Origin of the sequence: Sphaerotilus sp. FB-3, from assembly GCF_023706025.1 — a bacterium.
GTDB lineage: Bacteria > Pseudomonadota > Gammaproteobacteria > Burkholderiales > Burkholderiaceae_C > Sphaerotilus > Sphaerotilus sulfidivorans.
The window spans coordinates 1-56,717 of the sequence record NZ_BQWE01000060.1 but is presented as its reverse complement, the minus strand read 5'-3'; the positions used below and the strand labels follow the sequence as shown (position 1 = coordinate 56,717).

General features: G+C 70.3%; 47 protein-coding genes and 1 pseudogene (1 of these 48 running past the window's edge). 23 read left to right on the top strand and 25 right to left on the bottom strand.

The window, feature by feature from the left end:
- The 5 genes from sdhA to NFT33_RS18835 form a co-directional block, all read left to right on the top strand.
- Nucleotides 1-1,464, top strand: partial view of a succinate dehydrogenase flavoprotein subunit gene (gene sdhA / locus NFT33_RS18855; RefSeq protein WP_251677691.1) — the 3' portion only. 363 nt of this gene lie to the left of the window's left edge; only the last 1,464 of its 1,827 coding nucleotides appear in the window; its start codon lies off the left edge, out of view; its stop codon occupies nt 1,462-1,464.
- A gap of 22 nt (nt 1,465-1,486) precedes the next feature.
- Nucleotides 1,487-2,194 carry a succinate dehydrogenase iron-sulfur subunit gene (locus tag NFT33_RS18850; protein ID WP_149504016.1) on the top strand — a complete coding sequence of 236 codons (708 nt, stop codon included), beginning with the start codon at nt 1,487-1,489 and terminating at the stop codon, nt 2,192-2,194.
- Nucleotides 2,195-2,281: 87 nt separating this feature from the next.
- Complete coding sequence (locus NFT33_RS18845) at nt 2,282-2,548, top strand: FAD assembly factor SdhE (protein WP_037482631.1); 267 nt, start codon at nt 2,282-2,284, stop codon at nt 2,546-2,548.
- Nucleotides 2,549-2,614: 66 nt separating this feature from the next.
- Nucleotides 2,615-3,925: a citrate synthase gene (locus NFT33_RS18840; RefSeq protein ID WP_251677690.1), complete on the top strand. Its 1,311-nt coding sequence runs from the start codon at nt 2,615-2,617 to the stop codon at nt 3,923-3,925.
- Between the two features lie 249 nt (nt 3,926-4,174).
- Nucleotides 4,175-4,393 carry a hypothetical protein gene (locus NFT33_RS18835; protein ID WP_220786146.1) on the top strand — a complete coding sequence of 73 codons (219 nt, stop codon included), beginning with the start codon at nt 4,175-4,177 and terminating at the stop codon, nt 4,391-4,393.
- Here NFT33_RS18835 and NFT33_RS18830 read toward each other — a convergent pair.
- From NFT33_RS18830 to flhB, 6 genes are read right to left on the bottom strand one after another with little or no spacing between them, the layout of a single operon-like run.
- Complete coding sequence (locus tag NFT33_RS18830) at nt 4,381-5,745, bottom strand: methyl-accepting chemotaxis protein (protein ID WP_251677683.1); 1,365 nt, start codon at nt 5,743-5,745, stop codon at nt 4,381-4,383. The two genes, NFT33_RS18835 and NFT33_RS18830, sit on opposite strands and share 13 nt — an antisense overlap.
- A gap of 46 nt (nt 5,746-5,791) precedes the next feature.
- Nucleotides 5,792-6,505 carry an RNA polymerase sigma factor FliA gene (locus NFT33_RS18825; protein ID WP_037482665.1) on the bottom strand — a complete coding sequence of 238 codons (714 nt, stop codon included), beginning with the start codon at nt 6,503-6,505 and terminating at the stop codon, nt 5,792-5,794.
- Between the two features lie 20 nt (nt 6,506-6,525).
- Nucleotides 6,526-7,350 (bottom strand): flagellar biosynthesis protein, encoded by an 825-nt coding sequence (locus NFT33_RS18820; protein WP_251677680.1) that lies wholly within the window; start codon nt 7,348-7,350, stop codon nt 6,526-6,528.
- Between the two features lie 32 nt (nt 7,351-7,382).
- Nucleotides 7,383-9,233 carry a flagellar biosynthesis GTPase FlhF gene (flhF, locus tag NFT33_RS18815; RefSeq protein WP_251677678.1) on the bottom strand — a complete coding sequence of 617 codons (1,851 nt, stop codon included), beginning with the start codon at nt 9,231-9,233 and terminating at the stop codon, nt 7,383-7,385.
- The gene (flhA, locus tag NFT33_RS18810) at nt 9,230-11,332 is read right to left on the bottom strand and encodes a flagellar biosynthesis protein FlhA (protein ID WP_251677676.1); all 2,103 of its coding nucleotides are present in this window, start codon (nt 11,330-11,332) and stop codon (nt 9,230-9,232) included. Before flhA ends, flhF begins: the two co-directional genes overlap by 4 nt.
- Nucleotides 11,329-12,507: a flagellar biosynthesis protein FlhB gene (gene flhB, locus NFT33_RS18805; protein ID WP_251677674.1), complete on the bottom strand. Its 1,179-nt coding sequence runs from the start codon at nt 12,505-12,507 to the stop codon at nt 11,329-11,331. Before flhB ends, flhA begins: the two co-directional genes overlap by 4 nt.
- 242 nt (nt 12,508-12,749) lie before the next feature.
- Here flhB and NFT33_RS18800 point away from each other — a divergent pair, with 242 nt between their 5' ends.
- Nucleotides 12,750-14,978 (top strand): heavy metal translocating P-type ATPase, encoded by a 2,229-nt coding sequence (locus NFT33_RS18800; protein ID WP_376744184.1) that lies wholly within the window; start codon nt 12,750-12,752, stop codon nt 14,976-14,978.
- A 40-nt stretch (nt 14,979-15,018) separates the two neighbouring features.
- Here NFT33_RS18800 and NFT33_RS18795 read toward each other — a convergent pair whose 3' ends face one another.
- A complete protein-coding gene (locus tag NFT33_RS18795) occupies nt 15,019-15,678 on the bottom strand; it encodes a c-type cytochrome (RefSeq protein WP_149504030.1) in 660 nt (219 codons plus the stop codon).
- Between the two features lie 181 nt (nt 15,679-15,859).
- Between NFT33_RS18795 and NFT33_RS18790 the strand changes: the two genes are divergently transcribed.
- The 3 genes from NFT33_RS18790 (at nt 15,860) to ubiA (ending at nt 20,364) form a co-directional block, all read left to right on the top strand.
- Nucleotides 15,860-16,795 (top strand): LysR substrate-binding domain-containing protein, encoded by a 936-nt coding sequence (locus NFT33_RS18790; protein WP_149504031.1) that lies wholly within the window; start codon nt 15,860-15,862, stop codon nt 16,793-16,795.
- A gap of 129 nt (nt 16,796-16,924) precedes the next feature.
- Nucleotides 16,925-19,450 (top strand): putative bifunctional diguanylate cyclase/phosphodiesterase, encoded by a 2,526-nt coding sequence (locus tag NFT33_RS18785; protein ID WP_251677670.1) that lies wholly within the window; start codon nt 16,925-16,927, stop codon nt 19,448-19,450.
- A 47-nt stretch (nt 19,451-19,497) separates the two neighbouring features.
- Nucleotides 19,498-20,364 carry a 4-hydroxybenzoate octaprenyltransferase gene (gene ubiA, locus NFT33_RS18780; protein ID WP_220786137.1) on the top strand — a complete coding sequence of 289 codons (867 nt, stop codon included), beginning with the start codon at nt 19,498-19,500 and terminating at the stop codon, nt 20,362-20,364.
- Here ubiA and pdxA read toward each other — a convergent pair whose 3' ends face one another.
- Nucleotides 20,365-21,444 carry a 4-hydroxythreonine-4-phosphate dehydrogenase PdxA gene (gene pdxA / locus NFT33_RS18775; protein ID WP_251677668.1) on the bottom strand — a complete coding sequence of 360 codons (1,080 nt, stop codon included), beginning with the start codon at nt 21,442-21,444 and terminating at the stop codon, nt 20,365-20,367.
- Nucleotides 21,445-21,504: 60 nt separating this feature from the next.
- Between pdxA and hisI the strand changes: the two genes are divergently transcribed.
- The 6 genes from hisI to tatC are packed head-to-tail and all read left to right on the top strand — an operon-like array spanning nt 21,505 to nt 24,364.
- A complete protein-coding gene (gene hisI / locus NFT33_RS18770; RefSeq protein WP_149504035.1) occupies nt 21,505-21,912 on the top strand; it encodes a phosphoribosyl-AMP cyclohydrolase in 408 nt (135 codons plus the stop codon).
- Between the two features lie 20 nt (nt 21,913-21,932).
- On the top strand, nt 21,933-22,286 hold the full coding sequence (locus NFT33_RS18765; RefSeq protein WP_251677666.1) for a phosphoribosyl-ATP diphosphatase: 354 nt from the start codon (nt 21,933-21,935) through the stop codon (nt 22,284-22,286).
- 51 nt (nt 22,287-22,337) lie between these two features.
- Nucleotides 22,338-22,685, top strand: coding sequence for a histidine triad nucleotide-binding protein (locus tag NFT33_RS18760; RefSeq protein ID WP_037481929.1), 348 nt, complete (start codon nt 22,338-22,340; stop codon nt 22,683-22,685).
- Nucleotides 22,686-22,744: 59 nt separating this feature from the next.
- Nucleotides 22,745-22,996, top strand: coding sequence for a Sec-independent protein translocase subunit TatA (gene tatA / locus NFT33_RS18755; RefSeq protein ID WP_251677664.1), 252 nt, complete (start codon nt 22,745-22,747; stop codon nt 22,994-22,996).
- A gap of 33 nt (nt 22,997-23,029) precedes the next feature.
- Nucleotides 23,030-23,533: a Sec-independent protein translocase protein TatB gene (gene tatB / locus NFT33_RS18750; RefSeq protein ID WP_149504038.1), complete on the top strand. Its 504-nt coding sequence runs from the start codon at nt 23,030-23,032 to the stop codon at nt 23,531-23,533.
- Between the two features lie 48 nt (nt 23,534-23,581).
- A complete protein-coding gene (gene tatC, locus NFT33_RS18745; RefSeq protein ID WP_149504039.1) occupies nt 23,582-24,364 on the top strand; it encodes a twin-arginine translocase subunit TatC in 783 nt (260 codons plus the stop codon).
- Here tatC and NFT33_RS18740 read toward each other — a convergent pair.
- Nucleotides 24,353-25,516: a S1C family serine protease gene (locus NFT33_RS18740; RefSeq protein WP_220786134.1), complete on the bottom strand. Its 1,164-nt coding sequence runs from the start codon at nt 25,514-25,516 to the stop codon at nt 24,353-24,355. The genes tatC and NFT33_RS18740 overlap by 12 nt on opposite strands.
- Nucleotides 25,517-25,532: 16 nt before the next feature.
- Here NFT33_RS18740 and NFT33_RS18735 point away from each other — a divergent pair, with 16 nt between their 5' ends.
- Nucleotides 25,533-26,327, top strand: coding sequence for a Nif3-like dinuclear metal center hexameric protein (locus tag NFT33_RS18735; RefSeq protein ID WP_376744183.1), 795 nt, complete (start codon nt 25,533-25,535; stop codon nt 26,325-26,327).
- 14 nt (nt 26,328-26,341) lie between these two features.
- Here the strand turns inward: NFT33_RS18735 and NFT33_RS18730 are convergent, their stop codons facing one another.
- Both NFT33_RS18730 and NFT33_RS18725 read right to left on the bottom strand, forming a co-directional pair.
- On the bottom strand, nt 26,342-27,157 hold the full coding sequence (locus NFT33_RS18730) for a 4'-phosphopantetheinyl transferase family protein (RefSeq protein ID WP_251677662.1): 816 nt from the start codon (nt 27,155-27,157) through the stop codon (nt 26,342-26,344).
- A gap of 7 nt (nt 27,158-27,164) precedes the next feature.
- Entirely contained in the window at nt 27,165-27,998 is an 834-nt protein-coding gene (locus NFT33_RS18725; RefSeq protein WP_251677660.1) for a DODA-type extradiol aromatic ring-opening family dioxygenase, read from the bottom strand.
- 98 nt (nt 27,999-28,096) lie between these two features.
- Here NFT33_RS18725 and NFT33_RS18720 point away from each other — a divergent pair, with 98 nt between their 5' ends.
- Nucleotides 28,097-30,682 carry an ABC transporter permease gene (locus NFT33_RS18720; RefSeq protein WP_251677658.1) on the top strand — a complete coding sequence of 862 codons (2,586 nt, stop codon included), beginning with the start codon at nt 28,097-28,099 and terminating at the stop codon, nt 30,680-30,682.
- A 7-nt stretch (nt 30,683-30,689) separates the two neighbouring features.
- Here NFT33_RS18720 and NFT33_RS18715 read toward each other — a convergent pair whose 3' ends face one another.
- Complete coding sequence (locus NFT33_RS18715; protein WP_220786129.1) at nt 30,690-31,673, bottom strand: GGDEF domain-containing protein; 984 nt, start codon at nt 31,671-31,673, stop codon at nt 30,690-30,692.
- 86 nt (nt 31,674-31,759) lie between these two features.
- Nucleotides 31,760-33,034 carry a type IV pili methyl-accepting chemotaxis transducer N-terminal domain-containing protein gene (locus NFT33_RS18710; RefSeq protein WP_251677656.1) on the bottom strand — a complete coding sequence of 425 codons (1,275 nt, stop codon included), beginning with the start codon at nt 33,032-33,034 and terminating at the stop codon, nt 31,760-31,762.
- Between the two features lie 293 nt (nt 33,035-33,327).
- Between NFT33_RS18710 and NFT33_RS18705 the strand changes: the two genes are divergently transcribed.
- Nucleotides 33,328-34,578: an MFS transporter gene (locus tag NFT33_RS18705; protein ID WP_251677654.1), complete on the top strand. Its 1,251-nt coding sequence runs from the start codon at nt 33,328-33,330 to the stop codon at nt 34,576-34,578.
- 45 nt (nt 34,579-34,623) lie between these two features.
- On the opposite strand, the gene NFT33_RS18700 is transcribed toward NFT33_RS18705, so the two are convergent.
- Nucleotides 34,624-36,348, bottom strand: a complete 1,725-nt coding sequence (locus NFT33_RS18700) for a bifunctional protein-serine/threonine kinase/phosphatase (RefSeq protein ID WP_251677652.1) — start codon at nt 36,346-36,348, stop codon at nt 34,624-34,626.
- A gap of 59 nt (nt 36,349-36,407) precedes the next feature.
- Here NFT33_RS18700 and NFT33_RS18695 point away from each other — a divergent pair.
- The 3 genes and pseudogenes from NFT33_RS18695 to ybiB all read left to right on the top strand — a co-directional run.
- A pseudogene (locus NFT33_RS18695) lies at nt 36,408-37,649 on the top strand (NAD(P)/FAD-dependent oxidoreductase); the annotation flags it as partial.
- Between the two features lie 70 nt (nt 37,650-37,719).
- A complete protein-coding gene (locus NFT33_RS18690) occupies nt 37,720-40,521 on the top strand; it encodes a nitrate reductase (RefSeq protein ID WP_251677650.1) in 2,802 nt (933 codons plus the stop codon).
- A gap of 20 nt (nt 40,522-40,541) precedes the next feature.
- Nucleotides 40,542-41,492: a DNA-binding protein YbiB gene (ybiB, locus tag NFT33_RS18685; RefSeq protein ID WP_251677648.1), complete on the top strand. Its 951-nt coding sequence runs from the start codon at nt 40,542-40,544 to the stop codon at nt 41,490-41,492.
- Here the strand turns inward: ybiB and NFT33_RS18680 are convergent.
- The 11 genes from NFT33_RS18680 to scpA form a co-directional block, all read right to left on the bottom strand.
- Nucleotides 41,481-41,726: a hypothetical protein gene (locus NFT33_RS18680; protein ID WP_251677646.1), complete on the bottom strand. Its 246-nt coding sequence runs from the start codon at nt 41,724-41,726 to the stop codon at nt 41,481-41,483. The two genes, ybiB and NFT33_RS18680, sit on opposite strands and share 12 nt — an antisense overlap.
- Nucleotides 41,723-42,235, bottom strand: a complete 513-nt coding sequence (locus tag NFT33_RS18675; protein ID WP_149504053.1) for an ATPase — start codon at nt 42,233-42,235, stop codon at nt 41,723-41,725. Before NFT33_RS18675 ends, NFT33_RS18680 begins: the two co-directional genes overlap by 4 nt.
- A gap of 148 nt (nt 42,236-42,383) precedes the next feature.
- On the bottom strand, nt 42,384-44,276 hold the full coding sequence (locus NFT33_RS18670; protein ID WP_251677644.1) for a propionate--CoA ligase: 1,893 nt from the start codon (nt 44,274-44,276) through the stop codon (nt 42,384-42,386).
- Between the two features lie 129 nt (nt 44,277-44,405).
- Nucleotides 44,406-45,659, bottom strand: coding sequence for a cytochrome P450 (locus tag NFT33_RS18665; protein WP_251677641.1), 1,254 nt, complete (start codon nt 45,657-45,659; stop codon nt 44,406-44,408).
- Nucleotides 45,656-46,915 (bottom strand): 8-amino-7-oxononanoate synthase, encoded by a 1,260-nt coding sequence (gene bioF, locus NFT33_RS18660; RefSeq protein WP_251677633.1) that lies wholly within the window; start codon nt 46,913-46,915, stop codon nt 45,656-45,658. Before bioF ends, NFT33_RS18665 begins: the two co-directional genes overlap by 4 nt.
- A gap of 77 nt (nt 46,916-46,992) precedes the next feature.
- Nucleotides 46,993-47,457 (bottom strand): VOC family protein, encoded by a 465-nt coding sequence (locus tag NFT33_RS18655; protein WP_251677631.1) that lies wholly within the window; start codon nt 47,455-47,457, stop codon nt 46,993-46,995.
- A 14-nt stretch (nt 47,458-47,471) separates the two neighbouring features.
- Nucleotides 47,472-49,547 (bottom strand): acetyl-CoA carboxylase biotin carboxylase subunit, encoded by a 2,076-nt coding sequence (locus tag NFT33_RS18650; RefSeq protein ID WP_251677629.1) that lies wholly within the window; start codon nt 49,545-49,547, stop codon nt 47,472-47,474.
- Between the two features lie 25 nt (nt 49,548-49,572).
- Entirely contained in the window at nt 49,573-51,105 is a 1,533-nt protein-coding gene (locus tag NFT33_RS18645; RefSeq protein WP_251677627.1) for an acyl-CoA carboxylase subunit beta, read from the bottom strand.
- Between the two features lie 76 nt (nt 51,106-51,181).
- Nucleotides 51,182-52,222, bottom strand: a complete 1,041-nt coding sequence (meaB, locus tag NFT33_RS18640; RefSeq protein WP_309296167.1) for a methylmalonyl Co-A mutase-associated GTPase MeaB — start codon at nt 52,220-52,222, stop codon at nt 51,182-51,184.
- A 32-nt stretch (nt 52,223-52,254) separates the two neighbouring features.
- A complete protein-coding gene (locus NFT33_RS18635) occupies nt 52,255-52,638 on the bottom strand; it encodes a GNAT family N-acetyltransferase (protein WP_241461986.1) in 384 nt (127 codons plus the stop codon).
- A gap of 141 nt (nt 52,639-52,779) precedes the next feature.
- A complete protein-coding gene (scpA, locus tag NFT33_RS18630) occupies nt 52,780-54,939 on the bottom strand; it encodes a methylmalonyl-CoA mutase (RefSeq protein WP_251677625.1) in 2,160 nt (719 codons plus the stop codon).
- Between the two features lie 103 nt (nt 54,940-55,042).
- Between scpA and NFT33_RS18625 the strand changes: the two genes are divergently transcribed.
- Both NFT33_RS18625 and sucC read left to right on the top strand, forming a co-directional pair.
- A complete protein-coding gene (locus tag NFT33_RS18625) occupies nt 55,043-55,708 on the top strand; it encodes a GntR family transcriptional regulator (RefSeq protein WP_051631993.1) in 666 nt (221 codons plus the stop codon).
- Between the two features lie 128 nt (nt 55,709-55,836).
- Nucleotides 55,837-56,717 (top strand): ADP-forming succinate--CoA ligase subunit beta (gene sucC / locus NFT33_RS18620; RefSeq protein ID WP_251676021.1); only part of this gene is annotated, 881 nt, incomplete at its 3' end.

Sequence of the window (56,717 nt, the reverse complement as noted above, 5' to 3'; positions counted from 1 at the left end):
GACGGCACCATCTACCAGCGTCCGTTCGGCGGCCACACCGCCAACTACGGCGAGAAGCCCGTCCAGCGCGCCTGCGCCGCCGCCGACCGCACCGGCCACGCGATGCTGCACACGCTGTACCAGCAGAACGTCAAGTCGCGCACGCAGTTCTTCGTCGAGTGGATGGCGCTGGACCTGATCCGCGACGCCGAAGGCGACGTGGTCGGCGTGACCGCGCTCGAGATGGAGACCGGCGAGCTGTTCATCTTCGAGGCCAAGAGCGTGCTGCTGGCCACCGGGGGCGCGGGCCGCATCTTCGCTGCATCGACCAACGCCTTCATCAACACCGGCGACGGCCTGGGCATGGCCGCGCGCGCCGGCATCCCGCTGCAGGACATGGAGTTCTGGCAGTTCCACCCGACCGGCGTGGCCGGCGCGGGCGTGCTGCTGACCGAAGGCTGCCGCGGCGAAGGCGCGATCCTGCGCAACGTCAACGGCGAGCGCTTCATGGAGCGCTATGCCCCGACGCTGAAGGATCTGGCCCCGCGCGACTTCGTCTCGCGCTGCATGGACCAGGAGATCAAGGAAGGTCGCGGCTGCGGTCCCAACAAGGACTACGTCGTGCTCGACATGACCCACCTGGGCGGCGACACCATCCTGAAGCGCCTGCCCTCGGTGTTCGAGATCGGCCACAACTTCGCCAACGTCGACATCACCAAGGAGCCGATCCCCGTGGTGCCGACCATCCACTACCAGATGGGCGGCATCCCGACCGGCATCACCGGCCAGGTCGTGACGACGCAGAACGATGTCAACACCATCGTGAACGGCCTGTACGCGGTGGGCGAATGCTCCTGCGTGTCGGTGCACGGCGCCAACCGCCTGGGCACCAACTCGCTGCTGGACCTGCTGGTGTTCGGCAAGTCGGCCGGCAACCACATCATCGAGTCGCTGGCCAAGTCGCCGAAGTCGCACAAGGACCTGCCGAAGGACGCCGCCGACCGCTCGCTGGCCCGCCTGGCCCGTCTGGACGCCAGCACCTCGGGCGAGTACGCCCAGGACGTCGCCGGCGACATCCGTTCCGCGATGCAGCAGCACGCCGGCGTGTTCCGCACCCAGAAGACGATGGACGAGGGCGTGGTCAAGATCAACGCGATCCGCGAGCGCGTGCGCAACATCACGCTCAAGGACAAGTCGAAGGTCTTCAACACCGCCCGCATCGAGGCGCTGGAAGTCGACAACCTGATCGAGGCCGCCCAGGCCACGATGACCTCGGCCGCTGCCCGCAAGGAATGCCGTGGCGCACACACCGTCAAGGACTACGAGCGCGGTGCCGACGACAAGGAATTCCCGCTGGGCCGCAACGACAAGGAATGGATGAAGCACACCCTCTGGGACAGTGCCACCAACTCGCTGTCGTACAAGTCCGTCAACCTGAAGCCGCTGACCGTCGAGTCGGTGCCGCCGAAGGTCCGTACCTTCTAAGAAGCGCCCGAGGAGAAACAACATGGCCCAGAAGCGCACTTTCCAGATCTACCGCTACGATCCCGACAAGGACGCCAAGCCGTACATGCAGACCATCGAGGTCGAGCTGGACGGCAACGAGCGCATGCTGCTCGACGCCCTGGTCAAGCTGAAGAAGGTCGACCCGACGCTGTCGTTCCGCCGTTCGTGCCGTGAAGGCGTGTGCGGCTCGGACGCGATGAACATCAACGGCAAGAACGGCCTGGCCTGCCTGACCAACATGCGCGACCTGCCGGGCGTGGTGGTGCTCAAGCCCCTGCCGGGCCTGCCGGTCATCCGCGATCTGATCGTGGACATGACGCAGTTCTTCAAGCAGTACCACTCGATCAAGCCCTATCTCGTCAACGACACGCCGCCGCCCGAGAAGGAGCGCCTGCAGTCGCCCGAGGAGCGCGACGAGCTCAACGGCCTGTACGAGTGCATCCTCTGCGCGAGCTGCTCGACCAGCTGCCCGAGCTTCTGGTGGAACCCGGACAAGTTCGTCGGCCCGGCCGGCCTGCTGCAGGCCTACCGCTTCATCGCCGACAGCCGTGACCAGGAAACCGCCGGGCGTCTGGACAACCTGGAAGACCCGTACCGCCTGTTCCGCTGCCACACGATCATGAACTGCGTGGACGTGTGCCCGAAGGGTCTGAACCCGACGAAGGCGATCGGCAAGATCAAGGAGCTGATGGTCCGCCGGGCCGTCTGATCCTGCGCGATCCGTCGACCGCAGCGCGGGCCGTGCCTTCCACCCCGGCACGGCACCGGCCGCGGTCAGACCTCTGAAAGAACTGCAATGGACACTCTGCTCGACGAGCGTGCACTCAGCAAGCTGCGCTGGCGCTGCCGGCGTGGCCTGCTGGAAAACGATCTGTTCATCGAGCGGTTCTTCCAGCGCTTCGAGTCCAGCCTGACCGTGCGTCAGGCCGGCGGCCTCGAGGTGCTGATGGATCTGGCCGATAACGATCTGCTCGACCTGCTGCTGTGCAGGAAAGAGCCCGAGGGTGACATCGATCGTCCGGACGTCCGGGACGTGCTCGCCATGCTGCGTCAGCGGCCCTGAGCATCCCCAGGCGACCGGAACCCAGGACTCCACCCCCATACCAACCGACCTACCGAGGAAACAGCCATGATCCCCTCCGACGTGAAGGCCACACTCTCGTTCTCCGACGGCAGTGCGTCGATGGACCTGCCCATCTACAAGGGCACCATCGGCCCGGATGTCCTGGACATCCGCAAGCTGTACGCGCAGACCGGCAAGTTCACCTACGACCCGGGCTTCCTGTCGACGTCGTCGTGCAACTCGACCATCACCTACATCGATGGCGACAAGGGCGAACTGCTGTACCGTGGCTACCCGATCGAGCAGCTGGCGGTGAGCTGCGACTACCTGGACACCTGCTACCTGCTGCTGTACGGGGATCTGCCCAACGAGGCCCAGCGCAAGGACTTCCACGCCCGCGTGACCAACCACACGATGGTCAACGAGCAGATGCAGTTCTTCCTGCGTGGCTTCCGTCGTGACGCGCACCCGATGGCGGTCCTGACCGGTCTGGTCGGCGGTCTGTCGGCCTTCTATCACGACAGCACCGACATCAACAACCCGCAGCACCGCGAGATCGCGGCGATCCGCCTGATCGCCAAGATGCCCACGCTGGTGGCGATGGCGTACAAGTACTCGGTCGGTCAGCCGTACATGTACCCGAAGAACGACCTGTCCTACGCCGGCAACTTCATGCGCATGATGTTCGCCACGCCGTGCGAGGACTACAAGGTCAACCCGGTGATCGAGCGCGCGCTCGACCGCATCTTCATCCTGCACGCCGACCACGAGCAGAACGCCTCGACCTCGACGGTGCGCCTGTGCGGCTCGTCGGGCACCAACCCGTTCGCGGCGATCGCCGCCGGTGTCGCCTGCCTGTGGGGCCCCGCCCACGGCGGCGCCAACGAGGCCTGCCTGAACATGCTGGAGGAGATCCAGGCCAACGGCGGCGTCGCCAAGGTCGGCGAGTTCATGGAGAAGGTGAAGGACAAGAACAGCGGCGTCAAGCTGATGGGCTTCGGTCACCGCGTCTACAAGAACTACGACCCGCGCGCCAAGCTGATGCGCGAGACCTGCCATGAAGTGCTGAACGAGCTGGGCCTGCAGAACGACCCGCTGTTCAAGCTGGCGATGGAACTCGAGAAGATCGCGCTGGAAGACGACTACTTCGTCGCCCGCAAGCTCTACCCGAACGTCGACTTCTACTCGGGCATCGTGCAGCGCGCCATCGGCATCCCGGTGCAGCTGTTCACCGCGATCTTCGCGCTGGCCCGCACGGTCGGCTGGATCGCCCAGCTCAACGAGATGATCGCCGACCCCGAGTACAAGATCGGCCGTCCGCGCCAGCTCTTCGTCGGCGCCGAGCGTCGCGACGTCAAGCCGCTGGACCAGCGCTGATCAGACCTGAGCGCCTCCACCCGGCGTGATCAAGGGCCCTGCGGGGCCCTTGTCTTTTTCCAACGCCTCTTTTGCAGGCGTATTTCTCATGGGCAATCTCGCGGGTTTACCCTAAAATTGCTGCGCAGCAGCAAAGCTGCAAGACCCGCCCCCTCTGCCACCCACCGCCCGTACCCAGGTCAGCCCATGACACTGCAGCAGCTGCAAGATCTCAAGCAATGGCACCGCCATCATTCCGGCGGTCGCGCCATGGAAGCAGCCCTGTGCGATCTGGTGCTCTGCGTGTGGGCGGCAGGCTGGACGCTGCTGCTGGCCCTGGCCGTCATCGATGCGCCGGAAATGATGCCGGTGTCGCTGCTGATGACGCTGACGCCCTCGTTCTACGCCGCAGCACGGCGCCAGTTGCACCAGCGCGGCCTGTTGCGCTGCGACTGGCTGACCGCGCTGCAGTCGCCTCAGAACCGGTAACCGATGCGCAGGCCGCCCCAGTGGCGGCCCTGCACGATGATCGGTGCCGAGGCCTCCTTGAGCATCACATGCTTGCCGCCGCCCATGTCGCGGCGGTAGGTCTGCACCAGGAAAGGCCGCTCGTTGCGCGCCGAGGCCAGACCGGTGCGGTCGTTGAAGATGCGCCGGTAGCGGCTGTTGGCGGTGTTCCAGGCCACATCGCCGGGACGCTGAGGCTGGCAGTAGATGGTGTTGTGCACCGGCACATAGCCGTTGCGATCGACCGCGATGCAGAAGGCGATCTTGTCGCTGCTGCCCAGCACCTTTTCCTGGATCGCCGGAAAGAGCCTTTCCGCCAGCGGCGAGAAGGTGGCCAGAAACTGCTCCGGCTGCGTGCCCTCGAGCGGCTGATAGCGCACATCGAAGAGCGCCTGCGCCGAGATGTGCCCCTGCTGGACCGCCTGCTCGAGCAGCCGGGACATGTCGGCGGCCGCACGCTGGGCCTGCGCGATCATCGGCGTGTCGGTGGTTTCGACACCGCAGCCGGCCAGTTCGTCGATCAGGGTCTCGGACACCGACAGGAAACGGTCGCTGCAGTCCAGCGCCACATCCAGGCCGTCGAAGGCATGACGGATGCCGCTGGAGAGCTGCTGCGAGCGCTCGCAGACCTGCTGGACGGTGGTGGCGCTGCGCCCGGCGGTCTCGTCGATCCGTCCGACCGAGACCTCGACCTCGGCGAACGCGCGGTGGATCGCGCCCTGGGCCGAACCCTCTTCACCCGAGCGGATCTCGCGCGAGAAGGACTCGATGCGCCGGTCCAGATCGGTCAGCGTGCCCATGATGGTGCGCGAGGAGCTCTCCACCCGGCCGGCCAGATCCTTGACCGCATCGGCCACCACACCGAAGCCGCGCCCGGCCTCGCCGGCGCGCTTGGCCTCGACCGAGGCATTGAAGGCGACCAGCCGGGTCTGCAGCGCGATCTGGCCGATGTCGCTGGCGGCCGAGGCCACCTGGCGCAGCACCTCGACGATGCTGGCCACCTCGCCGGCGACCTGCGCGACCTCGGTGCGCGCCCGCACCACGGCCTCTCGGGTGGCGCCAGAAGCATCGCCGATCGCACGCTGGGACTGCTCGACCTCGCGCAGCCACTGCTCGAGCTGCTGCAGCGAGGCCAGATGCACGGCCGCATCACGCTTGGCATCCTCGATCACGCCGCGGGTCTCGGCCGCATCGCGGCCGATGTTCGACACCTGGGCGGCGATGCGCTGGACAACGCCCTTCTCGGACGACACAGGCGGCATCGCCGGCCCGTCGGACGTCGGGTTCAGGGCCTTGTCGGCATCCGCACGCCGACCATGCAACAGCTTCCACATCTCGGATTTCCGGCTGGAGGGCACCTCGCCGGAGGTGCCCTGAATCTCACCAGGCCCGCAGCTTGGCGCGCAGCCGGGCGATCGACTGGCTGTGCAGCTGGCACACCCGCGACTCGGTCACGCCCAGGACTGCGGCGATTTCCTTCAGGTTCATGTCGTGCTCGTAGTACATGCTCATCACGTACTGTTCGCGCTCGGGCAGGCCCTTGATCGCCTCGACCAGCGCCTCGCGCATGCGTCGGTCGTTGAGCCGGGCCAGCGGATCGGCGTCGGTGTCGGCGACATGGCGATCCAGATAGTCGCTGTCGCCCTCGTCGCCGCTCATGTCCTCGAGATAGACCAGCTGCGTTCCACGGACCCGGTTGAGCAGATCCTGGTAGTCGGGCAGCGACAGGCCCATCTCGGCGGCGATCTCGCTCTCGTGCGGCGCCCGGCCGAGACGCTGCTCGAGCTTGTGGACCGCGCCCTCGATGTCACGCTGGTGCTTGCGCCCGCTGCGGCTCATCCAGTCGCCGCCGCGCAGCTCGTCGAGCATGGCGCCGCGGATGCGCTGGGTGGCGAAGGTCTCGAACTGCACGCCCTGCTTGATGTCGAAGCGGCTCATCGCGTCGGTCAGCCCGATCATGCCGACCTGGATCAGGTCGTCGAGCTCGACGTTCGCCGGCAGCCGGGCGATCATCTGGTGCGCCAGACGCCGCACCAGCGAGCTGTACTGCTCGAGCATGGTCTTGGCGTCGAGCTGGCCGTTGGAGTTGTAGATCGGTTGGCTCCGTGACATGGTCAGACCATCGGCTGCAGACTGGGGGATGAAATCGGGCGCGGAGCTGCACCCGGACGCGGACGCCTCTGGCTGGCGGGCACGAAGGCCGCCCCGGCCTGCAGGGCACTGTCCATGAAGGCGGCCAGCGCCTCGGCTGCTCGCCAGGTCGCCGGGCGGGTCGGAACGATCTCGATGCAGTCGTTCTGCACGCCCCCGAAGAACAGGTCGGCGCACTGCGCCAGCCGCCCCGGCACATGCCAGGAGGCCGGCGCATCGATCTCGGCGCTCATCAGCATGTCGTGTTCGCGCCAGCCGACCTCGGTGGCCAGCCGCTTCAGCGAGGCGTAGGCATGGGTGACCGCATCGGCGCGCTCGTCGCACAGCACCAGCGGGCGTGGCCGGCTCAGGCCCTGCTCGCCGCTGCCGAACAGGCGGGCCAGCTCGGCGGCGCTGGCATGCAGCAGCACCGCCTGCGACAGCGGTGCCGCATCGATGATCGCCCGCAGGAAACCGCGCGGGCCGGCCACGCTCTCGGACCAGCGCTCGGGCAGTCCCCGCGCGGCCAGATAGGCGCGGCGGTCGGAGCGCGGCTCGATGAACTTCGCCAGACCGTCGAAGCCGCCGTCACGTGCCCGCGGGGCCCGCTCGGAGGCGTCCACCATCAGCGTGTAGAGCCCCAGCGACTCCAGCGCGACCATCATCCGGTGCAGCAGCTGGTCCTGGTGCTGGACAAACGGGTTGGACACCACCGGAATGAAGCGGACGGAGCGCACGGAGAAGAGACGGCGCAGCCCGTCGGCCTGATCGGCCGGCTGCGCCTGGCGGAAATCGCTGGGAAAGGCCATCGCGTGCTCCGTTGCGGTCTGGGGCGGGCCGCTCAGGCGCCCAGGTCACGGACAGCCGCGGACGGCTGGCGACGTGCAGGAGGGGCCGATGCATTCGCAGCGGCCGAAGCCGCCGGCTTGACGGCCGGTGCAGGCTCGGTCGCGGCCGAGGCGGGCCGGGAGAAGATCAGGTTGACGTCGCCGGTGTTCAGGCGCCAGGCCTGAGGTCCGCCGCTGCGCAGCGCCCGGTTCACCAGCGCCTGGGCGCTGAGGCGGTGCCAGTCCTCGGGAACACGCTGGCCGTTCGAGATCGCCACCACCTTCAGATGCTGGCGGATCAGCGCATCGAGCGCCGGGCCGAGCTTCACCGCCTCGTCGAGCTTGGACAGGATGATGCCGCGCGCCTGGTTGGCGGAGTAGGCATTGAGCACATCCTCGATGGTCTCGCCCTGCTGCGCGGCGTTCACCACCAGCAGCCGCTTGATGCTGCGGTGCGAGAGCATGTCGAGCAGGTCGCGGGTGCGCGCGTCGCGCTGTGCCAGGCCCGCGGTGTCGATCAGCACCATTTTCTTGCCCGACAGCAGGTCGAGCAGATCCTCCAGCGCCGCGCGGTCATGCGCGGTGTGCACCGGCACGCCGAGAATGCGGCCATAGGCACGCAGCTGCTCGTGCGCGCCGACCCGGTAGGCGTCGAGCGTGATCAGGCCGAGATTGGCCGCGCCATGGCGGGTCGCGAACGAGGTCGCCAGCTTGGCGGTCGAGGTGGTCTTGCCGACGCCGGTCGAGCCGATCATCGCGTAGACGCCGCCCTGGTCCTCGATGTCGGGCTCGTTCTCGCCGGTCAGCACATTGCGCTGCAGCACGTCGGCGGCCCAGACCATCTCGTCGGTCACGTCCTCGCTCAGGCTGTCGCAGAGCTTGCGGATCAGGCCGGGAGAGAAGCCGGCATCGAGCAGCCGGGTGGTGAGCTGGGCATGGCGCGGGCTGTTGTTGAGCCGGTCCATGAAGGCCATCGTGTTGAAGCGCTCCTCGATCATGCCCTTCATGGCACGGATCTCGTTGAGCATCTCCATCGACGAGGGCAGGATCGAATCGGCCGGATCGATGCCCCGCGGGCCCGCGGCGGAGCGCACCGGCGCCGGGTTCATCGCCGCCGAATGCGCCGGCACGTCCAGGCGCGGCATCAGGGTGCTGTCGTACAGATCGGCATCCGAGGTGGACAGCTGCTCGTCGTCATGCAGGCTCATGACCGGCGGATAGGAGCGCTCTTCGGTCGTCGCGGCAGCAGCCGCCTCGTCGCGCTCCTGCTGGCGCATCCAGTCGGCATAGGTGGCCGGGGGCGGCTGCATGCCCGGCATGGCGCTCTCGCCAGCCCGCGCGCTGCCGGCGCCGGACTCGCGGCGGCTCTCGCCGGCCCGCGTCGGTGCGGGCATCGGCCGTGACTGGCCGCCCGATGCCGCCTGCGCCTGCGCCTGCATGACAGAGCCCGAAGCGGATGTGCCGGGTGCGGCCGGATCATCGTCGCCATCGCTGCGGGACTTCATCTCGGCCTGGCGCTTCTTCAGCATGCGCTCGCGCACATAGTCCTGGAAGGACAGCGTGCTCATCGCCAGCGTGCCGACATCTTCCTGGACCTGCGCGCTGGCATCGGTCGGCGCCGCATCGAAGCTGTCGGGCATCGGCTCGGCCTCGTGCAGATCATCCTCGAAGCGCTCGTCGGCCTGGGCGGCCGGGCCGGACTCGAAGCGCTCGATCGCATCGATGCTCTCGGCCGGCATCGCCACGATCTCGATGCCGGAGCTGCTGGGCTTGGTCGACAGCACGACCGCGTTGTCGCCGAAGGCCTGACGAACCTTCTGCATCGCCTCGCGCGAGTTGCGCCCGAAAAAGCGCTTCACATTCATGAGTGGGCTCCAATGATCGAACCGATGCGGATCGAGTGGGTATCAGGGATCTCGCTGTGCGCCAGCACCTTCAGCCGGGGCGCCGCACGGCGCAGCAGCCGCGCCAGCGACGGCCGCAGCGGGTCAGGCACCAGCAGGCAGGCGGGCTGGCCCAGATCCTCCTGACGACGGGCGGCGTCGATCGCGCCGCGAGTCAGCTGCTCGGCAACGCCAGGATCCAGCGCCGGGCCGTTGGCCGAGATCAGCGCCTGCGTCAGCAGCCGCTCGAGTTCGGGCTCCAGCGCGATCACGTCGAGCTCGCGCACCGTGCCGTAGATCTGCTGCACCACCGCCGGCGCCAGCGCCACGCGCAGCCGGCGCGTCAGCTCGTGCGGGTCGGTCACGCCGGCGGAGGCGTGCTCGGCCAGCGTCTCGATGATCGAGCGCATGTCCCGGATGTGGACGCCCTCCTCCAGCAGCATCTGGAGGATCTTCTGCAGTGGAGCGATGCCGATCATCTTGGGAACCACGTCTTCGATGAGTTTCGGGGCCAGCTTGGTCACATGATCGACCAGAGCCTGGGTCTCGGCGCGGCCCAGCAAGCGGGCTGCGTGTTGTTGCATCAAGTGTGAAAGATGGGTCGCCACCACGGTCGAGCAATCAACAACCGTGTATCCAGCCATTTGGGCTGTTTCGCGCTGACGCTCGTCGATCCAGATCGCCGGCAGCCCGAAGGCCGGATCGGTGCCGCTCTGGCCGTTCAGCGGGATCTGCACATGGCCCGGATTGATCGCCAGGAACATGCCCGGATAGGCTTCGCCCTCGCCGATGACCGCGCCGCGCAGCGTCAGGCGGTACATGCTGGGCTTGAGCTCGAGGTTGTCGCGCACATGCACCACCGGCGGCAGGAAGCCGACCTCCTGCGCGAACTTGCGCCGCACGCCGCGGATGCGCGCGAGCAGGTCACCGCCGCGCTCCTTGTCGACCAGCGCGATCAGCCGGTAGCCGACCTCCATGCCCAGCGCGTCGACCGGCTGCAGGTCGTCCCAGCTGGCCTCCTCGCCCGGCTGCGGACGGGCCTGGGCGGCGGCCTCGGCCTCGCTCGGCTCGGCCGCCTTGCGCTCGGCCTTGCGCGCCAGGTGATGCGCCAGCCAGCCCAGGCCGGCGGCGCTGCCCAGGAAGACCAGATGCGGCATGCCCGGCACCAGCCCCAGCAGGCCGATGACCGCCGCCACCATGCCCACCGACTGCGGCGAGCGGAACATCTGCCCGGCGATCTGCGAGCCGACGTCCTGCTCCTTGCCGACCCGCGAGACCACCATCGCCGCGGCCACCGAGATCAGCAGGCCGGGAATCTGCGCCACCAGCGCGTCGCCCACCGCCAGGATGATGTAGGAGTTGGCCGCCTGCGAGGCGCTGAGGCCGTGCTGGGCCACGCCGATGACGAAGCCGCCGATGATGTTGATGAACAGGATCAGGATGCCGGCGATCGCGTCGCCGCGCACGAACTTGGAGGCACCGTCCATCGAGCCGAAGAACTCCGCCTCGTTGCCGACCTCCAGCCGGCGGCGCTTGGCCTCCTTCTCGTCGATCAGGCCGGCGCCCAGATCGGCATCGATCGCCATCTGCTTGCCGGGCATGGCATCCAGCGTGAAGCGCGCACCGACCTCGGCGATGCGCTCGGCGCCCTTGGTGACGACGATGAAGTTGATCACCACCAGGATCGCGAACACGATCAGGCCGACCGCGAAGTTGCCGCCGATCAGGAAATGCCCGAAGGCCTCGATGACCGCGCCGGCCGCGCCGGGGCCGTTGTGGCCCTCCATCAGCACGACGCGGCTCGAGGCCACGTTCAGCGACAGCCGCAGCAGCGTCGTCAGCAGCAGCACCGCGGGAAAGGCCGCGAAGTCCAGCGGCCGCACCATGTAGGACGCCACCACCATCACCATCAGCGCGGTGGCGATGTTGAAGGTGAACAGCAGGTCCAGCAGCAGCGGCGGCAGCGGCAGGACCATCATCATCAGCACCATGATGATGAGCAGCGGCGCGGCCAGCCCGCTGAGCAGGGCGGCGTCCGGCGCCCCGAACAGGCGCTTGAGCTGGAGGATCTGGGCGTTCATGGGGTGGCGACGCCTCGGCGGGCGGCCCTCGGAGAATGCCGGGGATCGGCGGGATCGAGCTCGGGAGGCACCGCGATGTCCTCGAGCGAGCCGGGATAGGGAGCGCGGCCGGCCATCGCCTCGCGCAGCCGGTAGACATGGGCGAGCACCTGGGCCACCGCGCTGTACAGCGGCATCGGGATCTCGTGGTCAAGCTCGGTGGTGGCGTAGAGCGCGCGCGCCAGCGGCGGCGCCTGCAGCACCGGCACCTTGGCGCTGCCGGCCACGTCGCGAATGCGCATGGCCAGATCGTCGGTGCCCTTGGCCACCACCCGGGGCGCGCCGGGACCGTCGGGGTCGTACTTCAGTGCCACCGCATAGTGGGTCGGGTTCATCACCACCAGATCGGCCTGGGGCACCGCGGCCATCATGCGCCGCCGCGAGACCTCGCGCATGCGCGCCTTGATGCGGCCCTTGACCTCCTGGTTGCCCTCCTGCTGCTTGAACTCCTCCTTGACCTCCTGATGGCTCATCTTCAGCCGGGAGGCATGCAGGAAGCGCTGCAGCGGCACGTCGACCACCGCGAACAGCGCCAGCACCAGCACCAGCAGCCACAGGCCGGACACCAGCAGCTCGCCGGCGTCGGCGAAGCCCTGGGCCAGCCCGCCGCCCGACTGCAGCCGCACGAAGTCCTCGTGATGCGTCCACAGATAGGAGGCCCCGACGATGCCCAGCACCAGCGCCAGCAGGCAGGCCTTGAGCATGTCGCCGATCTGGGCCTTGGAGACGATCCGCCCCAGGCCGGAGATCGGGTTGATCTTGCTGAACTTCGGCTCGAGCACCTGCATCGTGAACACCCAGCCGCCGGAGCCCACCGCCGCGGCCAGCGCCGCCAGCGCGGTCACCAGACCGAAGATCAGCACGATCGGCAGCACCGACAGGCCCATGTCGTGCAGGCGCTCGAGCATGCGCTCCGGAGACTTCAGCGTGACCACGTCGAAGCGCAGCGCCGCGGCCATCAGGTCGCGCAGCCGCTCGGTGACCGGCCCGATGGTCGCGGCGATCACGCCCAGCGCCGCCGCGACCACCGCCAGATGGCCGAGATCGCGCGAGCGCGGAATCTGGCCTTCCTTGCGCGCCTTCTCCAGCCGCTTGGGTGTGGCGGGTAGCTGCTTGTCTTGCGAGCCGTCGGACATCGTGCGGGAGGGGGCAGGGTCGGAGGATGAGGATTCGCCATTCTTGCGACGCCACCGAACAGCTTGAGGCCGATAAGCACCCCGAAGCGACAGGTATTCACGCCCGGAGCCGGCAAGATCCGGCCCTGCCACGCCCGACCCGAAGGCGCAGAATCGAAAAGACAGCCAAAAGCCAGCCTCATTCGAACCCGGACAGATTGACATTGCTCAATCGCCCCGAACCGTACCCAGGCACAGTCACGATGATGCAAACGCGCACCCAGACCGAATTCACCCTGCCGATCGACGGCATGACCTGCGCCTCCTGCGTGGCCCGCGTTGAAAAGGCCCTGAAGAAGGTGCCCGGCGTGACCGAGGCCGAGGTCAACCTGGCCACCGAGCAGGCCACCGTGCACACCCGCGAGCCGGTGGCGCGCGAGACGCTGGCCGCGGCGATCCGCCGCACCGGCTTCGACGTGCCCGACGAGGCCGCGCCCGACGCGCCGGCCGGCACCAATGCGCCGCGCGAGCCGCTCCTGGGCGAAGGCCGGCGGGTGCTGCTGGCGGCGCTGCTGTCGCTGCCGCTGGTGGCGCCGATGCTGCTCGAGCCCTTCGGCGTGCAGGCGATGCTGCCCGGCGGCTGGCAGTGGCTGCTGGCCACGCCGGTGCAGTTCTGGCTGGGCGCGCGCTTCTACCGTGCCGGCTGGCATGCGCTGCGTGCCGGCAGCGGCAACATGGACCTGCTGGTCGCGCTGGGCACCAGCGCGGCCTATGCGCTGTCGCTGTGGCTGCTGATGACGGGCCACGGCCACCATCTCTACTTCGAGAGCGCAGCCGTCGTCATCACGCTGGTGATGCTGGGCAAGTGGCTGGAGTCGCGCGCCAAGCACCGCACCGTCGAGGCGATCCGCGCGCTGCGGGCGCTCGCGCCGGAGACCGCGCGGGTGATCGCGCCCGACGGCTCCGAGCAGGAGCGGCCGCTGGCGCGGGTGCGCGTCGGCGACCGGGTGGTGATCCGGCCGGGCGAGCGGGTGCCGGTCGACGGCGAGATCGTCGAGGGCGCCAGCCATCTGGACGAGTCGCTGCTGACCGGCGAGAGCCTGCCGGTGGCGCGCGAGCCCGGCCAGCGCGTCACCGGCGGCGCGGTCAACGGCGAGGGCCGGCTGGTGGTGCGCACGCTGGCGACGGGCGCCGAGACCACGCTGGCGCGCATCGTGCGGCTGGTCGAGTCGGCGCAGGCGAAGAAGGCGCCGATCCAGCGCCTGGTCGATCAGGTCAGCGCGGTCTTCGTGCCGGTGGTGATCGTGCTGGCGCTGCTGACGCTGCTGGGCTGGGGCCTGATCGGCGGCGACTGGGAGGCGGCCCTGCTGCGCGCGGTGGCGGTGCTGGTGATCGCCTGCCCCTGCGCGCTCGGCCTGGCCACGCCGGCGGCGATCATGGTCGGCACCGGCGCGGCAGCGCGCCACGGCATCCTGATCAAGGACGCGCAGGCGCTGGAGGTGGCGCAGGCGGTGCGGGTCGTCGCCTTCGACAAGACCGGCACGCTGACGGCGGGCAAGCCCTCGCTGACCGGCCTGGCGGCCGCGCCCGGCCTGAGCGAGCGCGAGGCGCTGCGCCTGGCCGCGGCGCTGCAGTCGGGCAGCGAGCATCCGCTGGCGCGCGCGGTGAACGAGGCGGCCCGGGCACAGGCCTCGGCCGACGACACCGTGACCGCCGCGGCCGATCTGCGCGCCGAGCCCGGCCGCGGCGTCTCCGGCACGGTCGAGGGCCGCGCGCTGCGGCTGGGCAGCCAGCGCTGGATGGACGAGCTCGGCGTCGCCACCGCGCCGCTGCATGCGCAGGCCCGGGCCTGGCTGGGCGAGGGCCGCACGCTGTCCTGGCTGGCCGAGATCATGCCGGACGGCGAGCCCCGCCTGCTCGGCGCGCTGGCCTTCGGCGACACGCTCAAGCCCGGCGCCATCGAGGCCATCGGCCGGCTGCGCGCGATGGGCCTGCGCACGCTGCTGGTCAGCGGCGACAACCGCAGCGCGGTCGAGGCCGCCGGCCGGCTGCTGGGCATCGACGAGGTGCGCGCCGAGGTGCTGCCCGGCGACAAGGCCGGCGTGATCCAGGCCCTGCGCGAGGGCGGCGAGAAGGTGGCGATGGTCGGCGACGGCCTGAACGACGCGCCGGCGCTGGCCGCGGCCGACGTCGGTCTGGCGATCACCCACAGCGACGGCACCGGCACCGACGTGGCGATGCATGCGGCCGGCATCACGCTGATGCGCGGCGACCCCGGCGCGGTGGCCGACGCGATCGACATCTCGCGGCGCACCACCCGCAAGATCCGCCAGAACCTGTTCTGGGCCTTCATCTACAACATCGTCGGCATTCCGCTGGCGGCGGCCGGGCTGCTGAGCCCGGTGGTGGCCGGCGCGGCGATGGCCGCCAGCAGCGTCAGCGTCATCAGCAACGCGCTGCTGCTGTCGCGCTGGCGGCCGAACCGGCGCTGATCAGCTCATCGCCTCTCGACGAGAAGGGCCCCTGCAGGCATCAGCGGAAGCGGCTCTGGGTGACCGTTCGCAGGTCGCCCGGCAGCGCGGCGATGTGATCGGCCATCGCCTTCAGCTCGGCAACCGTGTAGGGCTTGGCCATGCCGGCCATGATCGCGTTGCCGCGTCCGGTGTTGCGGCCGTTGCCGCCCTGATAGGCCTTCAGCGCGACGAACAGGTAGTCGGCATGCTGGCCGGCCAGCTTCGGGTAGCTGCCGTCGATCGGCTTGTTCAGGTTCTCGCCGTGGCAGGACATGCAGTTGCCCCGCTTGAGCAGCTCGGCCACCTGCTCGCTCGGGGCGGCTGCAGCCGCGGCGGCGGTGCTGGCCGCCGGCGGGTGGCTGGCGTAGTAGACCGACAGGTCGGCGATGTCCTGATCGGTCAGCGAGCCGGCCACGCCGCGCATCGTCGGATGACGGCGCTCGCCGCTGCGGTAGCCGTTCAGCGCCGCCGCGATGTACCTGGCGCCCTGCCCGGAAATCATCGGCACCTGATGGACCTCGGGAAAGCTGGCGCGGTAGTTCGGGATGCCGTGGCAGCCGATGCACATCGCCGCCTTGCGCTGGCCGGCGGCCGGATCACCGGCCACATCCTGAGCCTGCGCACCAAGAACCATCGTGGCGAGGACACAGGCCGTCGCGGCGTGAAGGAAAGGGATCATGGCAATGGATGGGCAACGGTTTGATGCCGATCAATGAAGTTTGATCGATTATAGATACGGATCAATGCAGCAGGCAGCGCAGACGGATAGTGAAAACCCTTCGGTCGCCTGCCCGGAAATGCAGCGCACCAACCGAAAGAGGGCCATGACACCGGTACGGGTTTTCCGCACAATCGGCGACATGACCCTTACCGAACTGCGCTACATCGTCGCGGTCGCGCGCGAGCGACATTTCGGGCGCGCAGCCGAAGCGTGCTTCGTCTCGCAGCCCACCCTGTCGGTGGCCATCAAGAAGCTCGAGGAAGAACTCGAGGTCAAGATCTTCGAGCGCGGCGGCAGCGAGGTCTCGGTCACGCCGCTGGGCGAGGACATCGTGCGCCAGGCCCAGGTCACGCTGGAGAGCGCCGCCTCGATCAAGGAGATCGCCCGGCGCGGCAAGGACCCGCTGGCCGGGCCGCTGCGGCTGGGCGTGATCCACACCATCGGCCCCTATCTGCTGCCGGACCTGGTGCGCAGCACGATCGCGCAGGTGCCGCAGATGCCGCTGATGCTGCAGGAGAACTTCACCGTGCGCCTGCTCGAGATGCTGCGCACCGGCGAGCTCGACTGCACCGTGCTGGCCGAGCCCTTTCCCGACACCGGCCTGGCGATCGCGCCGCTCTACGACGAGCCCTTCATGGTCGCGGTGCCGCGCGATCACCCGCTGGCCACGCGCGAGCGCATCTCCTCGGCGGAGCTGAAGCAGGAGACCATGCTGCTGCTGGGCACCGGCCACTGCTTCCGCGACCATGTGCTCGAGGTCTGCCCGGAGTTCGCCCGCTTCGCCAGCGATGCGGAGGGCATCCGCAAGAGCTTCGAGGGCTCGTCGCTGGAGACGATCCGCCACATGGTCGCCTCCGGCATGGGCCTGACCGTGGTGCCCCAGCTGTCGATCCCGCCCGGCGCCGGCACCGACCGCGATGCGCTGGTGCGCTACCTGCCCTTCGCCGATCCGGTGCCGACCCGCCGGGTGGTGCTGGCCTGGCGTCGATCCTTCACCCGCTACGAGGCGATCGCGGCGCTGCGCAACGCGATCATGAGCTGCCCGCTCGAGGGCGTGCGGCGCATCACCGACTGACACCGAAATCCGGGGGCATGCCGCCCCCTGCCCGCACGGCGCGCAGCTCAAGGCACGGCACGCGGATGCCGAAAGCCGGGAACAGGACATCTCCGGATGTCCATTTCTCCGCTTTCGCGCCCCCCGCTGATGCCCGCACCGAAGACCGCCCACCGCTCCTCGTCCTCCGTGTCCCGCGCCTCGCCGCGCGTGCCGGCCCGTGCGACACCCCGCCCCGCACGCCAGGCCTCCGACCGCCGCCGCGAGGACCGGCGGCGCACGCTGCAGGCCTCCGACGAGGCGATCGAGGCCCGCGTACGGCTGCGCCAGCATGCGGCGGTGGTGCGGGCGCTGCCCTGGATGTCGATGATGTCGGCGCTGGGCGCGCTGTCGGTGGCCGCCGCCGCGCCGGCCGCCGTGCCGCAGGCGCCGCTGTGGGGCTGGCTGGTGGCCTTGATGGTGCTGACGCTCGGCCACCTGCAGTTCTGGCATCAGTGCCGCCGTCAGGGCCGGCCGCTGCACATCCATCGCCGCCGCATCGGCGCCTACGAGCTGCAGGCCGGCCTGACCGGGCTGCTGTGGAGCGCCCCGCCCGTGCTGATGGCCTTTGGCGGGGACGCGACCCTGGGCGTGGTCAGCGGCGCCACGCTGATGACGGTGCTGTGCGCCGGATCGCTGACCCTGATGTCGATGCCGCGGGCGCTGCATGCCTTTCTCGGCCTGCTCAGCCTGGGTCCGGTGATCGGCGCGGGCCTGCAAGGCGGGCTGCCGGCCTGGAGCCTGCTGCTGCAGTGGCTGCTGCTGGCCGGCATCGCGATCGCCAGCAGCCGCGGCGTGCAGCGCAACCTGCATGCGCGGGTCAGCGCCGAGGTCAAGTCCGATCACCAGATGCAGCTGGTCGGCCTGCTGCTGCGCGACTTCGAGGAGCAGGGCAGCGACGTGATCTGGGAGATCGACGCCGGCGGCCGCCTCTGCCATGTCTCCAGCCATCTGGCCGAGGCGCTCGGGCGCGAGGCCGCCACGCTGAACGACCGCTCGCTGCTGGGCCTGCTGGCCGAGCTGCAGAAGGATCTGCCCGAGAGCGAGCGCGAATCGGCCGGTCAGCTCCATGAGCGGCTCACCGAAGGCCAGCCCTTCCGGGACGTGCTGCTGCCGATGATGGTCGGCGGCCAGCAGCGCTGGTGGTCGATGACCGCCAAGCCGCTGGTCAACGAGCGCGGCACGCCGGTGGGCTGGCGCGGCGTCGCCCGCGACGTCACCCAGGCCCGCCATGCCGATCGGCGCCTGACCTGGCTGGCGCACAACGACACCCTGACCGGACTGACCAACCGGGCGCACTTCCGGGTGCTGCTGGAAAAGGTGCTCGGCGGCGCCAAGGCCCGCGAGCAGGCCGGCGGGCCCGCGCACTGCGGCGCGGTGATGTGCCTGGACCTGGACGGCTTCAAGAATGTCAACGACACCCTGGGCCACGCCACCGGCGACGCGCTGCTGGTCGAGGTGGCGCGCCGGCTCAAGGAGGCGGCCGGCCGCGGCCAGGTGGTGGCCCGGCTCGGCGGCGACGAGTTCGCGGTGCTGATGCGCTCGGTGCGGCAGGACGAGGAGATCGGGGCCGCGGGCCAGCGCATCATCGAGGCGATGCGCGCGCCCTGCGAGGTCATGGGCGCGGCGGTGCCGGTGCGGGTGAGCGTCGGCATCGCGCGCTTTCCGCAGGACGGCATGACGGTCGACGAGATGATGCAGCACGCCGACCTGGCGCTGTACGACGCCAAGAGCCACGCGCCCGGCTCGGTGCGCTTCTTCGTCGCGCGGCTGGGCGAGCAGGTGCGCCGCCGCCTGGTGCTGGAGCGCGACCTGCGCGAGGCCATCGAGCGCGGCCAGCTCGAGCTGCACTTCCAGCCCAAGGTCAGCCTGCGCGACTGGGCGGTGACCGGCTTCGAGGCGCTGCTGCGCTGGAACCATCCCGAGCACGGCCCGATCTCGCCGGTCGAGTTCATTCCGGTGGCCGAGGAAAGCGGCCTGATCCTGCAGATGGGCGAATGGGCGCTCGGCCAGGCCTGCCTGGAGGCGGCGCGCTGGCCCGATCCGCTGCAGGTGGCGGTCAACATCTCGCCGGTACAGGTGATGGCGCAGAACCTGCCCGACGCGGTGCAGCGCGCGCTGCAGCGCAGCGGCCTGGCGCCGCACCGGCTCGAGCTGGAAATCACCGAATCGGTCTTCATCAACGAGACCCGCGGCACGGTGGAGCGGCTGCATGCGCTGGGCCGGCTGGGCGTGCAGATCGCGCTGGACGACTTCGGCACCGGCTACTCCTCGCTGGCCTACCTGCGCCGCTTCCCCTTCGACACGCTGAAGATCGACCGCGCCTTCGTGCGCGAACTGCTGATCAGCCGCGACGCGCGCTCGATCGTGCGCAACATCCTGGCGCTGGCGCAGTCGCTGCGCATGTCCACCGTGGCCGAGGGCGTCGAGGAGCCGATGCAGGTCAGCGTGCTCGAGGCCGAAGGCTGCGACATGGTGCAGGGCTACTACGCCTCGCGGCCGATGCCGGCCCGTGACGTGATCGAGTTCGTGCTGAACTGGGGCGAGCGCCACCGCCCGGACCGACCGCGCGACTTCGATCTGGCCAACACCGAGACCGCCGCACTGCCGCAGACCTTGCCGGAAACGCTGATCTGAGCGGCGACAATGGCGGTCCTGCCCGACTGCCTCTGCCCCGCCGCGCGATGACCGCCCTCGCCTCACGTCTGCCGCTCTATCTCGACCTGATCCGCTGGAACCGCCCGGCCGGCTGGCTGCTGCTGCTGTGGCCGACGCTCTCGGCGCTGTGGCTGGCCGCCGGCGGCTGGCCGGGGCTGCATCTGCTGCTCGTGTTCACGCTGGGCACGATCCTGATGCGCAGCGCCGGCTGCTGCATCAACGATGTCGCCGACCGCGAATTCGACCGCCATGTCAAGCGCACCGCGCAGCGCCCGATCACCTCCGGCGCGATGGGCGTGAAGGAGGCGCTGGGCGTCGGAGCCGCGCTGGCGCTGGTCGCCTTCGCGCTGGTGCTGAGCACCAATGCGCCCACGATCCTGATCTCGTTCGCCGCGCTGGCGATCACGATGGCCTACCCCTATGCCAAGCGCTTCGTCGCGATGCCGCAGGCGGTGCTGGGCGTGGCCTTCAGCGTCGGCATTCCGATGGCCTTCACCGCGGTGCGCGGCGCGGTCGACCCGCTGGCCTGGGCGCTGGTGATCGGCAACCTGTTCTGGGTGCTGGCCTACGACACCGAGTACGCGATGGTCGACCGCGACGACGACCTGAAGATCGGCATCCGCACCTCGGCGATCACGCTGGGCCGCGCCGATGTGGCCGCGGTCATGCTGTTCTACGGGCTGTATCTGGCGATCTGGTCCTGGGCCGCGCTGCAGGCCGGCCTGGGCGGCGCCTTCTGGCTGGGCATCGCCGTGGCAGCCGCGCAGGTGGCCTGGCATTTCACGCTGATCCGGCATCGCAGCCGCGAGGGGTGCTTCCGTGCCTTCCGCGAGAACCACTGGGTGGGCTTCGCGGTCTTCGCCGGCTACGTGCTGGACCTGGCGCTGCGCTGATCAGCCCGCGGCACCGGCGGCGAGCCGTCGCGCCATCGCCAGCGCCGCCACCAGGCTGTCGGCCTCGGCGCGTCCCTGGCCGGCGATGTCGAAGGCGGTGCCGTGGTCCGGGCTGGTGCGCACGAAGGGCAGCCCCAGCGTGACGTTCACGCCCTGCTCGACGCCCAGGTACTTCACCGGGATCAGCCCCTGGTCGTGGTACATCGCCAGCACCAGATCGAACTCGCCGCGGCGCGCGCGCATGAAGATGGTGTCGGGCGGGAACGGCCCCTGCGCGTCGATGCCCTCGGCGCGGGCGGCGGCGATCGCCGGCGCGATGATCTCGATCTCCTCGCGGCCGAAGAGCCCGCCCTCGCCCGCATGCGGATTGAGCCCGGCCACCGCGATGCGCGGCCGCGGCTGGCCCCACAGCGCGGCCGACGCGTGGCTGATGCGCAGCGTCGACAGCACCGCGTCGAACGTCACCCGATCGATCGCCTCGCGCAGCGCGCAGTGGATGGTGACCAGCACCGTGCGCAGCTCCTCGTTGGCCAGCATCATGCGCACGTCGGCCGGCCGGCCGTGGCGCGCGCTCTCGTCGGCCAGCAGCTCGGTGTGACCGGGAAAGGGCTCGCCGGCGGCGGCCAGCGCCTCCTTGTGGATCGGCGCGGTGACCAGCCCGGCGATCTCGCCGCGCATCGCCAGCGCGACCGCGTCGCGGATGCAGGCCGCGGCGAGCCGGCCGGCGCGCGCGTCGACCGTGCCCCACGGCGCCTCGGCCAGCGCCGGCTCGCGGTGGCCGGGCAGCAGCACCGGCAGCGCCCCCGGCGGCACCTCGGCCAGATCCGCGACCGCGTCGATCACCGCGATCGGCACCTCGGGCACATCGTGGAGGCGCCGCAGCGCACGCGCCGCCCGCCGCAGCACCGCGGGCTCGCCGATGACCAGCACGCCGGGGCCGATGCGGCCCTCGCGCCAGGCGCGCACGATGATCTCCGGACCGATGCCGAGCGCGTCGCCCAGCGTCAGCGCAAGCGGTCGGGACGGAGCCGAGGAAGAAGATGAGGCGGCGGCGGAATCGATGTGCAGATCGGTCGTCATGCCGCGATTGTCATGGACTCGTCGCGGACCGCTCCGTGACGGTTGCTACACTCCACCGCCATGGACTGGCTGGAAAGAATCACCTGGACTGCCGACGGCCTCGTGCCGGTGATCGCGCAGGAGAAGGACAGCGGCGACGTGCTGATGTTCGCGTGGATGAACCGCGAGGCGCTGGCGCGCACCGCCGAGCTTGGCGAGGCGGTCTACTGGAGCCGATCGCGCAACCGCCTCTGGCACAAGGGCGAGGAATCCGGCCATGTGCAGAAGGTGCATTCGATCCGCATCGACTGCGACCAGGACGTGGTGCTGCTGCGCATCACGCAGCTCGGCCACGAGCCCGGCATCGCCTGCCACACCGGCCGCCATTCCTGCTTCTTCGAGGAACTGCGCACCACGGCCGACGGTCAAAGGGCCTGGCAGGCGGTCGATCCGGTCCTGAAGGATCCCGCCACCATCTACCGTTCATGAGCGCCTGCGCCCCCGCCCCGATGACTGATGCCGCCCCGGCCCCCGCCGCCCCCTCCTCCACCGACAGCCTGGCCCGCCTGGCCGAGGTGATCGCCTCGCGCCGCGGCGGCGACCCGGACAGGAGCTATGTCGCGCGCCTGTTCCACAAGGGCACCGACACCATCCTGAAGAAGGTCGGAGAGGAGGCCACCGAAGTGGTCATCGCCGCCAAGGACGGCGACCCGGCCAAGATCGTCTACGAGGTCGCCGACCTGTGGTTCCACAGCATCGTCGCGCTGGCGCAGTTCGGCCTGACCCCGGCCCAGGTGATCGCCGAGCTCGAGCGCCGCGAGGGCCTGTCGGGTCTGGCCGAGTTCGCCAGCCGGCCGCGCTGAACCTCATCGTCCCTTTCACGCATCGACGCACGCATCGACGGAGCTGCCGCCATGAGCCACGACCCGAACTGCATCTTCTGCCGCATCGCCGCCGGCGAGATCCCCGCGCAGAAGGTCCACGAGGACGACGAGCTGATCGCCTTCAAGGACATCCGCCCGGCCGCGCCGGTGCATCTGCTGATCATCCCGCGCGAGCACATCGCCACGCTGGCCGACGCCGAGCCGCGCCACCAGGCGCTGCTGGGCCGCATGGCGCTGCTGGCGACGAAGCTGGCGCGCGAGCATGGCGCCGACAACGGCTTCCGCACGGTGATCAACACCGGCCCGGACGGCGGCCAGGAGGTCTACCACCTCCACATGCATGTGATGGGCGGTCCGCGCCCCTGGAAACAGGGCTGAGACGCCCCACCTAGAATCCCGACCATCCACCGCACCCGCAGCACTCACGGAGCACCCTCATGGGCCTGTCCACCACTCACCTGATCATCTTCCTCGTCATCATCGTGCTGGTCTTCGGCACGAAGAAGCTCAAGAACATCGGCTCCGACCTCGGTTCGGCGGTCAAGGGCTTCAAGGATGGCGTGAAGGACGGCGACAAGCCGGCCGCCGAGGCCGCCGCCCAGCCGACCCCCACCGCCACCGCGCAGGTCGCCGAGAAGCGCGTCGACAACAGCCAGGCGATCGACGTCGAGGCCCGCACCAAGCAGTGATCCGCTGAACCGGATCTCCTCGGGAACCCCTGAATGCTCGACATAGGCATTTCGAAGCTGATGCTGGTGGCCGGCATCGCGCTGGTCGTGATCGGTCCGGAGCGGCTGCCCAAGGTCGCGCGCATGGCCGGCACGCTGCTCGGCCGCGCGCAGCGCTATGTCGCCGACGTCAAGGCCGAGGTCAACCGCTCGATGGAGCTCGACGAGCTCAACAAGGTGCGCCGCGAGTTCGAGACCGCGGCGCGCGATGTCGGCCAGTCGGTCTCCTCGAGCCTGGACTCGGCCACCGGCCAGATCAACGCGGCCCTGAGCGGCCCGGGCAGCGCCGGCACGGACGACGACAGCGCCCCGACCTACGAGCCCTACGAGTGGGACAGCTCGCCGGCGGTGCCGACCTATGTGCACCCGCGCAAGAAATGGCGCGTCAAGCGTGGCGCCATTCCGCAGTGGTACAAGAAGCGCGAAGGCGTGCGGCGCCATGTGCAGTCCGGCGCCGCGCGGGTCGCGCGCTTTCGTCCGCCGCGCCGCAGCGTCTGATCCTCCGTCCCGCCTGGCGGGACTTCTCCTTGCGCCCCCCACCCCATCGTGAGTTCGAGCCCTGACCCCCAACCCGACGAGCTCGCCGGGACCGAAGCGCCCTTCGTCAGCCATCTGATCGAGCTGCGCGACCGCCTGCTGCACTCGGTCTACGGCGTCGGCGCCATCTTCATCCTGCTGTGCCTCTATCCCGGCCCGTCCCAGGTCTACGACCTGCTGGCGCTGCCGCTGGTGAAGTCGCTGCCGGAAGGCTCGAAGATGATTGCCGTCGGCGTCGTCTCGCCCTTCCTGATCCCGATCAAGGTCACGCTGCTGGCCGGCTTCGGCGTCGCGCTGCCCTGGGTGCTCTACCAGGTCTGGGCCTTCGTGGCGCCCGGCCTGTACCGCCACGAGCAGCGTCTGGTGCTGCCGCTGGTGGCCAGCAGCACGATCCTGTTCTACACCGGCGTGGCCTTCTGCTACTTCTTCGTGTTCGGCCAGGCCTTTCCGGCGATCCAGTCGATGGCGCCCGCCTCGGTCGCGGTCAGCCCGGACATCGAGGCCTACCTCGACTTCGTGCTGACGATGTTCATCGCCTTCGGCGTGGCCTTCGAGGTGCCGGTGGCGGTGGTGGTGCTGGCCCGGCTCGGGGTGGTGACCATCGAGCAGCTGCGCGAGTGGCGCCGCTACTTCTGGGTGGCGGCCGCGGCGGTGGCCGGCCTGGTGACGCCGCCGGATGCGGTGTCGATGATCGCGCTGCTGGTGCCGATGGGCCTGCTCTACGAGGTCGGCATCTGGGCGGCGGGCTTCTTCATGAAGTATTCGGCCGCCCCGGACTCCTCAGCGTCCTGATCCGGGCGCACCGCGCGCGGTCCGCGCCTTGGGCCGCTGCGCCACCCGCACCGTCAGCTCGAGCTGCTGGCGGCCGCGGTGCACCGACAGCACCGCCTGGCTCTGAGGCCGCAGGCCGGCCACCGCGTCGAGCAGCTGCGCGGTGTTCATCACCGGGGTGCCAGCCACCTTCACCACCACGTCCCCGGGCTGCACGCCGGCCGCACTGGCCGGACCGTCCTGCAGCACGCCGGTGATCAGCACGCCACGCTCGACCTCCAGCCCGAAGGACTCGGCCATGTCGCGGGTCAGGTCGCTGGGCTGCACGCCGATCCAGCCGCGGGTGACCACGCCCTCGGTGATCAGGCCCTCCATCACCTGGCGCGCGGTGGCCACCGGAATCGCGAAGCCGATGCCCATGCTGCCGCCCGAGCGCGAATAGATCGCGGTGTTGATGCCCAGCAGCTGGCCATTGATGTCGACCAGCGCGCCGCCGGAATTGCCCGGGTTGATCGCCGCATCGGTCTGGATGAAGTTCTCGAAGGTGTTCAGCCCCAGTCCGCTGCGGCCGACCGCGCTGACGATGCCCGAAGTCACCGTCTGCCCGACATTGAACGGATTGCCGATGGCCAGCACGATGTCGCCGACCTGCAGCGCGTCGGCATCGCCGAAGGTGATGGCCGGCAGGCCGGTCAGCGCCACCTTCAGCACCGCCAGATCGCTGTCCGGATCGGTGCCGACCACCTTGGCGGCGACACGCCGACCGTCGGCCAGGCCGATCTCGATCTGCTCGGCGTTGTCGATGACATGGTTGTTGGTCAGCAGATAGCCATCCGGCGAGACGATGACCGCCGAGCCGGTGCCGGCGCTGCCGCCACCGCCGTCCGGGTCGCCGAAATGGCGGCGCAGGGCATCGCTGGCACTGGCCGGGCTCTCGGCCGCCGAGGTCATCACGCTGACCACCGAGGGCGAGGCGCGCCGTGCGGCCGGGGCGTAGCTGCCGGGGCTGCTCGCCCCGTCCAGCGGCAGCGGTGCCGCCTGGATGATGCTGAACTGCACCGGCGCGCTGCCCGGACGCCCGCCCAGCCACTGCGGCTTGAGCGTGGCCAGCACGAAGACGGCGGCCAGCGCCACCGTGACGGCCTGCGAGAATATGAGCCAGAGCCTGCGCATGAACGGACAACCGGAGATGGAAAGAGTGACTGAGGACCTGAGGACCGACACCGGCGGGGGCGCGGACCGCGACGCGCTTGCAGGCTGGATGGACCGGCTGCTCGAGAGCGGACGTTTTTCGGATTATGGTCCCAACGGCCTGCAGGTCGAGGGGCGCACGCGCGTGCGTCGCATCGTCAGCGGCGTGACCGCCAGCCTGGCACTGATCGAGGCCGCCGCGGCCGACGGTGCCGATGCGATCGTCGTGCACCACGGCCTGTTCTGGCGCGGACAGGACGGCCGGGTCACCGGCTGGATGAAGCGCCGGCTGGCCGCGCTGCTGGCGCACGACATCAGTCTCTACGCCTACCACCTGCCGCTGGACGCCCACCCGGAGGTCGGCAACAACGCCCGGCTCGGCGCCGAGCTGGGCCTGACGGTCGAGGGCAGCTTCGGCGACAGGGCGCTCGGGCTGATCGGTGTGCCGGCCGACGGACCCTGCACGCTCGAGGCCCTGGCCGCACGCGTGCAGGCCACGCTGGGCCGCGCGCCCGTCGTCGTGCCCGGCGACGGGCGGCCGGTGCGGCGGGTGGCCTGGTGCACCGGTGGCGCCCAGGGCTACTTCGAGTCGGCGATCGCCGCCGGCGCCGATGTCTACCTGACCGGCGAGATCTCCGAGCCGCAGGCGCACATCGCGCGCGAGACCGGCTGCGCCTTTCTCGCCTGCGGCCACCACGCCACCGAGCGCTACGGCGCGCAGGCGCTGGGCGCGCGGGTCGCGGCCGAGTTCGGCCTGCAGCACCGCTTCATCGATCTGGACAATCCGGCCTGATCAGCACGGTCTGATCAACCCGGCGCGATCACGCCGGCAGACGAATGCCGCAGCCACTGCAGTTCGATCGTCTCGCCGGCCTGCCGCTCGCAGGCCAGGGCCCAGTGGTGGGAGCCGGCCTCGAGGCCGCCCTGCAGCCAGCCCCCGTCGACCCAGTGCCGCAGCGTGGCCGGCAGCGCCGCCCTCCCCGGCTGCACCCGCCAGAGCCCGTTCGGCGCCGGCAGCAGCTCGAGCCCCGCAGGCTCGAGACCGCTCAGGCCGATGCCGGCGGCCTTCAGCAGCGCCTCCTTCAGGGTCCAGCGCGTCAGCAGGAAATGACGCCGAGCACGGCCACCACCACCGCCATCCATGCCGTCGACACCGTCGACGCCGTGCGCGTCGACCAGGGTCGGCCAGTGCCGCCACTCGCCGGGCGCCAGCAGGGTGCGCGCCAGCGCCTCGTCCGGCTGCAGGGCATCGACCGGCTCGACATCGACACCGATCTCCCGCTCCCAGGCCAGCGCCACCAGGCCGGCGCAGTGGGACAGATTGAAGCGCAGCGCCTGCAGCGCCGGATGCTGCTGCGGGCACAGTGCCGGCTTGCCCGCCTCGGCCCGGACAAGGCGCCAGCGCGCGGGATCGATCGGCGCATGCCGGCTGAGCACGCGGCGCAGCAGGGCATGCGCCCGGATGAACAGCACCCGGTCGGCTGGCCGGCGCAGCCGCATCGCCCGGGCACGCTCGAACTCGTCCAGAACCGCGAGATCGACCGGATCCTCAGGCTCGCCGGGGGCGACCGGCATCAGGTGCAGCTCGATGCGGCAGGGCCGGTGGCGGCGCAGACCGAACACAGGAGGCTCAGCCCTGCAGCGCCTGCCTCAGCCGCTCGGCCTGCGGGCCGAAGGCGTAGCCGTCCATCGCCAGCACGCCGGCATCGACGCTGTCGTGGATGCGCACGCCGGCGGTGTCGCCGCCGGCACCGGCCGCGACATAGAAGGGCAGCCAGTGCTCGTCGGTCGGATGCTGCTGCGCGGCCTCGGGCGCCTGGCGGCGGTAGTCGAACAGCGCCGGCCAGTCGCGCGCGGCGGCGCGGTCACGGACCCAGTCCTGGAAGGCGACGACATCGGCGGCGGCCGGATCGACCGCACCGCGCAGGCCGAAGAAGCGGCGCAGGTTGTGCGTCATCGCGCCGCTGCCGATCACCAGCACGCCCTCGTCGGCCAGCGGCGCCAGCGCCGCGCCGATCGCCCACTGCTGCTGCGGCGAGGCGCCGGGCACCAGCGTCAGCGGCACCACCGGCACCTCGGCGCCCGGCCAGGCGCGCTTCATCACCGTCCAGATGCCGTGATCGAGGCCCTCGGCCTCGACCGCAGGCGCCTCGATGCCGGCGCGGGCCAGCAGCCGGGAAGCCTGCAGCGCCAGGGCCGGCGCGCCCGTCGCGTCATAGCGCTGCGCGTACAGCTCGGCCGGAAAGCCGCCGAAGTCGTGGATCGCCGGATGGCGCGCGCCGGCCAGCACCATCGGCTGGCGGGTCGAGGAATGCGGCGACACCACCAGCGCCGCCCGAGGCCGGCCGAAGGTGCGCTCGATCACCGGTCCGAGCCGGTCGAGAAAGCGGGCCGCCGGCGAATCCTCGATCGCGATCATCGGGGAGCCGTGGGACAGATAGAGGGTGGGCAGCGAAGTGTTCATGGCGAAGTGATTGCAGCATGGCCGCCGCCCCGTGATGTTCTGCGACTTTGCACGCAGCGTTCTGAAGCGGCGCGGGCGCTGGTGTAAGGTCGGACACCATGAGCGCCACTGCCCTGCCCGCCCGCCCCGCGACCTTTCCGCCTCCCCGCCCGCCGGCGGTCACCACCCTGGCCTGGCGCCAGCTGCTGCGCGACTTCCGCGCCGGCGAGCTGCGGCTGATGCTGGTGGCCGTCGCGCTGGCGGTGGCGGCGCTGTGCGCGGTCGGCTTCTTCGCCGACCGGCTGGCGGCCGGACTGTCGCGCGACGCGCTGACGATGCTCGGGGGCGACGCGGTCATCGCCAGCGACCAGCCCCTGCCGGCGGCCTTCGACGACACCGCACGGCGCATGGGCCTGCAGCGGGCCACCAGCGCCCGGTTTCCCAGCATGGCGCGTGCGCCCGACGCGCGCGGCGGCGCGATCCGGCTGGTCTCGGTCAAGGCGGTCGCCAGCACCTATCCGCTGCGCGGCGAGCTGCAGGTGGCGCTGCGCGCCGAGGGCCCGACCGAGATCCGCCGCCAGGGCCCGCAGGCCGGCGAGGTGTGGGTCGAGGCCGCGGTGCTCGACAGCCTGGGCCTGACGGTCGGCGACACGCTGATGCTGGGCGAGCGCGGCCTGCGCATCGGTGCGCTGCTGCGCGCCGAGCCGGACCGCGATGCCGGCTTCGTCAGCTTCGCGCCGCGGGTGCTGATGGCCGAGGCCGATCTGGCGTCGACCGGCCTGATCCAGCCCGCCAGCCGGGTGAGCTGGCGCCTGGCGGTGGCCGCGCCCGAGGGCGAGCGGCGCCAGACCGCGGTGCGCGGCTTCGTCGCCTGGGCCGAGACCGCGATCGAGGCCGGCCGGCTGCGCGGCATGCGCATCGAGTCGATCGAGAACGCCCGCCCGGAAATGCGCCAGGCGCTGGACCGGGCCAGCCAGTTCCTGCAGCTGGTCGCGGTGCTGGCGGCGCTGCTGGCGGCGGTGGCGGTCGGCATCGCCGCACGGGGCTTCGCGGCCCGTCATCTGGACGCCTGCGCGCTGATGCGGGTGCTGGGCCTGTCGCAGCGGCGCATCGCCGCCATCTATGCGCTGGAGCTGCTGATGGTCGGCCTGGCCGCCAGCGTGCTGGGTGTGCTGCTGGGCCTGGCGGTGCATGAGGTCTTCGTGCGGCTGCTCGCCGGCCTGGTCGAGAGCGACCTGCCCGCGCCCAGCCTGCGGCCGGGCCTGTTCGGCCTGGGCACCGGCCTGCTGCTGCTGGCGGCCTTCGGGCTGCCGCCGGTGCTGCAGCTCGCGCGCGTGCCGCCGCTGCGGGTGCTGCGCCGCGACCTGGGCGGACTGCGGCCGACCTCGCTGGGCGTGCTCGGCGCCGGGCTGGCGGGCTACGCCGCACTGCTGATGAGCGTGGCCGACGACGCCAAGCTCGGCGCGATCGCGGTCGGCGGCTTCGCGGCGGCCTGGGCGCTCTTCGCCGGCGTGGCCTGGCTGGCGGTGCAACTGCTGCGCCGGGCGGTGCCGGAAACCGGCGCGCCGCGCTGGCTGGCGCTGGCGACCCGCCAGATCGGCGCCCGCCCGGCGCTGGCGGTGCTGCAGGTCAGCGCGCTGGCCATCGGCCTGATGGCGCTGATGGTCCTGGTGCTGATGCGCACCGATCTGGTCGACAGCTGGCGCGCCGCCACGCCGGCCAACGCGCCGGACCGCTTCATCATCAACATCCAGCCCGACCAGGCCGCGGACTTCCGCCGCACGGTCGAGCAGGCCGGCGTCAGCGGCTACGACTGGTACCCGATGATCCGCGGCCGGCTGACCACGATCAACGGCCGGGCAGTCACCCCGGCCAGCTTCTCCGAAGACCGGGCGCAGCGCCTGGTCGAGCGCGAATTCAACCTCAGCCATGCCGCGACGCTGCCGACGCACAACACGCTGGCGGGCGGGCGCTGGCAGGCCGACGAGGCCGACGGGCTGAGCGTCGAGGAAGGCCTGGCGCGAACGCTCGGCCTGAAGCTCGGCGACCGCATGGGCTTCGACATCGCCGGCACGGCGGTGGAGGGCCGCATCACCAGCCTGCGCCGGGTCGACTGGGGCTCGATGCGGGTCAACTTCTTCGTGATGTTCCCGCGCGCGGACATGCCGGAGCTGCCGGCGACCTACATCTCGGCGCTGCGGGCGCCCGCGCGGGCCGGATTCGACGCCCAGCTGGCACGCGACTATCCCAACCTGACCGTGGTCGATGTGTCGCAGCAGATCGCGCAGGTGCAGAAGGTGCTGGATCAGGTGATCCGCGCGGTCGAGTTCCTGTTCGGCTTCACGCTGGCGGCCGGCCTGCTGGTGCTGTTCGCCGCCGTCAGCGCCACCCGCGAATCGCGCGCCCGGGAGTTCGCGCTGCTGCGCGCGATGGGCGCCGGCAGCGCGCTGCTGCGCCAGGTGCAGCGCACCGAGCTGTTCGGACTGGGCGCACTGGCCGGACTCCTGGCGGCGCTGGCCGCGGTGGCGGTGAGCTGGGCGCTGGCACGCCAGGTGTTCGGCTTCGCCTGGACGCCCTCGCCCTGGGTGCCGCTGGCCGGCACCGTCGCCGGCGCGCTGATGGCCGCGCTGGCCGGCTGGTGGAGCCTGCGCGGCGTGCTGCAGCGGCCGGTCAGCGAGACGCTGCGCCAGGCGGCGGCCGACTGATCCTCGCTCAGACCCCCGAGGTCTCGGGCAGCCGGATCGAGGCCAGCGCGATGCGGTTGCCCCCGCGCAGCCGCGCATCGGTCAGCGCCCGCACCGCGGCCTGGCTGAGCTCGGCCAGCGTCGCGGCCGTGTGCGGGAAGCTGGCGATGCCGATCGAGATCTCGAAGCCCAGGCTGCGACCGTCCTGCACCACCACCTGGGTGGCGCAGGCGCGGCGCAGATGCTCCATGCGCGCATGGGCGGTCGCCAGGCCGACGCCGGACAGCAGGATCGCGAAGCGGCCGTCCCCGAGCTGGGACAGCACATCCATCGCGCGGGTGTTGGTGCGCATCAGGTGGCCCATCATCTCGACGATGCGCTGCACCGCCGCCTCGCCGTGGCTCTGGCGCATCGCCTCGATGCGGTCGATCGCCAGCAGCACCAGCGCGAACTCGCGGTGCTCGCGCTGCGACAGCGCGGCCTCGCGGCGCAGGTGCTCCTCGAAATGCTCGCGCCGGAACAGCTCGCCCGGACGGTCCAGGCCCTGCTCGTGCTGCCGGCGCATCGCCTCGATCGCCTGCTGCAGACGCTCGATCTGACCCAGCGCCTGCTGCAGCTGCATCGACTCGCGCCGCACCGCGGTCACATCGCGCCACAGCGTCAGCAGCAGCGGCTCGCCGGCCAGGCCGTGCAGCACCCGGCGCAGCGCACGCAGCTCGACCCGCCGCCCGTCGGCGCGCTCGAACACATGGTCATCGACCGACATCGGCTGCCCGCTGGCCAGCGCGCGGGCATCGGCCGCCTGGATCGCGCTGGCCACCGGCTGCGGCAGCGGCGCCTCCCCGCCGACCCAGTCCTGCCAGGACGGGCTGGCCCAGACAGGGCGGCCGTCCGCGGCCCGCTTCAGGGTGGCCATCGCGCCGTCGATCAGCAGCAGATCGAGAAGGCTCTCGTTCAGTGCGACAGGAGCCACGACGGCATCGGAGAGGTCGGACAGCGCGGAAATGCTCATCCGGGAATGATAAGCAGCGCATCATGCCCGGCGCTGACGCGGATCAGCGCCGGCCGTGAAGCCTCACCGGCATCCACCCGCCGACATCAACCCATCAGCATCTGCATGCTCTGCTCGTACTCGCGGGTCAGCGCGTCGAACAGCTCCAGCAGCGACTCGCTGCTGGCCGCCAGCGTGATGCGCGCGCCCTGCTGCGCACCGGCGCGCACCGCGGCGAGCATGTCGCGCCAGGTCGCCTCGGCACGGGCCAGGCCCTCGCGGATCAGCGGCGTCGACAGCGGAATCTCGTGCAGATAGGCCAGTCCGCGCTCGAAGGCCTCGGCGGTGGGCGCCAGGTCGACCGGCAGCGGCTCGGCGGGCGCGATCGCCGGGCCGCTGCGCAGCAGCGCCAGCTTGGCCAGGCGCTGCACCAGCATGCGCTGGCGCCCCGAGACATTGATGACATGCAGCGACGGCGTCAGCCCGGCATTCTCCAGCGCCTGGGTCAGCCGGTCCGACAGCTCCAGCAGCCGCTCGGCCTCCTGGTCGAGCACCGCCGTGCGCGAGCTCACCGGCAGACCACCCAGCCCGGCCTGCACCGTCGCCCAGGTGCCCTGCACCGCGCCGAGCAGATCGCCGAAGGTCGGCTGCGACAGGCTGCGCGCCAGCACCGACAGGCTCTGGTCGACCTGGGTGACCGAATCGGCCAGCAGCGCGCGCGAGCCGGCCACCTCGACGCCGGCCGCCGCCAGCGCGTAGAGCTTGACGATGCGCTGCGACAGCATGCGCAGCCGGCCGGCACGGTTGATCGCCTCGGCATAGTGGGCCGAGTCGATCACCTGCTGCGAGACCTGGCCGATGCGCAGCTTCGCGTGCATCGAGGCCGAGCGCAGCAGCCGGAAGGCCTCGTCCTCGCTGATCTGGCGCGCGCTCATCAGGATGCCCTTGGCACGGTCGACCAGCTTGCGCTCCTCGAGCCGGCGCTTCAGGTCGCCGAGCTCCTCGCGCATCTGGCGCATCTGGCGGTGGCGGGCGCTGGTGAACTGGATCAGCGGCCGCAACCGCCCGGCCGCATAGCCGTTGACCACCCAGCCGTCGATGCCCGAGGCGATCGCGGTCTCCATCGTCTCGGCCCGGACATCGCTGGTGAACACCAGCACCGGCGCGGGCGCGGCCGACTCGAGCAGCCGCGTCGCCTCGAACAGCTCCTCGCCGGGGTGGGGATCCCAGACAATGACCATGTCTGGTGCATGACGCACCGCCTCGCGCACCATGGCGGCGCATGTGCAGCGGGCACAGACCTGCAGTCCGTTGGACTCCAGGTCGGTCACGAGGGTCGGCGCATCGGGCTGCGCCGGAGCCACGGCAAGGATCTTCAGCATGTCTTGAAAGTCTTGATCTTGAACCAGGAGGGAGGAGCGTCATGCGACGCTCTTGTGCAGGAACACCTAGCACGCACCACGCCAGGCATGCACCGTCCAGGTGCCGGCATGGAAGATGCTTTGTCGCCGGCACGGTCGCAGAGCTGCGATCCGCCGGCGCCGCAAGCCGGCCCCGGTCCGCTGAAGGATCGCATGGTGCCGCCAGAGCACCTCGCACAGACCCTGTCGCGCACAGCCCCCCCCCTGCGGCTGCTTCCGCGACGGAGCCGTCCCACCCCGCACCCTCCACTCCGATGTCCGACTTCAAGTCCTTCGCCAAGGCTGGCCACTGGCCGACCCTGGCGGCCTCCTTCCTGTATTTCGACTTCTGCTTCGCGATCTGGGTCCTGAACGGCGCGATGGCGCCCTTCATCAGCGAGAGCTTCAACCTGAGCGCCGCCGAGAAGGGCTTCATGATCTCGGTGCCGATCCTGGCCGGCGCGCTGATGCGCTTTCCGCTGGGCATCCTGGCGCAGTACATCGGCCGCAAGAACGCGGCGATGGTCGAGATGGGCCTGATCGTGGCCGCGCTGACCTTCGGCTTCATGATGGTCGACACCTATGACGAGGTGCTGGCGATGGGCGTGCTGCTGGGCATCGCCGGCGCCTCCTTCGGCGTGGCGCTGTCGCTCGGTTCGGGCTGGTATCCGCCGAAGTACAAGGGCCTGGCGATGGGCATCGCCGGCGCCGGCAACTCCGGCACCGTGCTGGCGGTGCTGTTCGCGCCCCCGCTGGCGGCGAAGTTCGGCTGGCAGACCGTCTACGGCCTGGCCGCCTGCACGATGATCCTGCCGATGCTGGTGATGTGGTTCGCCGCGAAGGAGCCGCCGGATGTCGAGCACCAGACCTTCCGCGAGCACATCTCCTGCCTGTTCGAGGCCGACGGCTGGTCCTTCAGCCTGATCTATGTCGTGACCTTCGGCGGCTTCATCGGTCTGGCCAGCTTCCTGCCGACCTATTTCTACGACCAGTTCAAGGTCACCAAGATCGAGGCCGGCCAGCTGACGATGCTGGCCACCGTGATGGGCTCAGGCGTGCGTGTCGTCGGCGGCTACATCTCCGACCGCATCGGCGGCATCAACACCCTCAGCGGCGTGCTGGTGCTGGTGGCGATCTCGCTGGTGGCCTGCGGCTTCGCCGGCAGCTCGCTGGCGGCGACCACGCTGCTGTTCATGCTGTGCTTCGCCGCGCTGGGCGCGGGCAACGGCGCGCTGTTCCAGCTGGTGCCGCTGCGCTGGCCGCTGACCACCGCGGTGGCCGGCTCGATGATCGGCGAAGTGGGCGCGCTGGGCGGCGGCTTCATCCCGAACGCGATGGGCCTGTCCAAGCAGCACAGCGGCACCTACCTGTGGGGCTTCGTCGCCTTCGCGGTGCTGGCGGTGGCGATGCTGGTGATGCTGCGCATCGTGCAGATCCGCTGGACCCGCACCTGGGCCGAGAAGGGGGGCCGTGCCCGCAGCACGCCGACCACCGTCGGCACCTCGGGCGCCCGCCGCACCGCCTGAGGCCGCAGCCCATGCCGCAGCCCATGCCGCCGTCGCTGCGGCCGCTCAGCGCGGCAGGAACAGCAGCCAGATCACCAGCATCAGGTTGAAGATCAGCGAGATCACGCAGCTGACCTTCCAGGCCCAGGCTGGATCTCGCCGCACCAGCGGCGTGGCCTGGGGCGCGTTCAGCGGCCTGGATGCGCCGCGCTCGAGCGCCAGCGCGAACTCCTCGGCGGTCTCGAAGCGCTGGCGCGGATCGCGCGCGATCGCCTTCATCACCACATGGTCGAGCCAGATCGGCACCTCCGGGCGCAGGCGCGAGGGCGCCACAGGATCGCGCCGGAAGCGCGCGGTCTGCCACGGCTCGATCTCGCCGTAAGGCAGCCGGCCGGTCAGCCACTGGTAGAGCGTCACGCCCAGCGCGAACAGGTCGCTGCCCGGCTCGGCGGCGCGTCCGGCATCGCCCTCCCACTGCTCCGGGTTCATGTAGCTGGGCGTGCCGGCATGCAGCGTGCGCGTGGACGCCGGCTCGCGGCCCGACACCGCCACGCCCAGATCGAGCACCCGCCACTGGCCATCCTCGCCCAGATGCAGGTTGCCGGGCTTGATGTCGCGGTGGATCACCCCAATGCGGTGCAGCCGCCCGAGCGCACGGCACACCGCCAGCCCGCCCTGCACCACCTCGGGGATCGCGAAGCGCCGCGCCTGCTCGGCCAGCAGCTGCTCCAGCGTCTGGCCGCTGTGCCAGTCGAAGACGGTGTAGAAGGCGCTCGGCGCGCGGACCTGGCGCACCCGCACGAAGCCGGGCGCGCCGCTGTCGGTCACCTGCAGGCCCAGCCAGGCCTCGTGCGCCAGCATCGCCTGCTCTTCGCGGTCGCTGGCACGCGACTCGTGCAGCGTCTTGATCGCCACCAGCTCGCGGCTGGCCGGATCGCGCGCCTGGTAGAGCCGGTGCACGCCGGTGTCGGCCACCAGCGCAGTGATGCTCCAGCCATCGAGCACGTCGCCGGGACGCATGCGCGGCGGCACCGGCAGCTGGCGCGCCTGCAGCAGCGTGTCCTGCAGCCGCACCGGCTCCAGGCCCAGAACTTGCATGACCAATGCCGTGACGTTGTCCTGACTGCCCGCTTCCAGTGCGGCCTTGACGATGGCCTCGCTGGCGATCTGCGCTGGCGTGGCCGCCAGCAGGCCGCGGATCTGCTCGGGCCGGAGCACGCCATGCACGCCATCGGTGGTGAGCATGAAGATGTCGCCGGTCTGCAGTTCGCCCTGGAGGTAGTCGGCGCGCACCGCCAAGTCGAGGCCGACCGCGCGGGTGAGCTGGCTGCGGAAGTCGGGATGATCGATGGCATGGTCCTGGGTGAGCTGCTGCAGCTCGCCCGCACGCAGCAGCCAGGCCCGGGTGTCGCCGATGTGGGCGACCGTCCAGGTGTGGCCCTGCAGGGCCAGCGCCGTCAGCGTGGTCAGTCCGGAGGCACGATCGCCGCCGGGGCCGCCACGGCGTCGGTTGTGATCGGCGAGCCAGGCATTCTGGGCGCCGATCAGGCGGTCAAGGACGACCGTCGTCTCCCAGGTGGCCGGTGCGGCATGGAAGTCCTGCACCAGGCTCATCACCGTGGTCTGCGCGGCCTCGCGCCCCAGGCCGCCGGCCGACACGCCATCGGCCACGGCCGCGATCAGGCCGCGACCCGGCTCCTGCGCACCGGCGCGCACGGCAGCGGCGAAATCCTCGTTGCGTTCCCGCACCCCGCTGGCGCTGGTGTGTCCGATGTCGACATCAAAGCTCATGCGGACGCATTGTGAATGGGAATGCAACTTGTTCCATATGAATTTGCCAGGAGTTCGCAATGCCCAGAATGAAGCTCGTGATGATCGGCAACGGCATGGCCGGCGTGCGCGTGCTCGAGGAGCTGCTGAAGATCGCGCCGGATCTGCACGACATCACCGTGTTCGGTGCCGAGCCGCATCCGAACTACAACCGCATCATGCTCAGCCCGGTGCTGGCCGGCGAGCAGACGCTCGACCAGATCGTGCTGAACCCGCTGTCGTGGTACGAGCGGCACGGCATCACGCTGCATCTGGGCACGACCGTGACCACGATCGACCGGGCGCGCCGCCAGGTCATCGCCACCCGGGCCGACGGCACGACGGTCAGCGCCCGCTACGACCGGCTGATCCTGGCGACCGGCTCGACGCCCTTCATCCCGCCGGTGCCCGGCCACCGGCTCGAGGGCGTCATCGCCTACCGAGACATCGCCGACACCGAGACCATGATCGAGACGGCGCGCACCCGCCGCCATGCGGTGGTGGTCGGCGGCGGCCTGCTCGGCCTGGAGGCCGCCAACGGCCTGAAGCTGCGCGGCATGGAGGTCACCGTGGTGCATCTGGGCGCCTGGCTGCTCGACCGCCAGCTCGACCCGACCGCCGGCCGGCTGCTGCAGCAGGCGCTGGAGGCGCGCGGCCTGCGCTTTGCGCTGCAGGCGCAGACCGAAGCGCTGCTGGGCGATGCCGAAGACGGCCAGGCCGGCCGGGTGCGCGCGCTGCGGCTGAAGGACGGCCGCGAGATTGCGGCCGATCTGGTGGTGATGGCCGCCGGCATTCGTCCGAACACCGCGCTGGCGCGCTCGGCCGGCCTGCTGTGCGACCATGACGGCCGCGGCGGCATCCGCGTCAGCGACACGATGCAGACCGTGACGGACCCGCGCATCTGGGCGGTGGGCGAATGCGCCAGCCACCGCGGCATCGCCTACGGCCTGGTCGCGCCGCTGTACGAGCAGGCGCGGGTTCTGGCGGCCCATCTGGGCGAGACCGGCGTCGGCCGCTACACCGGCAGCCAGACCGCGACCCGGCTGAAGGTCACCGGCATCGACCTGTTCTCCGCCGGCGACTTCATGGGCGACGACGACAGCGAGCAGATCCTGCTGTCCGACCCGGTCGACGGCGTCTACCGCAAGCTGGTGCTGCGCGAGGGCCGCCTGGTCGGCGCCTGCCTGTACGGCGACACCTCGGACGGCAGCTGGTATTTCGACCTGATCCGGGAGGGCGCGACGCTGGGCGAGCTGCGCGAGCAGCTGATGTTCGGCCGAACCGGCGCGGTCGCCGCGCTGGCCTGAGGCCCCACCCGAGACAAGACACCGAACACAAGACAGGCTTCCCGCCATGATGCAGACCCGTTCCACCTGTCCCTACTGCGGCGTCGGCTGCGGCGTGATCATCGAGTCCGATGGCACGCAGATCACCGGCGTGCGCGGCGACCCCGAGCATCCGGCCAACTTCGGCCGACTGTGCACCAAGGGCAGCACGCTGCACCTGACCGCCGCCGAGCCGGTCACGCGCGGCAGCCGGCTGCTGCAGCCGATGCTGCGGCTGCAGCGCGGCGCCGCCCCGCAGCCGATCGACTGGACCCGCGCGCTCGACACCGCCGCCGACCGCATCGCCGACGTCGTTCGCCAGCACGGCCCCGACGCGGTCGGCCTCTACCTGTCGGGCCAGCTGCTGACCGAGGACTACTATGTCTTCAACAAGCTCGCCAAGGGACTGCTGGGCACCAACAACGTCGACACCAACTCGCGGCTGTGCATGTCCAGCGCGGTGGCGGGCTACAAGAAGACGCTCGGCGCCGACGCGCCGCCCTGCAGCTACGAGGACTTCCCGCAGGTCGACACGCTGTTCATCACCGGCAGCAACACCGCCTGGGCGCACCCGATCCTGTTCCGCCGGCTGGAGGACGCCCGCGCCGCGCGCCCCGGCCAGCGCTGGATCGTCGTCGACGTGCGCCGCACCGAAACGGCCGAGACCGCCGACCTCTTCCTGCAGATCCGCCCCGGCACCGATGTGGCGCTCTACCACGGCATGCTGCATGTGATGCTGGCCGAGGGCCTGACGGACACACGCTACATCGGCGCGCACACCTCCGGCTTCGAGGCGCTGCGCGAGACGGTGCGCGACTGGACGCCGGCACGCGCCGCCGCGGTCTGCGGCATCGCCGAGGTCGACCTGATCCAGGCCGCACGCTGGTTCGCGCAGGCCGACCGCCCGGGCGGCGCGACGCTGTCGCTGTACTGCATGGGCCTGAACCAGAGCGCGGCGGGCACCGACAAGAACGCCGCGCTGATCAACCTGCACCTGGCCACCGGCCAGATCGGCCGCGCTGGCGCCGGTCCCTTCTCGCTGACCGGCCAGCCCAACGCGATGGGCGGGCGCGAGGTCGGCGGCCTGTCCAACCTGCTCAGCGCCCACCGCGACCTGGCCGATCCGGCGCACCGCGCCGAGGTCGCCGCGCTCTGGGGCCTGCCCGACGTGCCGGCCACGCCGGGGCGCAGCGCGGTCGAGATGTTCGAGGCCGCCGCCGACGGCGAGATCCGCCTGCTGTGGATCGCCTGCACCAACCCGGCGCAGTCGATGCCCGACCAGGCGATGGTGCGCCGCGCGCTCGAGCGCGCCGAGTTCGTCATCGTGCAGGAGGCCTTCGCGACCACCGCGACCGTCGCGTACGCCGACCTGCTGCTGCCGGCCACCACCTGGGGCGAGAAGATCGGCTCGGTGACCAACTCCGAGCGCCGCATCAGCCGGGTGCGCCCGGCGGTGGCCGCCCCTGGCCAGGCCCGCCACGACTGGCAGATCGCGGTCGACGTGGCCCGCCGCCTGGAAGAGCGCCTGCCCGAGCGCCTGCACGGCCAAGCCACGCTCTTTCCCTATGCGGACGCCGAATCGATCTGGAACGAGCACCGCGAGAGCACCCGCGGCCGCGACCTGGACATCACCGGCCTGAGCTGGGCCCACCTCGAGCAGCACGGCCCGCAGCAGTGGCCGATGCCCGAGGGCGCCCTCGCCGGCCGCACCCGGCTGTACGAGGACGGTATCTTCCCGACCGAGGACGGCCGCGCCCGCTTCGCGCCGGTGGCCTTCCGCCCGGTGGCCGAGCCGGTCGACGCGCCGTACCCGTTCTCGCTGATCAGCGGCCGGCTGCGCGACCAGTGGCACGGCATGAGCCGCACCGGCACGCTCGGCCGCCTGTTCGGCCATGTGCCCGAGCCGGTGGCCGAGATGAACGCCGCCGACCTGGACGCGCTGGGCCTGAAGGACGGCGATCTGGTCGAGGTGCGCTCGCGCCGCGGCAGCGTCGTGCTGGCCGCGCAGGCCGGTGGAGCGGTCGCCCGCGGCCAGGTCTCGATCCCGATGCACTGGGGCGAAGAGGTTCTGGGCGGCACCGATGCCGACGGCGTGCCGCGCCGGGGCGTCAACGGCCTGACGCTGCCCACCTTCTGCCCGGGCTCGAAGCAGCCCGAACTCAAGCACTCGGCCGTCTCGATCGCGAAGGCCGAGCTGCCGTGGCGCATGGTCGGTCTGGCCTGGCTGCCACAGCAGGAGATCGTGCAGGTGCGCGAGCGCCTGCGCACGCTGATGCCGCGCTTCGCCCATGCGATGGTGCTGCCCTTCGGCCGCGAGCCGCATGACGGCGGGCTGGGCGGCGTGATCTGGCGCGCCTCGGCCGCCACGCCGGCCGAGGCCGCGCTGATCGCCGAGATCGCCGCGCTGCTCGGCCTGGACGGCCGCACCGCGATGCGCTACGAGGACGCCGAGCGCGGCCAGTTCCGCAGCGCCCGCCTGGACGGCGGCCGGCTGCGCGGCGTGCTGCTGGCAGGCGACACCTGCGCCGAATCGTGGATCCGCACGCTGGTCAAGGACGAGCTGCCGGCGCAGGCCTACGGCCGGCGCCTGCTGGCCGCCAGCGCCACGCCGCCGGTGGCGATCGCCGAGCGCGGCCGCCAGGTCTGCACCTGCTTCAACGTGACCGAGCCGCAGATCGTCGAGCAGCTCGGCCGCTGCGAGGGCAGCGCCGAGGCGCGGCTCTCGCAGCTGCAGGGCGCGCTGAAATGCGGCACCAACTGCGGCTCCTGCCTGCCGGTGCTGCGCGGTCTGGTGAAGGCCTCGATCCCGCTGGTGCCGGTGGCCGGCTGAGCCGGGTCACAATCCGGCCCATGAGCATCGCCCCCTATCTGAAGGAAATCGGCCGCGGCAAGGACGGCGCCCGCTCGCTGAGCCGCGAGCAGGCGCACGACCTGATGTCGCGCATCCTGGACGGCCGCGTCACCGACCTGGAACTGGGCGGCTTCGCGCTGGCCATGCGCATCAAGGGCGAGACGCCCGAGGAGCTTGCCGGCTTCGTCGACGCGACAATGGCGCACACGCTGGCCCTGCCCGATCCGGGCCGGCCGGCGGTGCTGCTGCCGTCCTACAACGGCGCGCGCCGCCTGCCCAACCTGACGCCGCTGCTGGCGCTGCTGCTGGCGCGCGAGGGCGTGCCGGTGCTGGTGCACGGCATGGTCACCGACCCGACCGGGCGCGTCACCAGCGCGGCCATCTTCACCGCGCTGGGCCTGCCGCCCTGCCCCGATGCCGCCGCGGTGGCGGCGCGCTGGGCCGCCGGCCAGCCGGCCTTCGTCGCGATCGAGACGCTGAACCGGCCGCTGGCCAGCCTGCTGGCGATCCGGCCGGTGCTGGGCCTGCGCAACAGCGGCCACACCATCGCGAAGATCCTGCCGGTGCTGCCCGGCGCGCTGCGGGTGGTCAACCACACGCATCCGGAATACGCGGTCAGCCTGACCCAGTACCTGAGCGACAGCCTGGCCTGCGCGGTGCTGATGCGCGGCACCGAGGGCGAGCCGGTGGCCGACGCACGCCGCCAGCCGCGCATGCAGGTCTTCCGCGACGGCCGGATCGATGCCGAGGCCTCGCTGGCGCCGCAGGACGGCGTGCTGGTCGAGCTGCCGGTGCTGCCCGCCGGCATCGATGCCGCCAGCACCGCCGCCCACCTGCGCGCGGTGCTGGCGGGCGATCAGCCGGTGCCCGCGCCGATCGCGCAGCAGGTGGCCTGCCTGCGGGCGGCGTGTGCCGCCGGTCTCAGCGTGTCGGCCGGTTCAGCGGCCTGACATTGCCGGGCAGCGCGAATCCGGGTCGAGGTCGTAGCTCTCCGAGCCGGCCTCGCGCACCAGCCGGCCATCGCGCGCCAGGATCACGTCGGTGCCGGTCAGATAGGCCATCTGACGGGCGATCTCGGTCGAGCGGCGCAGAGCCGCCAAGGCGCCCAGGACTTCGGGCGCCACCGGATCGCCGCCGGGCTTGCGGCCGCTGCGGGCCGATCGGTCCTTGCCGAAAGTGCTCATGCGCCGCTCCAGTCCACCAGCTTCGGAGCCGGCCCCGAGTTGTCGAAATGCACCCACAGGTCCACCAGGTCCTTGTAGAGGGTGTGGAAGTTGTCCAGCCCGGCCTCGAAGCGCCGTCGCACCGCGTCCGGCGCCACCTTGTGCCCGCCCTGGCGCACCCGCTCGCCGACACGCTGGATCGCCAGCTCCGGACTGCTCAGCGACAGGAAGACCAGCTGCACCACATAGCCCTGGTGGCGCCATTCCGGGATCTGGCTGGCGACTTCGCGGCTGCGCAGCGTGGTCTCGAAGCCGAAGCTCTCGTGGCGGCGCAGCAGGTCGCCGATGGTGATCTGCATCAGCTTGTGCGCGCGCATCGTCATGCGTTCGGGCGAGAACGGCGACAGCCCCTCGGCGATCAGGTCGGCGTCGACGAAGTTGCGGCAGGCCGCCTCCTGGGGCAGGTACTCCTTGGCGAAGGTGGTCTTGCCCGCTCCCGGCGGGCCGGCAATGATGTGAATGCGCGGCATGGACCGATTATGTAATCAGATGTGACAGAGTTCACAACCCTTTCTGAAGATCCGATGAAGGCGGGACAAGACAAAGGGGCCCCGTGTCGCCACGGGGCCCCTGCGGTTCAGCGCGGATCGAAGGCGCGGATCCCGGATCAGGATCCGGTCAGGACACCAGATCCTTGATCTGCGCCAGCGCGGCCGGGTCTTCCATCGTCGTCAGGTCACCGGCGTCGCGGCCCTCGCAGACCGCCTGGATCGCGCGGCGCAGCACCTTGCCGGAGCGGGTCTTCGGCAGCACCGAGACGAAGCGCACCGAGGCCGGGCGCGCCACCGCGCCAAGCTGGCAGTCGACCACCTTCATGATCTCGGCCTCCAGCGCCTTGGCGTCGTCGGGGCCGGCGACCTTGCTCGGGTCCTTCAGCACCGCGAACGCGACCGCGACCTGGCCCTTGAGCTGGTCGGCCACGCCCACCACCGCCACTTCGGCGACGTTCGGGTGGCTGGAGATGCTTTCCTCGATCTCGCGGGTGCCCAGGCGGTGGCCAGCGACGTTGATCACGTCATCGGTGCGGCCGAGGATGAAGAAGTAGCCGTCCTCGTCCTTCACGCCCCAGTCGAAGGTGGAATACATCACCTTGTTGTGGATGCTGGACCAGTAGGTGCTGACGTAGCGCTTGTCGTCGCCCCAGACGGTCTGCAGGCAGCCCGGCGGCAGCGGGCCTTCGACGGCAATGACACCCTTCTTGTTGGCCTCGGTGATCTCCTCGCCGGTGGTCTCGTCGATCAGCTTCACGTCGTAGCCGTAGACCGCCTTGCCGGGCGAGCCGAACTTGGTCGGTGCGGGCTCGACGCCGTTGCAGATGGCCATGATCGGCCAGCCGGTCTCGGTCTGCCAGTAGTTGTCGATGATCGGCTTGTTCAGCGCGCCGCCGATCCAGGTGGCGGTCGGCTCGTCGAGCGGCTCGCCGGCCAGGAACAGCGCCTTCAGGCTGCTCAGGTCGTACTTGGTGAGATACGCCGGATCCTGCTTCTTCAGCACGCGCGCGGCGGTCGGGGCCGAGAACATCACGGTGACCTTGTACTTCTCGACCAGGCTCCACCAGATGCCGGCGTCCGGGCGGATCGGCAGGCCTTCGTACATGATGGTGGCCATGCCGTTGATCAGCGGGCCGTAGATGATGTAGCTGTGGCCGACGACCCAGCCGATGTCCGACGTGCTGAAGTACGTCTCGCCCGGGTTGCCCATGTAGATGTGCTTCATGGACGCGGCCAGCGCGACGGTGTAGCCGGCGGTGTCGCGCTGCACGCCCTTGGGCTTGCCGGTGGTGCCGGAGGTGTAGAGGATGTACGACGGGTGGGTCGAATCCACCCACTCGCACGGCACCACGGTGTCCATCTGCAGCGCGCGCTGCTCGGCGTAGTCGACATCGCGGCCGTCGACCTTGGCGTAGTCGGCCAGACCGCGGTTGACCATCAGCACCTTGGCCGGCTTGTGGGCCGAGAGGTTGATGGCTTCGTCGAGCAGGTGCTTGTAGGGCACCGACTTGCCGCCACGCATGCCGGCGTCGGCGCTGACGATGACGGTCGGCTGGGCGTCGTCGATGCGGCTGGCCAGCGAGTGGCTGGCGAAGCCGCCGAACACCACCGAGTGGATCGCGCCGATGCGCACGCAGGCCAGCATCGCGAACGCCGCCTCGGCAATCATCGGCATGTAGATCAGCACGCGGTCGCCCTTCTTGACGCCGAGCGACTGGTAGATCGCGGCCATGCGCTGCACTTCGGCGTGCAGTTCGCGGTAGCTGTAGGCCTTCTCGGTGTTGGTCTCGGTCGAGACGAAGATGAGCGCGTTCTGGTCGGCGCGGGTCGCGAGGTGGCGATCGACCGCGTTGTGGCAGAGGTTGGTCTCGCCGCCCGCGAACCACTTGGCGAACGGGGGGTTGCTGTAGTCGCAGACCTGGTCGAAGGGCTTGTGCCAGTCGATCAGCTGGGCCTGCTCGCCCCAGAAGCCGTCACGGTCTTCGATGGAACGGCGGTGAAAGTCGGCGTAGGCGGTCATGCGCTTGTCTCCTGAATCCTGAGGGTCCGGCTGAATTCATAATTCAAAATGACGCGCCTGACGTCCGCCTGTCACTTCGCTGTCAGCCGCCCTGCCATCAGCGATCGAGCGGGAAATTCTTGACCGGGATCAGGCCGGCGGGCCTTGCAGCCACAGCGGCAGCGAGCGCAGGCCGCGGTAGAGCGGCTGGTCGGGCACCCAGTCGGGCGTCTCGGGCCGGGCCAGCGCCAGATGCGGCCAGCGCCGCGCGAGCTGGCCGAGCATGATCTCGCCCTCGAGGCGGGTCAGCGCCGCGCCGATGCAGACATGCGGCCCGCTGCCGAAGGCCAGCGAGGCACGGCGCGGCAGCGCGATGTCGAAGTCGTCGGGCCGCTCGAAGCGCTCGGGGTCGCGGTTGGCCGCGCCGATCAGCACGATGACGCCATCGCCGCGCTCCAGGCGCTGGCCGTGCAGTTCCAGCGGTGTCACCACCCGCCGGCCGCTGTACTGCACCGGGCACTGGTGGCGCAGCGCCTCGCGCACCGCAGCCGGCGCCAGGCCCGGATCGGCGCGCAGCGCCTGCCACTGCACCGGATGCGCCAGCAGCAGCTGCACCGCATTGCCGAGCAGATGGCGGGTGGTCTCATGACCGGCGAACAGCAGCATCGTCGCCTGGGCCAGCAGCCCGACGCTGTCGTCCAGCCCGGCCTGGCCCTGGCGATGGGCCAGCAGCAGCCGGTCCAGCAAACCCGCGGACTCTTGCGCCGCCGCGCCGGGCGAGCGGTCGAAATGGCTGCGGAAATAGCCGGCCATCGCCACCAGCGCACGCTCGGCCCGGCGGGTCACCTCGGGCGAGGGATCGGCCGCGCCCAGGAAGGGCGCGATCTCGTCGGACCAGCCCACCAGCATCGGCTCGTCCTCGGCCGGCAGGCCGAGCAGCCGCGAGATCACCCCGGCCGGCAGCCGGCGCGCCACGCCGGCGATCCAGTCGACCGGACGCTCCGGTGCGGCGGCCTGCTCGGCCTGCAGCGTGTCCATCAGCGCGGTGCAGCGCTGCTCGATCCACGGCCGCAGCGCCGCCATCGCCTGGCCATCGAAGCCGGCCATCATCAGCCGGCGCAGCCCTGCATGGTCCTGGCCGTCCAGGAACAGCAGCGCACGCGCGAACAGGCGCTGGAAGGCGCCCGCCTCGCGCCGCTGCGTCTCGCCCCGGCGCACCCAGCCGCCGGTGCGCGCGGCCGAGAAGCGCGGATCGCGCAGCACCTGCTCGGCATCGGCATGGCGGGTCAGCACCCAGGCGCCGCCGAAGAAATCCTCGCTCCAGTGGATCGGGCCGGCCTGGCGCAGCGCGGCATAGGCCGGATGCGGATCGGCCGCGCCGGGCTGCAGCACGACCGCGCTCATCGCGGGCCTCCGGCCGGGTCCTGCAGCGCCTGGCCCAGCACCGCCAGCAGCCGCGCGACCTCCTCGGGCCGGTGCGCGGCCGACAGCGTGATGCGCAGCCGCGCGGTGCCCTCCGGCACGGTGGGCGGGCGGATCGCCGGCACCCACTGCCCGGCCTGGCGCAGCCGCTCGGCCAGCGCGGCGGCGCGGTGGTTGTCGCCGATCAGCAGCGGCTGGATCGCGGTGGCGGACTCGGGCAGCGACCAGCCGCAGCCCGGATGCGCCGCCAGCAGCGCCGCCAGCCCCTCGCGCAGCTGCCGGATGCGCGCCTGCAGCGCCGCGCGCCGCGCGTCGCCCTCCGGCCCGCGGATGATCTCCAGGCTGGCGAGCGTCGCCTCGGCCAGCGCCGGCGGCGCGGCGGTGGTGTAGATGCCCGGCCGCGCGGTCTGCAGCAGCCACTCGACGATGACCGGATCGGCCATCACGAAGGCGCCGGCCACGCCGAAGGCCTTGCCCAGCGTGCCCATCAGGATCAGCCGGCGCCCGCGCAGGCCGAAATGCGCCAGGCTGCCGCGCCCGGCCTCGCCGAGCACGCCCAGGCCATGCGCGTCGTCGACCACCAGCCAGGCGTCGTGGCGCTCGGCCAGCGCCAAGAGCCGGTCCAGCGGCGCCAGGTCGCCGTCCATACTGAAGACGCCGTCGGTGACGATCAGCTTCAGCGGCGTGGCGCACTCAAGCAGCATCGCCTCCAGCCGGTCGACGCGGTTGTGCGGATAGCGGCGCACCTCGGCCCGCGCGAGCTGCGCACCATCGATCAGCGAGGCGTGGTTGAGCCGGTCGGTGAACAGCGTGGTGCGCGCGTCGCCCAGCGCGGTCATCAGCGCCAGATTGGCCAGGTAGCCGGTGCCGAAGCCCAGCACCCGCGCGCCCTCGGGCCACAGCGGCGCCAGCCACTCGGCCAGCGCCTGCTCGAGCCGCTCGTGCGCACGGCCGTGGCCGCAGACCAGGTGCGAGGCGCCGCTGCCGGCGCCCCAGCGCCGCGCGCCCTCGGCCAGCGCCTCGACCACCGCCGGATGCGCGGCCAGGCCCAGATAGTCGTTGCTGCAGAAGGCCAGCATCGGCTGCGATGCGTCGGTCGCTGCACCGGCATCGGCCTCCGCGCCAGGCCGGCTCACCGGCAGGTCCGGCCGGCACGGCCCCTCGGCGATGCGGCGCACCCGCTCGAGGCCGAGCGCGCGGCGCTGCTGCAGCTGTTGGCTCAGGTGATCGATCAGCATGGAAAGTGGCAAATCCGAATGGAAACGGCCCGGCATCCGCAGACAACGGACACCGGGCCGTCACAAGGCCGGCGAGCTTAACCGAGCGCGGCGATCACCTCGGGCGGCGCCTGCACCAGCTCGATCAGCACCCCTTCGCCGCCGATGGGGAACTGCTCGTTGCCCTTCGGGTGGATGAAGCAGATGTCGAAGCCGGCCGCGCCCTTGCGGATGCCACCGGGCGCGAAGCGCACGCCGTTGGCCGTCATCCACTCGACCGCCCGGGCCAGATCGTCGACCCACAGGCCGACGTGGTTCAGCGGCGTGGCGTGCACGGCCGGCTTCTTCTCGATGTCGAGCGGCTGCATCAGGTCGACCTCGACCGCGGTCGGGCCTTCGCCCAGCGCGCAGATGTCCTCGTCGACGTTCTCGCGCTCGCTCACAAACGTGCTCTTGACCGACAGGCCGAAGATGTCGACCCAGAGGGTCTTCAGCCGCTGCTTGTCGGTCCCGCCGATGGCGATCTGCTGGATGCCGAGGATCTTGAAGGGCTTGGCTTGCATCGGGGCTCCCGGCTTCACTCGAAGATGATGATCTGCTGGTCCACGCTCAGGCTCTCGCCGACCGTGGCCCGGATCTCCTTGACCACGCAGTCCTGCGTGGCGACGAGGATGTTCTCCATCTTCATCGCCTCGATGACCGCCAGGCGCTCGCCGGCCTGCACCTTCTGGCCGACCGCCACCGGCACCTGCACCAGCAGGCCCGGCATCGGCGACAGCAGCATCTTGCTGGTGTCGGGCGGCGCCTTGTAGGGCATGAGCTTGTGCAGCTCGGCCGCGCGCGGCTGCAGCACCAGCGCCTCGATCGCGGTGCCGTTGTGCGCGACCCGGATCGCCAGCGGCCGCTTGACCGAACCGCGCTCGACCTGGGCGCTGAAGGGCTGGCCGTTGACCGAGCCGGTCATCAGGATCTCGCCGAGCTTGGTGGCGCTGCGGATCGCGTAGACCCGGCCGCCGACGGTCACGTTCATCGTGCCGTGCGCCGCGTCGAAGTCGCCGAGCTGCACATCGTGATAGAGGTTCTGGCCGTCGGCGCCGAGCTGCACCACCACCAGCGTGTCCGCATGGGCCACGCCATGGCCGGGCAGCTGGCCGCTGATGCCGGCGGCGCGCTCGCGCGCCTTGCGGCGCACGAAGGCGGCCAGCGCGACCAGGAACAGCGGGTCGTCATGCGGCACATCCTCGGCCTTGAAGCCCTGGGCATAGTGCTCGGCGATGAAGCCGGTGTTGAAGTCGCCGGTGACGAACTTCGGGTGCGCCAGCAGCGCGGCCTGGAACGGGATGTTCGAGCTGATGCCGCGGATCACGAAGCCGTTGAGCGCGGCGCGCATCTTGGCGATCGCGTCATCGCGGTCACGCCCGTGCACGATGAGCTTGGCGATCATCGAGTCGTAGAACATCGGGATCTCGCCGCCCTCGTACACGCCGGTATCGACGCGCACGCCGCCGAAGCGCCCGGCCTCGTAGGCCGCGCCCTGCAGCGTCTCGCTGCCCTGCACCAGGTCGGCCGCCGGCGGCTGGTACTTCACCAGACGGCCGGTGGAGGGCAGGAAGTTGCGGAACGGGTCTTCCGCGTTGATGCGGCACTCGATCGCCCAGCCCTGGCGCGGGATCTGGTCCTGCGTGAAGCCGAGCTTCTCGCCGGCGGCCACGCGGATCATCTGCTCGACCAGGTCCAGCCCGGTGATGCACTCGGTGACCGGGTGCTCCACCTGCAGGCGGGTGTTCATCTCCAGGAAGTAGAAGTCCTGGTTCTTGCCGACGACGAACTCGACCGTGCCGGCCGACTGGTACTTCACCGCCTTGGCCAGCGCCACCGCCTGCTCGCCCATCGCCTTGCGGGTGGCGTCGCTGATGAAGGGGCTCGGGGCTTCTTCGATGACCTTCTGGTGGCGGCGCTGGATCGAGCACTCGCGCTCGTGCAGGTAGACCACGTTGCCGTGGGCATCGCCCAGCACCTGGATCTCGATGTGGCGCGGCTGCTCGACGAACTTCTCGATGAAGACGCGGTCGTCGCCGAAGCTGTTGCGGGCCTCGTTGCGGCACGACGCGAAGCCGTCGAAGGCTTCCTTGTCGTTGAAGGCCACGCGCAGGCCCTTGCCGCCGCCGCCGGCCGAGGCCTTGATCATCACCGGATAGCCGATGTCGCGGGCGATCTCGACCGCACGCTCCGGACTCTCGATGGCGTCGTTCCAGCCCGGAATCGTGCTGACCTTGGCCTCGTTGGCGAGCTTCTTCGAGGCGATCTTGTCGCCCATGGCCGCGATCGAGTAGTGCTTCGGGCCGATGAAGGCGATGCCCTCCTCCTCGCAGCGGCGGGCGAAGTCCTCGTTCTCGGACAGGAAGCCGTAGCCCGGGTGCAGCGCCTCGGCGCCGGTGGCCTTGCACGCGGCGATGATCTTGTCGGCGACCAGATACGACTCGCGCGAGGGCGCCGGGCCCAGCAGCACCGCCTCGTCGGCCAGCTCGACATGACGCGCGTCCTTGTCGGCCTCGGAATAGACGGCCACCGTCTTGATGCCCATCTTGCGGGCGGTGGCGATGACGCGGCAGGCGATTTCGCCGCGGTTGGCGATCAGGATCTTCTTGAACATGATGGTTTGCTTTCGCGCCGCGTGATCAGAGGGGGATGTTGCCGTGCTTGCGCCACGGGTTGTCCAGCTTCTTGTCCTTGAGCATCACCAGCGAGCGGCAGATGCGCTTGCGCGTCTCGTGCGGCTGGATCACGTCGTCGATGAAGCCGCGGGCGCCGGCCACGAAGGGATTGGCGAAGCGGGCCTTGTACTCGGCCTCGCGCGCGGCCAGCTTGGCCGGATCCTTCTTCTCCTCGCGGAAGATGATCTCCACCGCGCCCTTGGCGCCCATCACCGCGATCTCGGCGTTCGGCCAGGCGAAGTTCACGTCGCCGCGCAGGTGCTTGGAGCTCATCACGTCATAGGCGCCGCCGTAGGCCTTGCGGGTGATGACGGTGACCTTCGGCACGGTGCACTCGGCGTAGGCGTAGAGCAGCTTGGCGCCGTGCTTGATGATGCCGCCGTACTCCTGCGCGGTGCCGGGCATGAAGCCGGGCACGTCGACGAAGGTGATGACGGGAATGTTGAAGGCATCGCAGAAGCGCACGAAGCGCGCGGCCTTGATCGAGCTCTTGATGTCCAGGCAGCCCGCCAGCACCAGCGGGTTGTTGGCGACGATGCCCACCGTCTGGCCTTCCATGCGCGCCATGCCGATGACGATGTTGGCGGCGTAGTCGGGCTGCAGCTCGAAGAAGTCGCCGTCGTCGACCACCTTGGCGATCAGCTCCTTCATGTCATAGGGCTTGTTCGGATGGTCCGGCACCAGCGTGTCGAGCGAGTGGTCCAGACGCAGCGCCGGGTCGCCGCTCGGGCGCACCGGCGGCTTTTCCTTGTTGTTCAGCGGCAGGTAGTTGAAGAAGCGGCGCAGCATCAGCAGCGCTTCCACATCGTTCTCGAAGGCCAGGTCGGCCACGCCGGACTTGGCGGTGTGGGTGACCGCGCCGCCCAGCTCCTCGGCGGTCACTTCCTCGTGCGTCACCGTCTTCACCACCTCGGGGCCGGTGACGAACATGTAGCTGGAGTCCTTCACCATGAAGATGAAGTCGGTCATCGACGGCGAGTACACCGCGCCGCCCGCGCACGGGCCCATGATCATCGAGATCTGCGGGATCACGCCCGAGGCCATGACATTGCGCTGGAAGACCTCGGCGTAGCCGCCCAAGGACGCCACGCCTTCCTGGATGCGCGCGCCGCCCGAGTCGTTCAGGCCGATCACCGGGGCGCCGACCTTCATCGCCTGGTCCATGATCTTGCAGATCTTCTCGGCGTGCGCCTCGGACAGCGCGCCGCCGAAGACGGTGAAGTCCTGGCTGAACGCGAAGGCCAGGCGGCCGTTGATCATGCCGTAGCCGGTGACCACGCCGTCGCCGGTGATCTTGTTGTCCTGCATGCCGAAGTCGGCACAGCGGTGCTCGACGAACATGTCCCACTCTTCGAAGGTGCCTTCGTCGAACAGCAGCTCGAGGCGCTCGCGCGCGGTCAGCTTGCCCTTGGCGTGCTGGCTGTCGATGCGTTTCTGCCCGCCGCCCAGGCGCGCCTTGGCGCGCTTGGCTTCGAGCATCTGCTGGATGTCATGCATGGGGATCTCCTCGGGTGGGTCCGTGATTCGAAATCGGTTCGGGAATCGGGAAGGGTCGGGCGGGTCTCGGGGGGAGTCAGGTCATCAGGTCGAGCAGCCGGCGTGCGGCCACCGACGCGGCGGTGCGCCCCTCGCGCACCTGGGCGGTGAGCTCGCCGAGCTGGCCGCGCACCTCGGGGTGCGCGCGGAAGCGCTCGCGCAGGCCGGACTCGATGCGTTCCCACATCCAGGCCAGGTTCTGCTGCTGGCGGCGCTGCGCCAGCCGGCCGCTGGCCTGCTGCAGTTCGCGGAAGGTGCTGACCGCGCTCCAGAAATCGTCGAGCCCGGCACCCTTGAGCGCGCTGATCTGGATCACGCGCGGCAGCCACAGGCTCGCGCCTTCATGGCCGTGGTCGGGATGGCCGTGCTGGGCGTGCATGCCCAGCAGGCGCAGCGCGCTGGTGATCTGCGCACGGGCGCGGGTGGCGGCGTCGGGGTCGATGTCGGCCTTGTTGATGACCACCAGGTCGGCCAGCTCCATCACGCCCTTCTTGATCGCCTGCAGGTCGTCGCCGGCATTGGGCAGCTGCAGCAGGCAGAACATGTCGGTCATGCCCGAGACCGCGGTCTCGCTCTGGCCGACGCCGACCGTCTCGATGATGACGATGTCGTAGCCGGCGGCCTCGGCGACCAGCATCGCCTCGCGGGTCTTCTCGGCGACGCCGCCGAGCGTGCCCGAGGACGGGCTGGGGCGGATGTAGGCGTGCGGGTGCACCGACAGCCGCTCCATGCGGGTCTTGTCGCCCAGGATGGAGCCGCCCGAGACCGTCGACGACGGATCGACCGCCAGCACCGCCACCCGGTGCCCCAGGCCGATCAGGTGCAGCCCGAGCGTCTCGATGAAGGTCGACTTGCCCACGCCGGGAACGCCGGAAATGCCGAGCCGGAAGGAGCGCCCGGTGCGCGGCAGCAGCGCGTCGAGCAGCGCGTCGGCGCGGGCGCGGTGGTCGGCCCGGGTCGACTCGAGCAGCGTGATCGCCTTGGCCATCGCGCGCCGCTGCACCGCCGGCTGCGTGCCGGCGATGCCGGCAGCCAGGGCCTGCTCGGAGGCAGGCAGGTGGGAGAAGTCGTCGGTCATCGAAGGAGGCGAGTGATCGCCCGGTGTGATCGCTAGTGATCGCTGGCCGGATGCGCCGGCCTTCGGAAATACAGGTCCCATTCGCCCTCGGCCTCCAGGATGAAGCCGTGGCGCTCGTAGAAGCGCGCCGCCGCGGTGTGCTTCAGCGCAGTCACCGACATCGGCATGGCCCGCGCATCGGCCTCCGCCAGCACCCGCCGCATCACCCAGCCGCCGATGCCCTCACCCTGCGCGCTGGGGTGGATGTAGAGGTGATCGAGCAGCATGTCCCCGGGCCGCGGAATCACCACGACGAAGCCCACCAGATCGCCATCGCGCAGGATGTGGCGCGCATGCGCCGGGTTGAAGCCCCGGCTCAGCCGCTCGCGCACCCGCTGCGGATCGAAATGGCCGAGCCGCGTCAGGCTCTCCCTCATCGCCGCCATCCGCAAGGACAGCAGGGCTTCGAAATCATCCTCACCGGCAGGGGTGAGCTGGAGATGCGGCATGCCGGCGGCAGAAGCGGCAGAAGCGGCTGAGGGAGGTTGCATGGATCACCGATAGGTCATGGGCGCACCTCAGGCCGCAGACACATGGGCTTTGATCTGCTCCAGAACATCCTTGGCCGAGGCCGGAATCGGCGTGCCGGGACCGTAGACCCCCTTCACGCCGGCTTCGAACAGGCAATCGTAATCCTGTTGCGGAATGACCCCGCCGACGAAGACGATGATGTCGTCGGCGCCCTGCTTCTTCAGTTCCGCGATGATCGCGGGCACCAGGGTCTTGTGACCGGCCGCCAGCGTCGAGACGCCGACCGCATGCACATCGTTCTCGATGGCCTGGCGGGCGCATTCCTCCGGCGTCTGGAACAGCGGGCCCATGTCGACGTCGAAGCCGAGATCGGCATAGGCGGTGGCCACCACCTTGGCGCCGCGGTCATGGCCGTCCTGGCCGAGCTTGGCGATCATCACGCGCGGGCGGCGGCCGTAGGTCTCGGCAAAGGCCGCGATCTCGCCCTGCAGCTTCTCCCAGCCCTCGGCCGAATCGTAGGCCGCCGCGTAGACGCCGGTGACCTTCTGGATGTCGGCGCGGTGGCGGCCGTAGACCGCCTCGAGCGCATCCGAGACCTCGCCGACCGTGGCGCGCAGGCGCACCGCCTGGATCGCCAGATCCAGCAGGTTGCCCTGGCCGGACCGGGCCGCCTCGGTCAGCGCCGCCAGCGCGGCCTGCACCGCCGCGGTGTCGCGCGTGGCGCGGATCTGCTGCAGGCGCGCGATCTGCGCGTCGCGCACCTTCATGTTGTCGACCTCGAGGATCTCGACCGGATCCTCCTTGGCCAGCTTGTACTTGTTGACGCCGACGATCACGTCCTTGCCGGAGTCGATGCGGGCCTGCTTCTCGGCCGCAGAGGCCTCGATCTTCAGCTTGGCCCAGCCGGAATCGACCGCCCGGGTCATGCCGCCCATCGCCTCGACTTCCTCGATGATGGCCCACGCCTTGTCGGCCATCTCCTGCGTCAGCGACTCCATCAGGTAGGAGCCGGCCCACGGGTCGACCACATTGGTGATGTGCGTCTCTTCCTGGATGATCAGCTGCGTGTTGCGGGCGATGCGCGAGGAGAACGCGGTCGGCAGCGCGATCGCCTCGTCCAGCGCGTTGGTGTGCAGCGACTGCGTGCCGCCGAAGACCGCGGCCATCGCCTCGATCGTGGTGCGCACGATGTTGTTGTACGGGTCCTGCTCGGTCAGCGACCAGCCCGAGGTCTGGCAGTGGGTGCGCAGCATCAGGCTCTTCGGGTTCTTCGCGTCGAAGCCCTTCATGATGCGCGCCCACAGCAGACGCGCCGCACGCATCTTGGCGATCTCGAGATAGAAGTTCATCCCGATCGCCCAGAAGAAGCTGAGCCGCCCGGCGAAGGCGTCGACGTCCAGGCCCTTGGCCATCGCGGTCTTGACGTATTCCTTGCCGTCGGCCAGCGTGAAGGCCAGCTCCAGCGCCTGGTTCGCGCCCGCTTCCTGCATGTGGTAGCCGGAGATCGAGATCGAGTTGAACTTCGGCATCTTCTGCGCCGTGTACTCGATGATGTCGCCGATGATCTTCATCGACGGCTCCGGCGGATAGATGTAGGTGTTGCGGACCATGAACTCCTTGAGGATGTCGTTCTGGATGGTCCCGCTGAGCTTGTCCTGCGACACGCCCTGCTCTTCCGCCGCGACGACATAGCCCGCCAGCACCGGCAGCACCGCGCCGTTCATCGTCATGGACACGCTCACCTTGTCGAGCGGGATCTGGTCGAACAGGATCTTCATGTCCTCGACCGAGTCGATCGCCACGCCCGCCTTGCCGACATCGCCGGTCACCCGCGGGTGATCCGAGTCGTAGCCGCGGTGGGTCGCCAGGTCGAAGGCGACCGAGACGCCCTGGCCGCCGGCGGCCAGCGCCTTGCGGTAGAAGGCGTTCGATTCCTCGGCGGTCGAGAAGCCGGCGTACTGGCGGATGGTCCACGGACGCACCGCGTACATCGTGGCCTGCGGGCCGCGGATGAAGGGCTCGAACCCGGGCAGCGTGTCGGTGAAGGGCAGCCCCGCCACGTCGGCCGCGGTGTAGAGCGGCTTGACGGTGATGCCGTCCGGCGTGACCCAGTTCAGCGCCTCGACATTGCCGCCGGGCGCGGACTTGGCGGCGGCCTTCAGCCACTGTTCCATCGAGGCTGGCTGGAATTCGGGGGAGTTCGACATGTTGTGGGGTTCCTGACGCAGTGCATCGCCATGATACATGATGCATAATTATGAATTCAAGACCGCAGCCCGGTCCGCTATCATCCCGACCGAATTCCGAATGATGCCCACCGTGCGCCTGCCCACCCACGACCCCGAACATGCCCTGGCGCCTCGCGCCCTCTATCAGGATGTGGCCGAGCGGCTGCGCCAGCAGATCTTCAACCGCGAGCTCGAGCCCGGCAGCTGGATCGACGAGCAGAAGCTCTCGGCCGAGTACGGCATCAGCCGCACGCCGCTGCGCGAGGCGCTGAAGGTGCTGGCGGTCGAAGGCCTGGTGACGATGAAGGTGCGCCGCGGCGCCTATGTCACCGAGATGTCGACCGACGATGTGCGCCAGGTCTATCACCTGCTCGCGCTGCTGGAGAGCGATGCGGCCGGCGAGGTCGCGCGCTCGGCCGCCAGCACCGATCTGGCCACGCTGCGTGCGCTGCACGAGCGGCTCGAGCGCGAGGTCGGCCAGCGCGAGTTCTTCTTCGCCACCAACGAGGCCTTCCACATGCAGCTGCTGGCGCTGTCGGGCAACCGCTGGCGCCAGCAGATCGTCACCGACCTGCGCAAGGTCATGAAGCTCAACCGGCATCACTCGCTGTTCAAGATGGGCCGCCCCGAGGAATCGCTGCAGGAGCATCGCGCGCTGATGGAAGCGCTCGAGCGCCGCGATGCCGAGGCGGCCAGCCGGCTGATGCGCCAGCACTTCGAGAACGGCCTGGAGGCTGCGTCACCCTGAGGTCAGCTTGGGACCGCAGAGTGCCGCAGCGCCTGCGCGGCCCGACTGTCCCCTGCCCGCAGAGAAGACCGGCTCCCCACCGCATCCACCCACAGGTTCACCACCCGAAGATCGAGGAGATCGCCCCGATGAAGATCCACGAATACCAAGGCAAGGAAATCCTGCGCCAGTTCGACGTTCCGGTGCCGCGCGGCTACCCGGCGTTCACGGTCCAGGAGGCGGTGGAAGCCGCCGAGAAGCTGGGCGGCCCGGTCTGGGTCGTGAAGGCGCAGATCCATGCAGGCGGCCGCGGCAAGGGCGGCGGCGTGAAGGTCGCGAAGTCGCTGGACGACGTGCGCGCCCGCGCCACCGACATCCTGGGCATGCAGCTGGTCACGCACCAGACCGGCGCGGAAGGCCAGAAGGTCCGCCGCCTGTACATCGAGGACGGCGCCGACATTGGCAAGGAGTTCTACGTCTCGCTGGTCACCGACCGCGGCACGCAGAGCGTGGCCTTCATCGCCTCGTCGGAAGGCGGCATGGACATCGAGGAGGTCGCGCACTCGACCCCTGAGAAGATCATCACCGAGATGATCGACCCGCTGGCCGGTCTGACCGACGAGCAGGCGGCCAAGATCGCGCGTGCCATCGGCATGGAAGGCCACACCGTGGACCAGGCCGTGTCGCTGTTCAAGAACCTGTACCGCTGCTACATGGAGACGGATGCCTCGCTGGTCGAGATCAACCCGCTCAACCGTGACAGCAAGGGCAACCTGATGGCGCTGGACGCGAAGTTCAACTTCGACTCCAACGCGCTGTTCCGTCACCCGGAGATCGTGGCCTACCGCGATCTGGACGAAGAGGATCCGGCCGAGGTCGAGGCGTCGAAGTTCGATCTGGCCTACATCAGCCTGGACGGCAACATCGGCTGCCTGGTCAACGGCGCGGGTCTGGCGATGGCGACGATGGACACCATCAAGCTGTTCGGCGGCGAGCCGGCCAACTTCCTGGACGTCGGCGGCGGCGCCAC

Bases quoted from the DNA above. Each gene is read 5' to 3' on its own strand.
- NFT33_RS18850 (WP_149504016.1), top strand. From the start codon at position 1,487: ATGGCCCAGAAGCGCACTTTCCAGATCTACCGCTACGATCCCGACAAG.
- NFT33_RS18845 (WP_037482631.1), top strand. From the start codon at position 2,282: ATGGACACTCTGCTCGACGAGCGTGCACTCAGCAAGCTGCGCTGGCGC.
- NFT33_RS18840 (WP_251677690.1), top strand. From the start codon at position 2,615: ATGATCCCCTCCGACGTGAAGGCCACACTCTCGTTCTCCGACGGCAGT.
- NFT33_RS18835 (WP_220786146.1), top strand. From the start codon at position 4,175: ATGGAAGCAGCCCTGTGCGATCTGGTGCTCTGCGTGTGGGCGGCAGGC.
- NFT33_RS18830 (WP_251677683.1), bottom strand. From the start codon at position 5,745: ATGTGGAAGCTGTTGCATGGTCGGCGTGCGGATGCCGACAAGGCCCTG.
- NFT33_RS18820 (WP_251677680.1), bottom strand. From the start codon at position 7,350: ATGGCCTTTCCCAGCGATTTCCGCCAGGCGCAGCCGGCCGATCAGGCC.
- flhF (WP_251677678.1), bottom strand. From the start codon at position 9,233: ATGAATGTGAAGCGCTTTTTCGGGCGCAACTCGCGCGAGGCGATGCAG.
- flhA (WP_251677676.1), bottom strand. From the start codon at position 11,332: ATGAACGCCCAGATCCTCCAGCTCAAGCGCCTGTTCGGGGCGCCGGAC.
- flhB (WP_251677674.1), bottom strand. From the start codon at position 12,507: ATGTCCGACGGCTCGCAAGACAAGCAGCTACCCGCCACACCCAAGCGG.
- NFT33_RS18800 (WP_376744184.1), top strand. From the start codon at position 12,750: ATGATGCAAACGCGCACCCAGACCGAATTCACCCTGCCGATCGACGGC.
- NFT33_RS18795 (WP_149504030.1), bottom strand. From the start codon at position 15,678: ATGATCCCTTTCCTTCACGCCGCGACGGCCTGTGTCCTCGCCACGATG.
- NFT33_RS18790 (WP_149504031.1), top strand. From the start codon at position 15,860: ATGACCCTTACCGAACTGCGCTACATCGTCGCGGTCGCGCGCGAGCGA.
- NFT33_RS18785 (WP_251677670.1), top strand. From the start codon at position 16,925: ATGCCCGCACCGAAGACCGCCCACCGCTCCTCGTCCTCCGTGTCCCGC.
- ubiA (WP_220786137.1), top strand. From the start codon at position 19,498: ATGACCGCCCTCGCCTCACGTCTGCCGCTCTATCTCGACCTGATCCGC.
- pdxA (WP_251677668.1), bottom strand. From the start codon at position 21,444: ATGACGACCGATCTGCACATCGATTCCGCCGCCGCCTCATCTTCTTCC.
- hisI (WP_149504035.1), top strand. From the start codon at position 21,505: ATGGACTGGCTGGAAAGAATCACCTGGACTGCCGACGGCCTCGTGCCG.
- NFT33_RS18765 (WP_251677666.1), top strand. From the start codon at position 21,933: ATGACTGATGCCGCCCCGGCCCCCGCCGCCCCCTCCTCCACCGACAGC.
- NFT33_RS18760 (WP_037481929.1), top strand. From the start codon at position 22,338: ATGAGCCACGACCCGAACTGCATCTTCTGCCGCATCGCCGCCGGCGAG.
- tatA (WP_251677664.1), top strand. From the start codon at position 22,745: ATGGGCCTGTCCACCACTCACCTGATCATCTTCCTCGTCATCATCGTG.
- tatB (WP_149504038.1), top strand. From the start codon at position 23,030: ATGCTCGACATAGGCATTTCGAAGCTGATGCTGGTGGCCGGCATCGCG.
- NFT33_RS18740 (WP_220786134.1), bottom strand. From the start codon at position 25,516: ATGCGCAGGCTCTGGCTCATATTCTCGCAGGCCGTCACGGTGGCGCTG.
- NFT33_RS18735 (WP_376744183.1), top strand. From the start codon at position 25,533: ATGGAAAGAGTGACTGAGGACCTGAGGACCGACACCGGCGGGGGCGCG.
- NFT33_RS18725 (WP_251677660.1), bottom strand. From the start codon at position 27,998: ATGAACACTTCGCTGCCCACCCTCTATCTGTCCCACGGCTCCCCGATG.
- NFT33_RS18720 (WP_251677658.1), top strand. From the start codon at position 28,097: ATGAGCGCCACTGCCCTGCCCGCCCGCCCCGCGACCTTTCCGCCTCCC.
- NFT33_RS18715 (WP_220786129.1), bottom strand. From the start codon at position 31,673: ATGAGCATTTCCGCGCTGTCCGACCTCTCCGATGCCGTCGTGGCTCCT.
- NFT33_RS18710 (WP_251677656.1), bottom strand. From the start codon at position 33,034: ATGCTGAAGATCCTTGCCGTGGCTCCGGCGCAGCCCGATGCGCCGACC.
- NFT33_RS18705 (WP_251677654.1), top strand. From the start codon at position 33,328: ATGTCCGACTTCAAGTCCTTCGCCAAGGCTGGCCACTGGCCGACCCTG.
- NFT33_RS18700 (WP_251677652.1), bottom strand. From the start codon at position 36,348: ATGAGCTTTGATGTCGACATCGGACACACCAGCGCCAGCGGGGTGCGG.
- NFT33_RS18690 (WP_251677650.1), top strand. From the start codon at position 37,720: ATGATGCAGACCCGTTCCACCTGTCCCTACTGCGGCGTCGGCTGCGGC.
- ybiB (WP_251677648.1), top strand. From the start codon at position 40,542: ATGAGCATCGCCCCCTATCTGAAGGAAATCGGCCGCGGCAAGGACGGC.
- NFT33_RS18680 (WP_251677646.1), bottom strand. From the start codon at position 41,726: ATGAGCACTTTCGGCAAGGACCGATCGGCCCGCAGCGGCCGCAAGCCC.
- NFT33_RS18675 (WP_149504053.1), bottom strand. From the start codon at position 42,235: ATGCCGCGCATTCACATCATTGCCGGCCCGCCGGGAGCGGGCAAGACC.
- NFT33_RS18670 (WP_251677644.1), bottom strand. From the start codon at position 44,276: ATGACCGCCTACGCCGACTTTCACCGCCGTTCCATCGAAGACCGTGAC.
- NFT33_RS18665 (WP_251677641.1), bottom strand. From the start codon at position 45,659: ATGAGCGCGGTCGTGCTGCAGCCCGGCGCGGCCGATCCGCATCCGGCC.
- bioF (WP_251677633.1), bottom strand. From the start codon at position 46,915: ATGCTGATCGATCACCTGAGCCAACAGCTGCAGCAGCGCCGCGCGCTC.
- NFT33_RS18655 (WP_251677631.1), bottom strand. From the start codon at position 47,457: ATGCAAGCCAAGCCCTTCAAGATCCTCGGCATCCAGCAGATCGCCATC.
- NFT33_RS18650 (WP_251677629.1), bottom strand. From the start codon at position 49,547: ATGTTCAAGAAGATCCTGATCGCCAACCGCGGCGAAATCGCCTGCCGC.
- NFT33_RS18645 (WP_251677627.1), bottom strand. From the start codon at position 51,105: ATGCATGACATCCAGCAGATGCTCGAAGCCAAGCGCGCCAAGGCGCGC.
- meaB (WP_309296167.1), bottom strand. From the start codon at position 52,222: ATGACCGACGACTTCTCCCACCTGCCTGCCTCCGAGCAGGCCCTGGCT.
- NFT33_RS18635 (WP_241461986.1), bottom strand. From the start codon at position 52,638: ATGAGGGAGAGCCTGACGCGGCTCGGCCATTTCGATCCGCAGCGGGTG.
- scpA (WP_251677625.1), bottom strand. From the start codon at position 54,939: ATGTCGAACTCCCCCGAATTCCAGCCAGCCTCGATGGAACAGTGGCTG.
- NFT33_RS18625 (WP_051631993.1), top strand. From the start codon at position 55,043: ATGCCCACCGTGCGCCTGCCCACCCACGACCCCGAACATGCCCTGGCG.